Here is a 55342-nt window from a genome sequence, read left to right as displayed (position 1 = left end):
AAGGGTAAGGACACCACTCGTTACAGCGCCCTCATCGGCCGTCTGGGTCTGCGTCGCTAAGACGCGCCCGAGCTGTACGCTGGAAATCGGAAGCTGGAAGCAGGACATCGTTCTTGCTTCCAGCTTTTGGCTTTAAGCGACAGGCTTTTCTGCAGGAAACCCCGGGTCCGACTCCCGAGTTTCCCGCCGATTTCCCCAAGGCAACAAAGAGAAGGAAGAACCGTGAATCCGGTAATCAAGCAATTCCAGTTCGGTCAATCGACCGTAACCCTCGAGACGGGCCGTATCGCTCGCCAGGCCTCCGGTGCCGTGCTGGTAACCGTCGATGACGACGTCAGCGTGCTGGTCACCGTTGTCGGTGCCAAGAGCGCTGACCCGAGCAAGGGCTTTTTCCCGCTGTCGGTGCACTATCAGGAGAAGACCTACGCTGCGGGCAAGATCCCGGGCGGCTTCTTCAAGCGTGAGGGTCGTCCTTCCGAGAAGGAAACCCTGACCTCGCGCCTGATCGACCGTCCGATCCGTCCGCTGTTCCCGGAAGGCTTCATGAACGAAGTGCAGGTCGTCTGCACCGTCGTTTCCACCAGCAAAAAGACCGATCCGGACATCGCCTCGATGATCGGTACCTCGGCAGCGCTGGCCATTTCGGGTATCCCGTTTGATGGTCCGATTGGCGCCGCGCGCGTGGCTTTCCACGAAAGCACCGGCTATCTGCTGAATCCGACCTACGAACAGCTAAAAGCCTCCAGCCTGGACATGGTCGTGGCCGGTACCGAAGAGGCCGTGCTGATGGTCGAGTCCGAGGCGCAAGAGCTGACCGAAGACCAGATGCTCGGCGCGGTACTGTTCGCCCACCAGGAGTTCCAGGCTGTGATCCAGGCCGTCAAGGAATTCGCTGCCGAGGCTGGCAAGCCGGCGTGGGAGTGGAGCGCTCCGGTAGAAAATACTGCCCTGTTGTCGGCGATCAAGGCCGAGTTCGGCGAAGCGATCTCGCAGGCGTACACCATCACCATCAAGCAGCAACGCTACAGCCGTCTGGACGAGCTGCGCGATCAGGTCGTTGCCCGTTTCGCCGGTGAAGGCGAAGGCCAGCCTAGCGTCGGTGAAGTCAAGGAGGCCTTCGGTCTGCTGGAATACCGTACCGTTCGCGAGAACATCGTCAACGGCAAGCCGCGCATCGACGGTCGCGACACCCGCACTGTGCGCCCGCTGAAGATCGAAGTCGGCGTGCTGCCCAAGACCCACGGCTCGGCGCTGTTCACCCGCGGCGAGACCCAGGCTCTGGTAGTCGCGACCCTCGGCACCGCGCGTGACGCCCAACTGCTCGATACTCTGGAAGGCGAAAAGAAGGACGCCTTCATGCTGCACTACAACTTCCCGCCGTTCTCGGTCGGTGAGTGTGGCCGTATGGGCGGCGCCGGTCGTCGTGAGATCGGCCACGGGCGTCTGGCCCGTCGTGGCGTCTCCGCCATGCTGCCGCGTGACGACGAGTTCCCCTACACCATCCGTGTGGTCTCGGAAATCACCGAGTCCAACGGCTCGTCCTCGATGGCCTCGGTCTGCGGTGCTTCGCTCGCGCTGATGGATGCCGGTGTGCCGATGAAGGCGCCGGTCGCGGGTATCGCGATGGGTCTGGTCAAGGAAGGCGAAAAGTTCGCCGTGCTGACCGACATCCTCGGTGACGAAGACCACCTGGGCGACATGGACTTCAAGGTGGCCGGTACCGCCAAGGGCGTCACCGCGCTGCAGATGGACATCAAGATCCAAGGCATCACCGAAGAGATCATGGAAATCGCCCTGGGCCAGGCCCTGGAGGCGCGCCTGAACATCCTCGGCCAGATGAACCAGGTCATTGCCCAGTCGCGTAGCGAGCTGTCGAGCAATGCCCCGACCATGCTGGCGATGAAGATTGATCAGGACAAGATCCGCGATGTGATCGGCAAGGGTGGCGCTACCATTCGTGCCATTTGCGAAGAGACCAAGGCGTCGATCGATATCGAAGACGACGGCTCGATCAAGATCTTCGGCGAGACCAAGGAAGCGGCCGAGGCGGCCAAGCAGCGCGTACTGGGCATTACAGCCGAAGCCGAGATTGGCAAGATCTACGTCGGCAAGGTCGAGCGCATCGTCGACTTCGGTGCCTTCGTCAACATCCTGCCGGGCAAGGACGGCCTGGTGCACATTTCGCAAATCAGCGATCAGCGCATCGAGAAAGTCACCGACGTGCTCAAGGAAGGCCAGGAAGTGAAGGTGCTGGTGCTGGACGTGGACAACCGCGGTCGCATCAAGCTCTCGATCAAGGACGTCGCAGCGGCAGAGGCATCGGGCGTCTGAGCCTGACATTCAGTCGAACAGAAAAGGCCCTTCGGGGCCTTTTCTGTTATCTGGGATCACCCCGGGTTCGTTGCGCAGCTGATTGCAAGATGCATGCGTGGCACAGGGCAAGCGTGCATAGTGCACGTCTTGGCGGGATTTCGTATTTTCATAACCTATTGAATTTAAACGATATTTCCATGTAACTTCGGTTGGCACGCCGCTTGCGCTGTTATTCCTGACTCCGGGCTGGAGCAATGCCCGGGAAACCACGAGAAACAGGAGTGACATCATGAAAAAGATTCAGACCTCCCTCACTGCCGCCGCCGTTGTTGCCGCCTTCAGTCTGCCGCTGGCGGGTGTGGCAATGGCCGACAGCACGCCTGCTATCGAGAAAACCGAAGCCGTCATGCTCGCCGCCAATGAAAATGTGGAAGAGGCCAAGGACGCCGCCTCCGATACCTGGATCACCACCAAGGTGAAGTCGACGCTGCTGGCCGAAGACGCCACACCGGGCATGGATATCGAAGTCGAAACCAAGAACGGCGTAGTGTCGCTGTCCGGTACCGTTGCGACCGAGGCAGAGAAGGAAGCCGCAGTTGCCAAGGCTCGGCAGATCAAGGGCGTGACCGACGTGTCCGCCGACGGTCTGAAGGTCGCCGAATAAGATTTGGCGCCAAGCTCGACGGAACCCCACCTCGTGTGGGGTTTTTTATTCAGTTGCCGCGTTGGCTGTCGATGCTGCGCAGGCGATTGCCCTCGAAGCGCAGGTAGTGGTACATGCCGTGACTGGGGCCATAGACCCATTCCTCGACGACTACTTCCTGCAGGTAGCCGTATTCGTCGACGACTTCCTTGTAGCCGACCATCGCCTTACTGCTGGGTTCGCCACAGCGCTCGCGAACCTGCGCCGTGCTGGCCTCCAGGCTGACCAGCCGGCTGTTGCAGCGAAAGGTGGACGAGGCGCTTGCCGGCTCGCTGGCCAGCAGCACGACGAACAGAGCAAACAGGGAACAGCGGGACATGCGAACTCCTAATTTTTTTCACCGCGTGCGCTGCGACTCGATGCGCACCAGGCGGTTGCCCTCGAACGTGAGGGTACTGAACGTGCCGTTGTTCGGCCCGTAGGTCCATTCCTCCAGCACGAATTCCTGCCGACCATTGGGGCTCAGGCCATAGCCGACAAGGTCGCGCTGGGCCGGCGGGCCGCACTTGTGCTCGACTTCGAAGGCCCGGTCGCCCGTACTGACCAGCTGGCTGCCGCAGCGTAGCGTATCGGCACCCGCGCCGGAGCAGGTGAGTAGCAGCAAGCCGTACAGGAAGGATTTTCCAAACATGTTCATTTTCATTCGCTGCCCAGGTGTAGAGCGGTGGCGACGCGGCCGTCGGCCAGCGGTTCGGTGGTGCCGGTGTCGAGTAGGAACACCCGCTCGGCGTCCAGCCCGTGATCCACCAGATAGCCCTTGATTGCCGCTGCGCGATCGCGACTCAGGGTGCGTAGCAGGGCGCTGCTCTGTGCCCAGGAGGCGATGACGGCTTCGCGGAGTCGCGCGGCACGCTCGTCGTCCTCCAGTTCCTTCCACTGTGCTGGCGGTTGCTGCTTCAGCCGGCTGCGGTAGATGCCTTCGAGCAGCACGGCCTTGTCCTCTTCTTCCACCTGCAGCAGGCTGGGATCGGCCGGCACCTTGTCGCCGCGGCGCTGGAGAATGCGGTACTGGGTCTGCTGATACTCGCGCTGCAAACGCTGTTCGGCCAGCAGCGGCCCATCGCTGGAACCCGCCGCCATGCCTTCGACTTCCAGACGCAGCCCCGGACGCTGTTGCAGCGCATCGACCAGGGTATCGAGTGCCTTGCGTGCTTCGTCATCCAGTTCGCTGCTGCCGGCCGCGAAGGCGATCTGGCTGAGATCGACTTGATCGCCGTCCACCAGACCGGCGATGAACTTGAACGGTGCCTGTGCGGCGCGCAGCACCAGATTGCGCAGGGTCTGCCAGACGATCGGCATGACGCTGAACTGTGGGTCGTTGAGGTTGCCGGTGACCGGCAGCTCGATCGAGATCGTGCCTTTGGTGTCCTTCAGCAGCGCCACGGCCAGGCGAATCGGCAGGTCGACTGCGTCCGGGCTGTCGACCTTTTCGCCCAGCTGCAGCTGCTCGACCACCACCTTGTTCTCAGCATTCAACTGACCCTGCTGGATGCGGTAATGCAGGTCCAGGTTCAGCCGGCCTTTGCGGATGCGATAGCCGGCGAACTTGCTGGAGTAGGGCGTCAGCGTGGTCAGTTCCACCTGCTTGAAGCTGGTGGCGATATCCAGACTCTGCAGCGGATCGAAGGGGGTGAGCTGGCCCTTGATGCTGACCGGCGCGTAGCGATCGACCTTGCCCTTGATATCGACTGCAGCGGGTTTTTGCTGGCGGTTGTCGAGGGTGCCGATCCGGCCGTTCAGACCCTGGATCGCTGTGCCGAAGGGCGGGCGCAGGCTGAGGTCGGCAAAATTTGCGGAACCGTCGGCGATCTCGATTCCGCCGATGTGCAGCGCCAGCAGCGCGCTGGCCGGCTCCGGTTGCGCGGCCTTCGGGCTAGCGGTGGCAGGTTCGGGTTGCTTGATCAGCAGGTCGTTGATGTTGGTGGTCAGATCCGGATTGATGATGAAGCGCGCATAGGGTTGCTGCAGCTGCACCTTGGCGATGCTCAGACTCTGCGGATGGCGGTAGTCGATCTCTTCAAGATGCAGGCGTTCCCATTTCGCCAGATCGCGGTTGCCGATGGTGTCGAGCGTGTGCAACTGGGTGATGTCGGCTTGGCCGGTGACCGAGAATGCCAGCGGCTCGGTACTTTGCAGTTCGGCCTTCAGCTGGCTGTCGAGCAGACCGCTGCGCAGTTCCAGGTGCACGAAGGGGCTGAGGTAGGCCTGGGCGATGCGCAGGTCGATATCGCGGGTGCTGATGGCGAGCGTGCCGCTGGCCGGGCTGAGCTGCAGCTGGCCTTCGGCCTGCAGCGAGCCCTGGCGGCCGATGCCGCTCTGCAAGGCGAGCTGGAAGGGCGAGGTGCCGAGGCTGTCGAAATCGCGCAGGGTCAGGTCGAGCGGCCCTACGTCCAGCGCGACATCCTGCTCGGGTACGCGGTCGGCGAGGTGGATGCGGTAATCGCGCAGTTCGGCGTTGCGCACCAAGACCTGCCATGGGCGGCGGGAAGTGGGATCGTTGGTGCTGTCGGCAGCGGGCGTTTCGGCAGCGGCTTCCGGCAGCGGCTCCGGTGTGGCGGCGCGCGATGGCGTCGGCCGGGCAAACAGCGCCTGCCAGTCGAGCGTGCCGTCGGCGTTGCGTGCCGCCCAGGTTTCCAGCTTGCTGCTGCGCAGGTTGCCGATGGTGATGCGCTGTTCGGTCAGGTCCAGTGCGGTGTCGTCGATTTCCAGGCTTTCCAGACGGATCAGCGCCTTGCCGTCGGGATCATCGATGGCCAGCGGCGCAAGCTTGATTTTCGCGTTGACGAGCAGGAGCCGGGTGCCTTCGCTCAGATCCAGACGATAGGCGGTGCTCACGTCAAGACGACCGTCCTGCAGCTGTAGCGGGACGATATCGTGCACGTAGGGCCAGATGTCCTTGAGCAGCAGGCCGTCGGCCTTCAGCTCGCCACTGGAGGTAATCGGCGCCAGACCGAACTGCCCCTGCCAGGCGATGCGTCCGCCGCTCGGGCCGTTAGCCACCAGGCTGGCGTCGGCGCTGCCATCGGAGCGGGTCGCCAGGTTGTGCAGTTCGATGTTCAGCGCGTCATAGCGCAGGTCGATGGCTTCGCTCGGTCGCAGGTCGCGGAAGCCGACGTCGCCATCGGCCAGCCGCAGGCGGTCGATGCGCAGGGGAAAGACCTCGCGCGGGCCCTCGGCAGCGGGCTCGGGACTGGGCGGTAACTCAAACAGACGGGAGAGGTTGAGCGTGCCTTGCGGATCGAATTCGGCCTGCACCGCAGGCCTGTCGAGCTGGATGTCGGCCAGGTGCAAGGTACGTGTCCACAGGCTGTCCCAGGAGAGATTGAGATATAGCCGCTCGAACGCAACCTGGCGCGCTCCGGGCTCGCCGATGCTCAGGTTGAAGGCGGTCAGTTCGAGCGTAAAGGGATTCAGCTCGATGCGTTCCAGCGATGCCGGCGCCGTGGCATAGCGCGCCAACTGCTGGTTGGCGATGCGCTGGGCGACACCAGGCAGGATGAGGAAGCCGAGCAGGCAGTAACAGACCAGGGCGCTCACCACGACCGTGAGCGCGCGCTTCATTCCGTTGGGCATGTCCGAGGATATTCCGTGCGGTTGGATGCCTTGGAGTATGGCATGCCCGCCGGGTTCCTCTTGCGATCCAGCGCAGCTATCGATGCGCTCGCGTCAAGGCCGTAATGCCGGCGTTACCTTCGACGGGGGAATCATATCGCCCGGCGCAGGTGCACCGGGCGATGGACACTCAGCCGCGATGACGGCCGCGGAAGAAGTCGATCAGGCCCTGGGTCGAGGCGTCCTCGGCCGGCGGGCTGTCGTAGCCGGTCAGACGTCCGTAGACGCCCTTGCCCAGCTCCTTGCCCAGCTCCACGCCCCACTGATCAAAGGAGTTGATGCCCCAGATGACACCCTGCACGAACACCTTGTGCTCGTAGAGCGCGATCAGCGCGCCGAGACGGCCAGGGCTGATGCTCTCCAGCACCAGGGTGTTGCTTGGGCGATTACCGGGGATCACCTTGTGCGGCGCCAGACGCTGCACTTCGCGCTCCGGCAGGCCCTTGGCGCGCAGTTCGGCTTCGGCTTCGGCGCGGGTCTTGCCGAGCATCAGCGCCTGGCTCTGTGACAAGCAGTTGGCGTACAGCCATTCCTGGTGGTCGGCGACTGGGTTATGGCTAACTACCGGCACGATGAAATCTGCCGGGATCAGCGGCGTGCCCTGGTGCAGCAGCTGATGGTAGGCGTGCTGGCCGTTGCAGCCGACGCCGCCCCAGATCACCGGGCCGGTGCTGCAGGAAACCGGCGTGCCGTCCTGGCGTACGCTCTTGCCGTTGGACTCCATGTCCATCTGCTGCAGGTGTTTGACGAAGTTGCGCAGGTAATGGTCGTAGGGCAGGAAGGCGTAGCTCTGTGCGCCCCAGAAATTGTGATACCAGATGCCAAGCATGGCCAGCAGCACTGGCATGTTGGTCTCGAACGGTTCGTGGAGGAAATGCTGGTCCATGCTGTAGGCGCCGGAGAGCAGATCCTTGAAGTTGTGCATGCCGATCGCCAGGGCGATGGGCAGGCCGATCGCCGACCACAGCGAGTAGCGGCCGCCGACCCAATCCCACATCGGGAAGATATTCTTCTCGCGGATGCCGAAATCGATCGCCGCCTGCTTGTTGCTGGTCACTGCGATAAAGTGGCGATAGAGCTTCTCCTCGGTGCCGCCACGGGCCAGATACCAGGTGCGTGCGGCCTGAGCGTTCTTCAGGGTTTCCAGGGTGCCGAACGACTTGCTGGAGACGATGAACAGCGTGGTTTCAGCGTTGAGGTTGGCGGTTACCTCGCGAAACTCGCTGCCGTCGATGTTCGCCAGATAATGACAGCGCACGCCCGATTGCTGGGTGAACGGCAGCAGCGCTTCGGACACCAGTTGCGGACCGAGGAAGGAGCCACCGATGCCGATGTTGACCACGTCGGTGATCGGCTTGTCGTTGTAGCCACGCCACAGGTTGTTGTGGATACGGCCGACGATGTCGGTCATTTGTGCCAGTGCGGCATGCACCTCGCGCATCAGGTTGGTGCCGTTGACGATCAGGTCGTCGCCCATAGGCCGGCGCAGCGCCGTATGCAGCGCCGGACGGTTCTCCGAGGCGTTCACCGGCTCACCGTTAAACATCGCATGGGCGGCCTGCTCGACGCCCGCCTCGCGCGCGAGGTTGACCAGCAGCGCACGGGTCTGCGGAGTGATGAGGTTCTTCGAGTAATCGAGGAACAGCCCGCAGCAGGAAACCGAGAGCTCCTCGAAACGCGCCGGATCGGCGGCGAAGGCCTCGCGCATGTTGAAGTGCTGCATGGCCAGGCGGTGTTCTTCCAGAACGTTCCAGGATGGCAGGCGGGTGACATCGAGCGGGTGCTGGTAATAGCTCATGGTAAGGCGGCTTCCTTTGCTTGGACGGGCCATGAAGACATCGCGATTCCGCGCGCACGGATCATGCGCCGGGGCCTACGTGGCTTCAACAGCCGTTTGATCGGCACACCGGCATTCATCCTGAATGCGGCTGTCACGGTTGGCAGCGGTATGGACCGTGCCGGCGGCGGTCACTCCGGTTCCACCGAGACTGCTCTGACCAACGAAACGACCGATGTGTTCCACCTGCTCGACGTCCCGTAGGTTGCGGCAAGAAAAAAGCCCGAAGCGGGGGACGCTTCGGGCTGCGGATTGGCTACGGTACGGCTGGCTTCAGGCAACCTGAACCGGAATGGCGTTGCTGGTATGGCTGAGGTCGCCATCGGCCCCCATGTACAGCACGTGGGGCTTGAAGTTCGCCAGTTCGGCTTCGCTGTAGTGCGCGTAGGTGCAGATGATCAGGCGATGGCCGACGCCGGCCTTGTGTGCCGCGGCACCGTTGACGGAGATGATCTTCGAACCTTCCTCGCCACGGATAGCATAGGTGGTGAAGCGCTCGCCGTTATCGACGTTGTATATCTGGATCTGTTCGTACTCGCGGATTCCGGCGAGGTCGAGCCAGTCGCCGTCGATGGCGCAGGAGCCCTCGTAGTCGAGCACTGAGTGAGTCACCACGGCGCGGTGCAGTTTTGCCTTGAGCATGATGGCGTGCATGGCAGGGTCCTCCGGTGCGCAAGCGGCGCAGAGTGTGCCCGAAGCCCTGAGTGCGATCAAGGCCACAGGGCGGGACGGTTAGTGGGGGGCGACGTCGACCAGCAGGTTGTCCAGCAGGCGGGTCTTGCCGAGGAACGCGGCGACCAGAATGACCAGCTCGCGTGCGCCCGCATCGGCTGGCTGCAGGTCGGGCGCGTGGCGGATTTCAAGGTAATCCACCCGCAGCCCGGCGGCTTGCAGTTGCGCCTGGCCCTGGGCGATCAGTGCGGCGTAATCGCGCTGTCCGCCGAGCAGGGCCGTCTTCATCTCGCACAGCGTGCGATACAGCACCGGAGCGATCGCACGCTCCTCGCTGCTGAGGTAACCGTTGCGCGAAGACAGCGCCAGGCCGTCCTCGGCGCGCACGATCGGCTCGGAAATGATCTGCACCGGCATGTTCAGATCGCGCACCATCGTGCGGATCACTGCCAGCTGCTGGAAATCCTTCTGGCCGAATACCGCCAGATCCGGCAGGACCATGTTGAACAGCTTGGTCACGACCGTCGAGACGCCGTCGAAGTGCCCCGGGCGGCTGGCGCCACAGAGTCCTTCGGAAACACCGGGCACGCGCACGAGTGTCTGCTGCGCCTGGCCGTGGGGGTACATCTCTTCCACGCCCGGGGCGAACAGCAGGTGGCAGCCGGCATCGAACAGCTTCGTCTGGTCGGCCGCCAGCGTGCGCGGGTAGCTGTCTAGATCTTCGTTGGGACCGAACTGCAGCGGATTGACGAAAATGCTCGCCACCACGAAGTCGGCGCGTTGGCCGGCCTTCTTCACTAGGGCGATATGCCCGGCGTGCAGGTTGCCCATGGTCGGCACGAAGCCGATGCGCTTGCCCTCGCTGCGGGCGCGGGCTACCGCGGCACGCAGGTCGGCGATGGTCTTGACGACGTTCATGCGGAGAAACCGTGTTCGGCTGCGGGGAATTCGACGGTCTTGACCGCGCGCACGTAGGCGGCGATGGCGGCCGGGATGTCGCCCTGCTCGCGCATGAAGTTCTTCACGAACTTCGGTACGCGGCCGCTCAGCGACAGGCCCAGCATGTCATGCAGGACCAGCACCTGGCCGTCGGTTTCGCTACCGGCACCGATTCCGATCACCGGAATGTCGACCGCCTGGGTGATGCGCGTGGCCAGTTCGCTGGGCACGCATTCGAGCAGGAGCATGGCGGCGCCAGCGGCTTGCAGGGCGCGTGCGTCGGCCAGCATCTGCTGCGCCTGGGCTTCTTCGCGGCCCTGCACCTTGTAGCCGCCGAAAAGGTTGACCGCCTGAGGCGTCAGTCCCATGTGCGCGCAAACCGGGATGCCGCGCTCGGCCAGCAGGCGGATCGACTCGGCCAGCCAGGCGCTGCCTTCGAGCTTGATCATGTGCGCGCCGGCCTGCATCAGCAGCGCCGAGTTGTTCAGGGTCTGCTCGGTGGTGGCATTGGCCATGAACGGCAGATCGGCGACGATCATCGCGCCACGGTTGCCGCGCTTGACGCTGGCCGTATGGTAGGCCATGTCGGCGACGGTGACTGGCAGGGTGCTGTCGTGTCCCTGCAGGACCATGCCAAGCGAATCGCCGATGAGCAGCATCTCGACACCGGCATCGCAGGCCGTCTTGGCGAAGGTGGCGTCGTAGCAGGTGAGCATGACGATCTTCTCGCCCTTCTGCTTGAGCCCTTGCAGCGTGGTCAGGGTTACCTCTGGCATGAATGCCGTCCTCTTCGAGCCTCGGAGGGATCACGGTTGCCGATGCGTTGCGACGAAGCGTCGCGCGCGGCAGAGGGCGCTTATAGTCCGGTCGGCGAGTGGCTAAGTCAATCGCGAGTGTTACCCCGCTGTTACAGCGTTACCCGTCCGGTTACACCGTTTCGTCGAGACGCTCCAGACCGCGGTACGGACAGGCGGCCAGCAGATCGTCGAGGTTGCGGCCATCGGCCAGGTGCAGGCGGGCGGGCGCCAGTTCGGCCAGCGGGTAGAGCACGAAAGCGCGCTCCTGCAGATGATAGTGCGGCACCTGGAGGCGCGGCTCGTCGATCACCCGGTCGCCAAACAGCAGGATATCCAGGTCCAGCGTGCGCGGCCCCCAGCGTTCGGCCTTGCGCTCGCGACCCTGGGCGAGTTCGATCGCCTGCAGCGCGTCGAGCAGTTCGAGCGGAGCGAGGGTGGTGGCCAGCGCCGCGACGGCGTTAACGTAGCGCGGCTGATCGGATGGCCCTAGGGGGTCGCTGGCATAGAACGAGGACACGCCGACCACTTGCGTGCACGGCAGGTCGGCGAGTGCCTGCAGGGCGCCGCGCAGTTGCTGCAGCGGATCGGCCAGGTTGCTGCCCAGACCAATGTAGACCCGTTCCATCTATTCGGCCGGGGCGTCGGCACCGCGACGGCGGCGCCCGCCACTGCGGCGACGTTTGCGCGGGGCCGCGTCGTCCTTGCCGCTCAGGTTGCGGATCATGCTGCGCCGGTCGCTGTCGCTGGCTTCCTGATAGTCGGTCCACCAGTCGCCCAGGCCGCCGGTCTTCTCGCCGGCGCTCTCGCGCAGCAGCAGGAAATCATAGCCGGCGCGAAAGCGTGGGTTTTCCAGCAGCTGGTCGGCGCGGCGCCCTTGCCGACGCGGCAGGCGCTCTTGCATGTCCCAGATCTCGCGCATGGGAATGGTGAAGCGCTTGGGAATTGCGGTGCGCTGGCACTGTTCCCAGATGATGTCGTGTGCGGCTTCCTGCATCGCGGGGATCGGCGGCATGCCGCGGTCCTGCAGTTCGAGCACGCGTGCCGGCAGCGCGGGCCAGAGCAGGGCGGCGAACAGGAACGCCGGCGTGACGGGTTTACCTTGCTGGATGCGCAGGTCGGTGTTGGCCAGGGCGTTGCGGATCAGCGTGCCGGCATACTCGGGGTTGCGCTCCAGCGCCGCGGCGCTGGCCGGGAACAGTGGGGCGAACAGGTCGTATTCGAGCAGCAGTTCGAAGGTGCGCTCGGCCTTGCCGCCGAGAAACAGCTTGAGCGTTTCGTCGAACAGGCGCGCCGAGGGGATGCCGTCGAGCAAGTCGGCCAGCTCGGCGATAGGCTCGGCACTGTGTCGTTCGATCTCGAAGTCGAGCTTGGCGGCGAAACGCACCGCTCGCAGCATGCGCACCGGATCTTCCTGGTAGCGCTGTTCGGGGTCGCCGATCAAGCGGATCAGGCGATTGCGGATGTCGTGCACACCGTGGGTGTGATCGAGAATGCGCTCGCTGGTCGGGTCGTAGTACAGCGCATTGATGGTGAAGTCGCGCCGCTGGGCGTCGTCGTCGAGCGTGCCGTAGACGTTGTCGCGCAGAATGCGTCCGCTTTCGTTGCGCGCGGCCAGGTGACTGGCGTCCTCGTCATCGTCTTCTTCGGGGTGATTGGCGCGGAACGTGGCGACTTCGATGATCTCGCGGCCGAAATGCACGTGTACCAGCTTGAAGCGGCGCCCGATAACCCGCGCGTTGCGGAATTCGGCCCGTACCTGTTCGGGGGTGGCGCTGGTGGCGACGTCGTAGTCCTTGGGGTCGAGGTCCAGTAACAGGTCGCGTACGCAGCCACCTACTACATAGGCTTCGTAGCCTGCTTGCTGCAGGCGCTGGACCACGTTCACCGCATTGCGGCTGATGGCGTTGCGCTGCAAAGAGTGCTGCCTGCTGGACAGTATTTCGGGGGTGCGGCGAGCTGGCGGAATTCGGCGCAGGGGAAAGCGAAAAGACTGGAACAGCTTTTTCAGCATGGGTAAGCACTGTGTGGCGAATGGGGGCGATGGCCTTGGAAAGCCGCGAAAATTGCGCGGATTCTAGCATCGGGAGGCTGGATGTTGAACGAAGGCGAGAGGGGTGTCAAAACGCGGTGGACTTAAAGCACTGAGGGGAGCCGAAGCTCCCCTCATAAAAGATATTGCGTGCTTTGTTGTTATTGGTGCAGGCGTATTGTTTTTGTTGTTCCGCCTGTTCCCTTCGGCCATTGCCTCCGGGAGGTCCCTACTTGGGAACCAATAGCAAACGGATTGCTTTGGTCGCTGAGTTGCCGATGATCGTTGATCCAACCAGTGCGGGTCCTGCTCAATGCAGTTTTTGTTGTTCTCGGCCTGGTCGTCGGGGTTGAGCCCTTCGGCAAATCCTCTCCAAAAGAATCAGTTAGCTGCGCCTCCGCGTTCTTATCGTTGTTTTGCTGGAGTCGTTTCGTTTTGTTCTTGTTATGGGACGGCTTGTTATTGTTGTTGTGCTGGATATAAAGCAGATGCCGTGCCACTTTTAAAAAATCGTTTGTTTTCAAAGAGTTAAGTTTTTTCATGCAAAGTGGGAGGCGAAAAAAAGGGATCGTCGTTACCGATGATCCCGATTCTGTTACGGCGCATGGGCCGGACGGTAACAACTCAGCCCGCGGTGGTGCTCGACTTGCGCCGCGGGATGCCGAGGCGCTGGCGACGCTCCCACAGGCACTTGCGACTGATGCCGAGCTTGCGTGCCAGCTCGGTCTCGGTCATGTGGTCCTGGTGTTCGAGGACGAAGTGCTGGAAATAGTCTTCCAGCGAGAGGTCCTCGGTCGGCTCGTTGCTGGCCGCCGACAGCAGCGAGGTGCTGGGCTCGTCGAATTCGTCGTCCAAGCCGTCGAGCTCGATGTCGATGCCCAGCAGCGTGGCGTCTATTTCCGCACTCTCGCTCAGAATCGCCGCACGCTCGATGGCGTTCTCCAGTTCGCGGACGTTGCCTGGCCAGCTGTAATGACGGATGGCCTGCTCGGCGTCGCGGGAGAAATGCATGCTGTCGTTGCCCATCCGCTGACACTGGCGGGCTAGGAAGGCGCGAGCGATTTCCAGCACATCGTTACCACGCTCGCGCAGTGGCGGCAGCTTCAGCGCGATGACATGCAGGCGGTAATAAAGGTCTTCGCGAAACTGCCCGGTCTTGGCCAGCGTCTTGAGGTCGCGGTGGGTGGCAGCGATCAGGCGCACGTCGACCTTCTGTGACTGCACGGAGCCGACCCGGCGAATTTCACCCTCCTGCAGCACGCGCAGCAGGCGTGCCTGGGCTTCCAGCGGCAGCTCGCCGATCTCGTCGAGAAACAGCGTGCCGCCATCGGCCGCCTCGACCAGCCCGGCGCGGCCAGCGCTGGCGCCAGTGAAGGCGCCCTTTTCGTGGCCGAACAGCTCGGATTCGATCAGGGTTTCCGGGATTGCCGCGCAGTTCACCGAGATCATCGGCGCCTTGGCGCGGTGCGACAGATTATGCAGCGCGCGGGCGACCAGTTCCTTGCCGGTGCCGGACTCGCCCTGGATCAGGACGTTGGAATCGGTCGGGGCGACCTTGCGGATCTTGCCGAACAGGTCCTGCATCGGTGGACAATGGCCGATGATGCCGATGTCGCCCTGGGCACTGGCGGGAGTGCTGGTGGTCGCCGGGGACGGTGCGGCCGCAGTTGCGCTGGCGCGTTCCTGGCGGTCATGCAGGATGCGCGCGACGGTTTGCAGCATCTCGTCATGGTCGAACGGTTTGGCGATGTAGTCCACCGCGCCCATCTTCATCGAGTCCACCGCCGAGCGCAGGCTGGCGTAGCTGGTCATGATGAGGACCGGCGTGCCTTCGGCCAGCTTGATCAGTTCGGTACCCGGTGCGCCGGGCAGACGCAGGTCGCTGACGATGAGGTCGAAACCGGGAATGCTGAAGCGCTCCTGCGCCTCTTGTACCGAACCGGCTTCGCTGACCTCGTACTGGTTGCGTTCGAGCAGACGGCGCAGGGCGGAGCGGATGATGGTTTCGTCTTCGACGATCAGAATGTGTGACATCAGTACTCTCTCGACGGTCTGGAGGCGATGCGACCGGAAGGCCGCTACTGCGGTTGCCTCCTCAACTTACGGCATGTGGCACTTCGACATGCCGCGGCAGGGTGATGCGAAAACGGGTGCCGCGCTGTGCTATCGGGTCGGCCGGGCTGTCGATATCGATCTGGCCATAATGCTCTTCCACGATCGAATAGACCAGCGCAAGCCCTAGGCCGGTCCCTTCGCCCGGGTCCTTGGTGGTGAAGAATGGCTCGAACAGCCGCCCCTGGATTTCCTTGGAGATGCCGCTGCCCTGATCCTCGACGATCAGATACACAGACTGCTCGGCGACTTCGCTGCTGACGCGGATGATGCCGCCCGGCGGCGAGGCATCGCGGGCGTTGGACAGCAGGTTGATCAGCACCTGGGCGAGGCGCTGCGGATCACCTTCGGCCAGGTGCTCGGGTTCGCAGAGGTTGAAGAACTGCACCTCGGTGCGGTTCTTATTCAGCGACAGCAGGGCGATGGCTTCCTGGGTGATCTGCGCCAGGCTCACCGGGTAGGCGCGCTGCTGGCGCTCGCCGGCATGGGCGAAGCTCATCAGCGACTGGACAATGCGCGACACGCGTTTGGTCTGCTCGATGATCTGGTTACTGGCCTCGGTGATTTCGGCGTCGTGCTCGCGCTCCTCGCGCAGGTTCTGCGCCAGGCAGGCAATGCCGGTGATCGGGTTGCCGATTTCGTGGGCGACGCCAGCGGCGAGGCGGCCGATGCTGGCCAGGCGCTCGGAGTGCACCAGGCGGTCTTCCAGCTCCTGGGTTTCGGTCAGATCTTCGATCAGCAGTACCAGGCCACTGTTGCCCGGCGCCAGCGGCTCGGCGATCGCCGCCTTGTGCAGGTTGAGGCAGCGACGATGACCGTTGAACGACAGGCGCTGCTTGTGCAGGTGCTCGTCTGGCTGCTGAATGAAGCCCTCCAGCAGGCTTTTCCACGGCTCGCCGATCGACGGCAGGCGCGAGCCGACCACCTGTAGCGCGGGAATGTCGGTGAGTTCTTCCAGCGCCTTGTTCCACATGAGGATCTCCTGATCCTTGGCCAGCGAGCAGACCCCCATCGGCAGCTCCTGCAGCGTTCGCCGGTGGTAGCGGCGCAGCGCATCGAGTTCGGCGGCGAGTCCGGTCAGGCGCGAGTGGTATTCCTCCAGCCGGTTCTCGATGAAGTGGATGTCCTCGGTGACGTAGCCTTCGGCAGCGCTCTTGTAGGGCAGGAAGTTTTCGACGATGTCCTGGGCGATGCTCGGCCCCATCAGACCCGAGAGGTTGGCCTCGAGACGATCGCGCAGGCGACGCAGGGCGTACGGGCGGTGCTCGTCGAATGGCAGTTGCAGATCACGCAGTGCCTGCTCGACTTCGCGCTGAGCGGTCTTGGCGCCGAGTGGCTTGGCCAGCTGGGTGGCGAATTCCTGCGGCGAGGCGGCCATCAGCTCGCGCCGCTGCGGCCTGCGCACGTTCTCCACGGCGCAGGCCTCGGCCGCACTCTGCTCCTCGGTGCTGGTGTCGGTGAACAGCGACACCAGGGTGAAGGCCAGCACGTTTACCGCCAGCGAGGCGATCGCCGCCAAGTGCCAGCTGGTGTCGTCGAGCACATAGACCACGTTGAACAGCGGGATGTAGAAGCCATCCAGATTGCCCACTAACGGTAGCAGCATGGTCACCACCCAGACGGCGATGCCGGCCAGCAGGCCGGTGATGTAGCCGCGCCGGTTCGCCGTCTGCCAGTAGAGCACCGACAGCACGCCGGGGAGGAACTGCAGGGTGGCCACGAAGGCGACGATGCCGAGGTTGGACAGGTCCTGCTCGGCGCCCAGCAGCAGGTAGAAGCCGTAGCCGGCGATGATGATGGCGAAGATCAGGCTGCGCCGCGTCCATTTCAGCCAGCGGTAGATATTGCCTTCGCTGGGCGGCTGGTAGAGCGGCAGCACCAGGTGGTTGAGCGCCATGCCTGACAGCGCAAGGGTACTGACGATGATCAGTCCGCTGGAAGCCGACAGCCCGCCGATGAAGGCGATCAGCGCGAGGGCATCGTTCTGCGCGGTGAGGCCGAGGCCGAGGGTGAAGTATTCAGGGTTGGTCCGCACGCCGAGCTTGAGGCCGGCCCAGAGGATCAGCGGCACCGCCAGGCTCATCAGCAGCAGGTATAGCGGCAGGCCCCAGCTGGCGCTGACCAGCGCGCGCGGATTGAGGTTCTCGGCGAAGGTCATGTGATACATGTGCGGCATCACGATGGCCGAGGCGAAGAACACCAGCAGCAGCGTGCGCCACGGGCCTTCCTGCAGCGGCGTGTGCAGGGCCTGCAGCGCCGACTGATTCTGCAGCAGCCAGATTTCCAGCTGGTGCGGCCCACCGAAGACCACATAGAGCGCGTACAGCCCGATCGTGCCGAAGGTCAGCAGCTTGACCACCGATTCGAAGGCGATGGCGAACACCAGCCCTTCGTGCTTTTCGCGGGCGGCGATGTGGCGTGCACCGAACAGGATGGTGAACAGCATGATCAGGACGCAGTAGCCGAGCGCGACACGCTCCTGCATCGGCTCCAGCGTGAGGATGCCGATGGCATCGGCCACCGCCTGAATCTGCAGGGCCAGCAGCGGCAGCATGCCGATCAGCATCACCACCGTGGTCAGCGCGCCGGCCCAGGTGCTGCGGAAGCGGAAGGCGAACAGGTCGGCCAGCGACGCCAGCTGATAGGTACGGGTGATGCGCAGAATCGGATAGAGCAGCACCGGCGCCAGCAGGAACGCGCCGCACACCCCCAAGTAGGTGGCGAGAAAGCCGTAGCCGTACTGATAGGCCAACCCGACGGTGCCGTAGAGGGCCCAGGCGCTGGCATAGACGCCCAGCGAAAGGGTGTAGGTGAGCGGATGGCGAATGATCCAGCGCGGGATGATGCCGCGCTCGCTGACCCAGGCGACGCCGAACAGCGCCAGCAGGTAGGCGGCGCTGATCAGCACCAGGTGGCTGAGGCTAAAGCTCGTCTGCATCGCGTTGGCTCTGGAGAATGAAGGTCACCACGATGAGGATCAGCCACAGCAGGTAGGGTCGGTACCAGGCACCGTTGGGGTCGATCCACCAGTCCATGATCGCCGGGGAAAACAGATAGATTCCCACCACCAGGAGCAGCACCAGTCGGTAGATGTACATGCCGGGTCTCGTGTCGGAAGTGCGTCGATGGTAGAGCAGCCGCAAGCGGCAAGCCACCGGCGGCAGGCAAAACCTTCAGGTTGGCGGCGAGTCGGGGCTACCGCAGCTGCGCCTCGGCCAGTGAGCGGGTGCGCGGGATGCGCCCGGCGTCCCAGTGCGCGACCGCCCAGGCGAGAATCGCTGCCGCCGGGGCGCCGGCGAGTTCGGCGGCTGGTTGCTGGCCAAGAGCGCGCAGCGCGCGCAACAGCAACGGGCTGGCCTCGTCGGGGGGCAACGGTGGCGAGCGGTAGCTCTTGCCCAGCTTGTGGCCGTCCGGCTGGATGATCAATGGCAGGTGCAGATAGCGCGGCTGCGGTAGACCGAGCAGTTCCTGCAGATACAGCTGGCGCGGCGTGGAGTCGAGCAGATCGGCCCCGCGCACCACGTCGGTGACGCCCTGCCAGGCATCGTCGAGCACCACGGCAAGCTGATAGGCGACCAGACCGTCGCGCCGACGGATGACGAAGTCACCGACCTCGCGGCCCAGGTGCTGGCGGTACTCGCCCTGCACGCGATCGCAGAAGTGGTATTCGCGATCCGGTACGCGCAGGCGGATCGCGGCGTCACGCGGGTCGTGGCCGGCATCGCGGCAGAAACCCGGATAAGCGCCGGGGTATGCCTGCAGCTGCTTGCGTGAGCAGGTACAGGCATAGGCCAGGCCGGCGTCCAGCAAGTGCTCGATGGCCGCCTGGTAGGCGGCCTGGCGTTGGCTCTGGCGCAGCATGGCGCCGTCCCAGGCGAAACCGTAGCGGCGCAGGGTTTCGACAATCGCGGCCTGAGCGCCGGGCATTTCCCGTGGCGGATCGATGTCTTCCATGCGCAGCAGCCAGTCGCCGCCAACGGCGCGGGCGTCGAGGTAGGAGGCGAGAGCGGCAAACAGCGAGCCGAAGTGCAGATAACCGCTGGGCGTCGGCGCGAAGCGGCCGATGTAGCGATCAGCGGGGCGGGATGAGGTCATGGCGGCGGGCTGGAAATGAAGCGGGGCGCCGTAGCGCCCCGTTCGGGATCAGGAACCGATCTGCTTTTCCTTGATCTCCGCCAGCGTCTTGCAGTCGATGCACAGCGTGGCGGTGGGGCGGGCTTCCAGCCGGCGGATGCCGATCTCGACACCGCAGGAGTCGCACCAGCCGTACTCGTTGTCTTCGATCAGCTGCAGCGTCTCGTCGATCTTCTTGATCAGCTTGCGCTCGCGATCGCGAGCACGCAGTTCCAGGCTGAATTCTTCTTCCTGGCTGGCGCGGTCGGCCGGATCGGGGAAGTTGGCCGCTTCGTCCTGCATGTGGTGCACGGTGCGATCGACTTCCTCCATCAACTCCTGCTTCCACTTGTTGAGGATGCCGGTGAAGTGAGCGCGCATCTTGTCGCTCATGTATTCCTCGCCCTTGGTTTCCTTGTAGGGCTCGAAGGCGCGAATCAGTTGCTTGCTCGACGGTGTTGCTTTGGTAATGGGCATGGATGAACGCCTCTCGCTATGTCCATTTGCGCAGGATGATATGTCCCTGCCGGCCCGTGCCGGCCCTGCGGCTGCAAGCGGGCGAACTTACCAGATCGGATCGGGGTGCGCTACTCCCGTACCCGTCGGTGGCTACAGCGTTCCCGGGACCTTGGGTAGAATCCACGTTTCGTCCTCTACAGGTAGGTCAGATGACCGCTTCTTACAGTGCGCGCAGCCGCGCAATCGAACCTTTTCACGTTATGGCGCTGCTGGAGCGGGCCAATCAGCTGCAGGCACTGGGCCGTGACGTCATCCACCTGGAAATCGGTGAGCCGGACTTCACCACTGCCGCCCCTATCGTCGCCGCCGGCCAGGCTGCGCTGGCCGCCGGACATACCCGCTATACCGCGGCGCGCGGGTTGCCGGCGTTGCGTGAGGCGATAGCCGGTTTCTACGCCAGCCGCTACGGACTGTCTATTGACCCCGAACGCATCCTGATTACTCCCGGCGGCTCCGGTGCGCTGCTGCTGGCCGCCAGTCTGCTGGTCGATCCCGGCAAGCACTGGCTGCTGGCCGACCCCGGCTATCCATGCAACCGGCATTTCCTGCGGCTGGTCGAAGGCGCGGCGCAGCTGGTGCCCGTCGGCCCCGAGGTGCGTTACCAGCTCACGCCGGAGCTGGTCGAGCGCTACTGGGACAAGCAGAGCGTCGGCGCGCTGGTCGCCTCGCCGGCCAATCCAACCGGCACGCTGCTGGGGCGTGACGAGCTGGCCGCGCTGTCGGCCGCACTGAAGGCGCATGGCGGACATCTGGTTGTCGACGAGATCTACCACGGCCTGACCTATGGCGTGGACGCCGCCAGCGTGCTGGAGGTCGATGACGAGGCCTTCGTGCTCAACAGCTTCTCCAAATACTTCGGCATGACCGGCTGGCGGCTCGGCTGGCTGGTGGCGCCACCGGGTGCGGTGGCAGAGCTGGAGAAGCTGGCGCAGAACCTCTACATCAGCGCGCCGAGCATGGCCCAGCATGCCGCGTTGGCCTGTTTCGAACCGGCGACGCTGGAGATTCTCGAGGCGCGGCGCGCGGAGTTCGCTCGTCGGCGCGACTTCCTCCTGCCGGCGCTGCGCGAGCTTGGCTTCCGCATTGCCGTGGAGCCGGAGGGCGCCTTCTATCTGTATGCCGATATCAGTGCGTTCGGCGGCGATGCCTATGCGTTCTGCCAGCACATGCTGGAGCGCGAGTTCGTCGCGATCACTCCCGGGCTGGATTTCGGCCGCCATCAGGCCGGCCATCATGTGCGCTTCGCCTATACCCAGGACCTGCCCCGGCTGGAACAGGCGGTGGCGCGGATCGCGCGCGGGCTGCAGAGCTGGCAGGGCTGATGCGCTTTTCCAGCCCGCTGGAGGCGGGCCGGCTGGTACGCCGCTACAAACGTTTTCTCGCCGATATCGTCACCGATGCCGGCGAGGAGCTGTGTATCCACTGCCCCAATACAGGCTCGATGCTCAACTGCATGAGCGAGGGCGCGCGGGTGTGGTTCCAGCGCAGTCAGGATCCCCGCCGCAAGCTGCCCGGCACCTGGGAACTGGTGGAAACCCCGCAGGGGCGGCTGGCCTGCGTGAACACCGCACGCGCCAACGCGCTGGTGGAGGAGGCGCTGTTGGGCGGGGTGATCGGCGAGCTCGCCGGCTTCAGCGGACTCAGGCGCGAGGTGGCCTACGGCGTGGAGGGCAGTCGCGTGGACTTTCGCCTCGACTACGCCGACGGGCCGGCGTATGTCGAGGTCAAGAGCGTCACCCTGGGCTTCGCCGACAGCGCGGTGGCGGCGTTTCCCGATGCCGTCACCACGCGCGGCACGCGGCATCTGCGCGAACTGACGGCACTGGCGCGTGCCGGTGTGCGTGCGGTGCAGCTGTACTGCGTGAACCTGTCCGATATCGAGGCGGTGCGGCCGGCTCGCGAGATCGATCCGCTGTATGCGGACGCTCTGCGCGCGGCGCATGACGCCGGGGTGCAGGTGCTGGCCTACGCAGCGCGGCTATCGCCCGAGGAGTTGCGGCTGGAGCGGCCGCTGCCGGTGCTGCTCGATGCTGGCGCGGTACTGGCATGAGCGGCGTTTCGGCGGGCGTTCGTCGGCTGTTGGGCGAAAACTTGTAGCAGGATGCGTCTGGCACGGAACAAAGGTCGATTCGATTGGCCTCAACGTGGCCCGGCACAAGAGCCGGTGAATGCTCTGGTTCGGTGTATTGAGCCAGGTTGGCGGTGAGTTCGGTGCGCGTCCCTTTTCCCTATGGCGCGAACATGAGCGTCGCGTGAGGCGATGCCCGCCCTTTTGAATTCGGTACGGATGACCTGCTCGTTGCGGCCGTCCCCATGAGGCGAAGAAACAATGCGAATCCTTGTATGCGGTGCTGGCGGTCAGGTCGGCCATGAAGTGGTCGATCGTGCCAGCGGCTTCGGTCTGGTGGCGCTGGGCCGTACGCGTCAGCAGCTGGATATCTCCTGTGCCGACCAGATTGCGCGCGAGATAGGGCTGCAACGGCCGGGGCTGATCATCAATACCGCTGCCTATACCCATGTCGACAACGCCGAGAGCCACGCCGAGCAGGCCTACGCGGTCAACCGGGACGGCTGTGCCAATCTGGCGGCGGCGGCGGCCCAGGCGGGCATCCCGCTGTTGCACCTGTCGACCGACTACGTGTTCGCCGGCGATGCGCACGTGCCTTATCGCGAAGCCGATCGCACCGCCCCCGGCGGTGTGTATGGCGCGAGCAAGCTGGCCGGCGAGCAGGCCATCGCCCAACGTCTGCCGGCGCATCTCATCCTGCGCACCAGCTGGGTCTACGGCGTGCACGGGAATAATTTCGTCAAGACCATGCTGCGCCTGGCGCGCCAGCGTGATGCCCTCGGAGTGGTCAGCGATCAGGTCGGCTGTCCGACACAGGCCGGTCGTATTGCCGATGTGCTGCTGGAGCTGGCCAGCCGTTACGCGCGTCAGGGAACGCTGGCGTGGGGGCTCTATCACTACAGCGGGCAGCCGCGCTGCTCCTGGTACGAATTTGCCGGCGAAATCTTCCGCCAGGCGCACGATCTCGGGCTGCTCGCGCGCGTGCCGCGGCTTTCGCCGATCTCCACGGCGCAATACCCGACGCCGGCACGGCGCCCGGCCTGGTCCGTGCTCGATTGCAGCCGCTTCGAGGCGACGTTCGGCCTGACCGCACACGACTGGCATGCCGACCTCGCCGAGGTGCTGGCCGAGCTGGCGCGGCAGGAGCGGCGCCCGGCAGCTGTCTGACAGAGGGCCGCGCTACCAGCGAGCGGAGTGCTGCGAACATGCCAGACACACGGGTGTCACAAAATTACAGACACCCGATAAGCGGAGGTACGGCATGTTGAAATTCATCGGTGGTACGGCGGGAATCATTTTCATCATCGGCCTGATCGTGGTGATCGGCCTGTTCAAGCTGGTGTTCTGACAGCGTCACGCCATCAGCCTCACTTTTCCGGGCGGCGCTCGTGGGGCGTCGCGATGATGTCCTCCAGACGCAGCCCGGTCAGGCCGTGGATGGTGCGCCACAGGTAGAAGAAGATCGCCATCATCATCACCATGCTAGGGATGGCGATCATCGGATAGCTCAGCAGCGTCATGCGCCCCAGTTCGGCATTGAAGGCCTCGCTCCCGGCCGGGCTGTTGACGATCCATTTGGCCAGCACGTAATTCATGAATGACGAGAAAAAGAAGGTGCCACTGAGCAGGTAGGTCGCCCGCAGCAGTCGCGCCTCGAAGTGCGCGGTCTGGCCGTTGCGCTCCAGCTGCTCGTGTATTTTCTCGACGTTGAGCACCTTGGGGTTGTAGAGCATCGTGCGGATCAGCGGGTAGGAGGTGCGGGTCGAGGCCAGCACGACGAGGCCGATGATGCCCGGCACCGCCGCTTCCTTGATCGCCAGCCATTGCGTGTCCAGCTGCAGCAGGCCGATGCCCCCGGTAAGCAGCACGCTGACCAAACCGAGCAGTGCGATCCAGTTGAACTTGCGATAGCGCGCCAGCTCCCACAGCCCCCAGCCGAGCGGAAAGGCCAGCGCCAGCAGCAGCGCGCCATCGGCGCCCAGGCGCTGCTCGCCGCTGAGCTTCATCAGGATCAGCGAAGGAATCACGATGCTGATTGCCAGGTCGACCAGCGGACGCGGCTTGTGTTCGGCGTGGTGCAGGGTATCGGTCATGTCTTCGATGCAGCTTGCTGAAAGGGCCGCATGATCGCCCGAGGCGTGCAGCTTCGCCAGTGAATGTTGCGCCGACGGTTAAGTGCTGCGGCGGCGTGCCGACCACTGGCCGGCCTCGAATCCCAGCACCACGAGGATCGCCAGGGCAAACGGCAGCAGCAGGTAGAAGCCGCGAAAGACGATCAGCGCGGCGAGTACGTCGGCCGTGGGCACCTCTGGCAGCGCCGCGAGAAAGGTCACTTCGAGCACGCCAAGCCCGCCGGGCGCGTGGGACAGCAGCGCCAGCGAGAAGGACGCCAGAAAGACTCCGAGAATCGTCAGATAGCCGGGATTGTTGGCGGCCGGCAAGGCGAAATAGATGATTGCCGCCGCGCACAGCAGCTCCATGGGCCCGGCCATCAGCTGCCGTATCACCACCTTCAGCCGCGGGTATTCGATATGCCACTTACCCAGCCGCCACGGCGCCAGCTGGCGCCAGGAGCCGAACACGTAGAGTCCCACCAGTGCCAGCAGCAGGGCGCCTAGTCCGCGCGCGACCCACGGCGAAACTTCGACGATGCGGTCCAGCACGCCCGGCCGCACGAGCAGCACGCCTCCGCAGGCCAGCAGCGTGCCGAGCGCAAAGGTCAGTGAGCAGAAGACGATGAGAATACCGATCTCCTGTGGTGTCAGGCCCTTGCTGCGATACGCGCGGTAGCGCACCACCGCGCCGGAAAATACCGAGGCGCCGATGTTGTGAGCCAGCGCGTAGGTGGTGAAGGAACAGAGGGTGATGAACCACCAGGAAATGCGTTTGCCCAGATGCGCCATCGCGATGCGGTCGTACCAGGCCAGCGCCACATATGCGCCCAGGGTTGCGGCGCCGGCCAGCAGCCAGTGCATCTTGCCGATGGCCAGCAGGCTGTTGCCGAGCTCGTCCAAGGAAATGGTGCGGACTTCGTGATACAGCAGGTAGCCCGATAGCAGTACCGCCACGAGCCCGAACAGGGTCCAGGCGGCATCGCTTTTTTTCATCATCGCTCGGCTCCTTACTTCGCCGGTGCGGTCAGGACGGGTCGAGCCCAGGTGGTGAGTACCCCCGGCGGGGGGCGCAGAGCATTACATGTCTTCGCCGACTTTCACCAGTACTGCTTAATCGGCAGCGGGCAGACGCTTTTGTTCAGTGCCTCGTCCCGGATCGATGACGTACGGGCGCAGACAGGGGGTACAGCGATGAGCGAATGCTCCGGGCGGCGAGATTACTCGGCCAGCGAGCCCGCCGCCTTGATATGTATCCAGTGTTCGATCAACTCGCGCAGCTGCGACAGCTCCACCGGCTTGGCCATGTGCCCGTCCATGCCGGCCTCACGTGCGCGCTCACGGTGCTCGCTGAGAATATGCGCGGTGAGCGCTACCACTGGCGTACGCGGGCGATCGTGAGCGGCTTCCCACAGGCGCAACTGACGGGTGGCTTCGAAGCCATCGAGCACCGGCATTTCGCAGTCCATCAATACCAGGTCGTAGGGGTGGGACTGGATCGCGCGCAACGCCTCTTCGCCATTGCTGGCCGTGTCCGGTTGCAAATGCAGCTTGTTGAGCATGCCGCGGATGACCTTGGTGGAGATGCTGTTGTCCTCGGCGACGAGAATGTGGAAGTCATCCGGCACCTGCAGCGGTGCGATTCCGGGCGGCGGCGAGACGGCGGCACTTCGCTCGCGGCGCTGGTCGCGCTGGGCCAGCTCGTCGGCCAGGGTGGTCTTGAGCGTGTATCCGGCCACCGGTTTGGCGAGGATGCGCTTGATTCCGGCATTACGCGCAATGACCTTGCTCGGCGCGCTGCTCATGCCGGTCAGCATGATCAGCAGAATGTCATGGTTGAGGCTGAAATCTTCCTTGATGCGCGTGGCGAGCTGCATGCCGGTCATGCCCGGCATGTCCTGGTCGAGCAGCACGACGTCGAAATATTCCTTCAGGTGCGTCTTGGTGCGCAGCAGGGCGAGCGCCTCCTTGCCCGAGGCCACGGCGCTGACCTCCAGTCCCCAGCTGCTGCATTGCTGGACCAGCACCTTACGGCAGGTATCGTTGTCGTCGACCACCAGCAGGCGCGTCCCCTGCAGCGCGCTGTCGAGGGCCGAATCGGCCGGTGCGAGCCCTTCGTTGGCCAGCGGCAGGCTGATCCAGAGGATGTTGCCGCGGTCGGTGCCGGTCTGCACGCCCAGCTCACCATCCATCAGCTGCACCAGCTGGCGCGCGATGATCAGGCCCAGGCGCCCGCCGTGACGCGTCGCTGCCAGAAAGTCCTGGCTGTCCAGCGCGGCGTTGAGCAGGGCATCGCGCTCGTAGGCTTCCAGCGGCCGGCCGCTGTCCTGCACGGTAATGCGCAGGCGTGGTCGCTCGGCGGTTTCCTCGATGGCGGCGATCAGCAGTACCTCGCCTTCGTCGGTCTGTTTGAACGCGTTTTCCAGCAGGTTGAGCAGGGCCTGGCGCAGGCGCGTGGGGTCGCCAGCCAGCACCGGCGGCAGTTGTGGCTGGACCAGGCTGATCAGCTCGACCTTCTGCTGTTCGGCCTTGGCACGGTAGATGTTCAGGCAGTCCTCAAGCAGCGCATGGAGATCGAACTGCACGTCGTCCAGTTCGATCTGTCCCGATTCCAGCTTGGAAATGTCGAGAATTTCGTTGATCAGGTTAAGCAGCTCGTTGCCCGAGCTGTGAATCGTCTGCACGTAGTCGCGCTGCTTGGCCGACAGTGAGGTGCCCAGCAGCAGTTCGCTCATGCCAAGCACGCCATTCATCGGCGTGCGAATCTCGTGGCTGACCTTGGCGAGGAAGTCGGCCTTGGTCTTGAGCTCGGCGCTGATCACCGCCGCGGCGGTGTGTTCGGTACGGCTGTCGGCCTGCACCTGCCGTTGTCGTTCGAGCAGCGCGAAGCTGAGCATCAGGCCGCTGAGCGTGGTCAGGCTGAACAGCCCGCCGGTAAGCCAGCCCGGGTCGAGCTGATCGAAGCCCAGCAAGGCCGGAATGAAGAAGATGAAGCCGGCGTTGAACAGCAGCAGACCGCCAACCACCAGCCGGGCCGGCTGGTAACCCTGCCGCCAATGGTAGGTTGCCACCGCCAGGGTGCTGAGCGCCGCCAGCAGGACGCAGGCGTAGATGATGCCGCTGTGCCACAGCCACTGCGTCAGCGTCACGGCGCCAGCGAGGATGAGCACCAGGTTGATCTGCATGCCGAGCAGCCAGTTGATCCAGTTGCGCCGCTGGCGACCGAAGAAGCCCAGGGTGAACCCCAGCAGTGCCAGGCAAGCGATCAGTGCGCACACGTCGGCGATCAGCGGCTGGCTGTAGATCAGTTGCGGCAGCCACACAGCCAGCAGCCCCAGGTTGGCCACGGCGCAGCCGAGCAGGGCGGCGTGCAGCAGGCTCAGCCAGATGTGGCTGTAACTGCGGGTGTAGGCGAAACGCAGCAGGTTGTACACCGTGAGCAGCGCCAGGGCGCCGAACAGTGCGCCGAACAGATAGGCCGGCTGCGCCTGCGCCACCAGACCGGCCTCGTCGAGAATCCTGAACCAGGACATCACCGGATGGCTGGACTGCAGGCGGATATACGCTTCGCGCGGGTGATCGTCATTGGGTAGCGAGAAGACGTAGGCACGCTCGGGCAGCGGGCGCGAGGTCATCGGCCGCAATTCGCCGGTGGCCACGTGTTGCTCCAGCACGCCATCGCGCAGGAGGTAGTAGTCGAGATATTGCACCCGTGGCGCAAACAGCCACAGCCAGTGCGGCTGCGTGTAGGGAGACAGACTGACCTGCAGCCAGATGGCGTCGTCACTGGCCGGGCCAGCGTAGGCAAGTTTCTCCAGGCGTTGGAACAGTGGGCGCTGCGCGAGCACTTCGTTGAGCGTCAGGCGGCCCGACTGGTCAACCAGCAGGCGCCAGTTGGAGGGTTGCGCGGCGGAATCGACTGCCGTGGAAGGGGATGGGAGCGCGTGTGCCGAGAGCGGGGTCAGCGCAGTCAGGAGCAGGCTAAAGATGAATGCGAAGACGATCCGAAGCCGACCCACGGGTGAAGTCCCTTCATGTGTGTGACGGCGGATTATAGCCATGCCGCCGATCGGCTGTAATCGCACGGAGCGCCGAAATCCGGGCCCCGTGCGTGTTTTCCAGTAAGCGGTTGCTCAGCCTTCGCCCCGCTCACGGGCGATGGCGCGGTAGCCGATGTCATGCCGGTGGAACATGCCGTTCCAGCGGATCTTCTCCGCCAGGCGGTAGGCCTGCTGCTGGGCGTCGGACACCGTGCGGCCGATGGCGGTGGCGCACAGCACGCGACCACCGGCTGTGACCACCTGACCCTGGGCGTTCAGCGCGGTGCCGGCGTGGAACACCTTGCCGTCCAGTTGCGCGGCATCGGCCAGGCCTTCGATGACGTCACCCTTGGCGTAGTCGCCCGGGTAGCCACCAGCCGCCAGCACTACGCCCACGGTGGGGCGCGGATCCCAGGTCGCCTCGACCTTGTTCAGCGCCTTGGCCAGCGCGGCCTCGACCAGCAGCACCAGCGAGGACTCCAGACGCACCATGATCGGCTGGGTTTCCGGATCGCCGAAGCGGCAGTTGAACTCGATGACCTTGGGTGCGCCGCTCTTGTCGATCATCAGGCCGGCGTAGAGGAAGCCGGTGTAGACGTTGCCTTCGGCCGCCATGCCGCGCACGGTCGGGTAGATCACCTCGTCCATCACGCGCTGGTGCACCTCGGCGGTGACCACCGGGGCCGGAGAGTAGGCGCCCATGCCGCCGGTGTTCGGACCGCTGTCGCCGTCGCCGACGCGCTTGTGGTCCTGGCTGGTGGCCATCGGCAGGACGTGCTCGCCGTCGACCATGACGATGAAGCTGGCCTCCTCGCCATCGAGAAACTCCTCGATGACCACCCGCGAGCCGGCGTCACCGAAGGCATTGCCGGAGAGCATGTCGCGCACGGCGTCCTCGGCTTCTTCGAGGGTCATGGCGACGATCACGCCCTTGCCGGCGGCCAGGCCGTCGGCCTTGATGACGATCGGCGCGCCTTTCTCACGCAGGTAGGCTAGCGCCGGTTCCACTTCGGTGAAGTTCCGGTAGTCGGCGGTGGGAATCTTGTGACGGGCGAGGAAGTCCTTGGTGAACGCCTTGGAGCCTTCCAGCTGCGCGGCGGCGGCGGTCGGGCCGAAGATGTCCAGGCCGCGCGCGCGGAACAGGTCGACCACGCCCTTCACCAGCGGCGCTTCCGGGCCGACGATGGTCAGCTGCACGTTCTTCGCGGCGAAGTCGGCCAGCGCCTCGATATCCAGCACGTCGATGGCGACGTTCTCGCACTTGGCTTCGGTGGCGGTGCCGGCGTTGCCGGGGGCGACGAAGACTTTCGCGACGCGTGTGTCCTGCGCGACCTTCCAGGCCAGGGCGTGTTCACGACCGCCGCTGCCGATGATCAAAACGTTCATTTCTCTCTCCCGTTGGGAGCGGGCCTGCGGCCCGCTTGGTGGATAAACAAAGCGTTATCCACCCTACGATGTCTGGCGTTCCGGGTAGGGTGGATGGCCCAAGCCATCCACCAGCGGATCAATGGCGGAAGTGGCGCATGCCAGTGAAGACCATCGCGATACCGGCTTCGTCGGCCGCGGCGATGACCTCTTCGTCACGCATCGAGCCGCCGGGCTGGATGACGGCGCTGATGCCGGCCTTGGCGGCGTTGTCGATGCCGTCGCGGAAGGGGAAGAACGCATCGGAGGCCATGACCGCGCCCTGCACCTGCAGGCCGGCGTGCTCGGCCTTGATCGCGGCGATGCGCGCGGAGTTGACGCGGCTCATCTGACCGGCGCCGACGCCGACGGTCTGGCGGTTCTTGGCGTAAACGATGGCGTTGGACTTGACGAACTTGGCCACCTTCCAGGCGAACACCAAGTCGTGGATTTCCTGCTCCGTGGGCGCGCGTTTGGTGACCACTTTCAGGTCATCGGTGGTGATCATGCCGATGTCGCGGCTCTGGATCAGCAGGCCGCCATTGACGCGCTTGTAGTCCCAACCCGGGGTGCGCTCGGCTGGCCACTGGCCGCATTCGAGCAGGCGGATGTTGGCCTTGGCAGCGACTACGGCGCGCGCTTCGGCGGAGATGCGGGGGGCGATGATCACCTCGACGAACTGGCGCTCGACGATGGCGCGGGCGGTCTCGCCGTCCAGCTCGCGGTTGAAGGCGATGATGCCGCCGAACGCCGATTCGCTGTCGGTGGCATAGGCCAGATCGTAGGCCTTGCGGATGCCGCCCTCGTCTTCCGGTACCACGGCGACGCCGCACGGGTTGGCATGCTTGACGATCACGCAGGCCGGTTTGACGAAGCTCTTCACGCATTCCAGCGCGGCATCGGTGTCGGCCACGTTGTTGAACGACAGTTCCTTGCCCTGCAGCTGGGTGGCGGTGGCGACGCAGGCCTCGTCCGGCTTCTCGACGTAGAAGGCGGCCTGCTGGTGCGGATTCTCGCCATAGCGCATGTCCTGCGCCTTGATGAACTGCATGCTGTAGGTGCGCGGGAACAGGCTGCGGCCCTCGGTGCTGAGGGTTTGCGCGTTCTGGTCGATGCCGCCGAGGTAGTTGGCGATCATGCCGTCATAGGCCGCGGTGTGCTCGAAGGCCTTGAGCGCCAGGTCGAAGCGCTGGGCGTAGGTCAGGCCGCCGTTCTTCAGGTTGTCGATCACCGCGGCGTAGTCGTCGGCGTTGACCACGATGGCAACGTCCTTATGGTTCTTCGCCGCGCTGCGGACCATCGTCGGGCCGCCGATGTCGATGTTCTCGATGGCATCCGGCAGGGTGCAGCCGGGCTTGGCCACGGTGGCGGCGAACGGGTAGAGATTGACTGCCACCAAGTCGATCGGCGCGATGCCGTGCTCGGCCATCACCGCGCCGTCGAGGTCGCGCCGGCCGAGGATGCCGCCGTGAATCTTCGGGTGCAGGGTCTTCACCCGACCGTCCATCATTTCCGGGAAGCCGGTGTAGTCTGCGACTTCCACGGCGTTGACGCCGTTTTCGCGCAGCAGCTTGAACGTGCCGCCGGTGGAGAGGATCTCGACACCGAGGGCGGCGAGTTCACGGGCGAAGTCGACGACGCCGGTCTTGTCGGACACGCTGATCAGCGCGCGGCGGACGGGAAGGCGGGTGGTCTGGTCGGTCATCTCGGATTCCATCAGGACAGAATTGAAAGAAAAAGGGCGCCGGCGCGGCGCCCTTCATCCAGCGAATCGGGTTACAGCAAGTCGTACTGCTTGAGTTTCTTGCGCAGGGTGCCGCGGTTCAGACCCAGCAGCTCGGAGGCCTTGGTCTGGTTGCCCTTGACGTAATTCATCACGGTTTCCAGCAGCGGCGCCTCGACTTCCGAGAGCACCAGATTGTAGACGTCCGTGACGTCGGCACCCTCGAGACGGGCGAAATAGTTGTGCAGCGCCTTCTCCACGCTGCCGCGAAGGGTATGCCCCGCTTCGCTCGGCGTGTTGAGGTGCTGCTTTAGGTTCACGTTGTCGCTCACGGATGCGGTTCCAGTTAGCAAGGTTTCGTTCAACAGCGTCATGCGGCCACCCCCTGTCCATCCCCCGAATCGGGCCTTGATCGTTGCTCGGCGAAGAACGCCCGAACGCTGGCAGCCTGTGCCGCCCTGTCTTCCAGGTGATTGAACCGGGCGCGGAATTCCCGGGCGCCCGGCAGTGTTTGCAGATACCAGCCGACGTGCTTGCGGGCGATGCGCGCACCCATGACATCGCCGTAGAAGGCGTGCAGAGCGTCCAGATGCTGCAGCACGGTGGCTTCGATGGCGTCGGACGATGGTTGGGCCAGTAGCTCTCCGGTGTCGAGGAAATGCTCGATCTCGCGGAAGATCCACGGCCGGCCCTGCGCCGCCCGGCCGATCAGCAGGGCATCGGCGCCGGTCGCCTGCAGCACTTGGCGTGCCTTGTGTGGCGAGTCGATGTCGCCATTGGCGAAAACCGGAATGGTCACCTGCTGCTTGATCGTCGCGATGGTGTCGTATTCGGCCTCGCCGGTATAGAGATCGGCGCGCGTACGGCCATGCACGGCCAGCGCGGCGATTCCACTCTGCTCGGCGATCCGCGCGATCGTCGAACCGTTGCGGTTCTGGCGGTCCCAGCCGGTGCGGATCTTCAGGGTCACGGGCACGTCGACGGCGGCGACCACGGCGTCGAGAATCTGCCCGACCAGCCGCTCGTCGCGCATCAACGCGGAGCCGGCGGCCTTGTTGCAAACCTTCTTGGCCGGGCAGCCCATGTTGATATCGATGATCTGTGCGCCCAGCTCGACGTTGCGCCGTGCCGCCTCGGCAAGCATCTGCGGATCACCGCCAGCGATCTGCACCGAGCGCGGCTCCGGCTCATCGGCATGCGGCATGCGCAGGCGCGACTTGCGGCTGTTCCACAGGCGCACGTCGCTGGTGAGCATTTCCGAGACCACCATGCCCGCGCCGAAGCGTCGGCAGAGCTGGCGGAACGGCTGATCGGTCACGCCGGCCATGGGCGCGAGAATCAGACGATTCGATAAGGTGTAGGGGCCGATGCGTACCGCTGACATGAAGATTCCCTGCCTGGAGCCTGCTTGTTAGGTCGATCGGGACTGCAAAAAAGGGTGGGCATAATACCCGCTCCGGATGACGGGTTAAAGGTGGTTTTGAACAAATTCTGAACAGTCTTCGGCTTATCGCCAATGGTTAGAAGCCGGCGCGGGACGCGGAATACGCTGCTCGCCGCGCTATTCCGGAGAGCGGAAGTTCAGACTGTAGTTCACCGCCTTCGAGCCCGGGTCGAGGATATCCAAGGCGATATGGATGGGGACCTGCGGGGGCATTTCCGTCTGTCCGGCGAGCTCGCCCGACAGGTATTCGCTGGGCTTGAAGCTGCGGCTTGCAATCAGTTTGCCGGTGAGATCGGCGAAGCGGATTTCCAGCAACGGAAACGGTTGGGCGAAGGGCGCACGGTTGTAGATGATGGCGTCCACCACCAGTGCGCCGCGAAAGTCCGGATGGCTGCGCACCACTAGGTTGCTACTGCGAATCTGGCTGACGTCAACCTTGCTCGGCAGGGTGCAACCCAGCGTCGGACAGAGACGCTCGAACCAGGGGCGATAGCGATCCTGGCGCGCCAGTTCGTCGAAGTTGTACGCCACGTACTGGCCGGCGAGGCCGAGCAGGGCGAGAAGATTCAGCGTGCCCCACGCCAGCCCACGGCCCCAGCGTTTGCGCGGTGGCTGCCAGGCGAGTTGCAGCGGCTCGTCGTCGAGTTCGAACAGTGGTGTGTTCGCCAGCTCCGGCTCGTGGCGCTGATTGGCCGTGTGGTTGGCAGACGATACTTCCGGTGCTGGCGCGGCCGGGGCTTCGTCCGCGCCGCCGATATCGGGCTCCACACGTGCAGGCGTCTCGTCGGCGTGGATCGCCGTGATCCGCTCGCTGGCGGTTGCCGTCTGGCTGGGCGGCAAGGGCGCTGCCGAAGCGGGGCTCGGCGGGAAGGATGGCGTGGTTTCGGTCGGTGCGATCGATTCCGGCGCCTCGATGGGCGCGGGTGAGTCACTCTCAGGCGTGGCGCGCGGTGTATCCGCTACGGCCGGCTCATCCGGCTCGGCGCGCGGCGGAGCAACGACTGCCGGCGGCGTACCGGCGGGCTCGCTGAAGCGCTGGGCAAGCTCGCGCTCCTGCGCTTCCAGCTTGGCCAGTTCCTCGTCGAGGTTGAGGCTGTCGAGATCCAGATCGTCGTGGATCCAACGACTCTCGTCTGCGCTCTGCGCGGTAGACGGCGCAGGCGGCTGAGCCGCCGGGCCGGCGACGACAAGTGGTGGCGTCGGATGCTCGTCGGCCAGCAGCTGACGCGCGGCATTGAACACTTCAAGGCAGGCCCCGCAACGCACCGCGCCACGCGCCGCGCCGAGTTGGCTGTGACTGACACGAAAGCTGGTGCGGCAGTGGGGACATTGAGTGATGAAGCTGCTCATGCGGGGTTCCGGCAAAAATTGCTCGCAAGTCTAGTTCATGCCCGTCGCGTGGCGACAGCGGATGCGGTTCAGCGGCGGGTTCCGCTGATGCGCACCCAGCCGTCCTTGTCGGCGGTCGGGTCGAGATCGAAGGCGCCTTCGTAGGCGCGGCGAACCTGCTCGGCCTGTTCGGCAAGAATGCCGGACAGCGCCAGTCGGCCGCCGGGCTTGACCAGCGTGGTGATCTGCGTTGCCAGTTGCACCAGCGGACCGGCGAGGATGTTGGCGACCACCACGTCGACCGCCTGCGCTGGTAGGTGTTCGGGCAGGTAGACCGGGAAAGCTTCGGCCGGCAGGCCGTTGCGGCCGGCATTGTCGCGCGAGGCTTCCAACGCCTGTGGATCGATGTCGGTGCCCAGCGCCGATTCGGCGCCGAGCAGCAGTGCGGCGATGCCGAGAATGCCCGAACCGCAGCCGAAGTCGAGTACGCGGCAGCCGGCCAGTTCCTGGCCGTCCAGCCACTCCAGGCACAGCGCAGTGGTCGGGTGGGTGCCGGTGCCGAAGGCCAGGCCGGGGTCGAGCAGCAGGTTGACTGCGTCCGGCTCCGGCGCGGTATGCCAGCTCGGCACGATCCACAGGCGGCGGCCGAAACGCATCGGCTGGAAGTTGTCCATCCAGCTGCGCTCCCAATCCTGATCTTCGATGCGTTCGATATGGTGCTCGGGCAGCTCGCCACCGCGCAGCAGGCGCAGGTGGGCGAGTACCGCGTCCGCATCGGTATCGGCCTCGAATAGCGCAAGCAGGTGGGTGTGACTCCACAACGGCGTGGTGCCCAGGTCCGGCTCGAAGATCGGCTGGTCCTCGCCATCCATGAACGTCACCGAGACGGCACCCAGCGCCAACAGCTGGTCCTCCAGCGCTGCGGCCTGATCGGGGGTTATGGCAAGGCGGATCTGCAACCAGGACATGGGGGCCTCTTGGGAAACGGGCGGGGCAAGGCGCGCAAGCTTACTGGAGGGCGTGGGTCGCGGCCAGTGCAGGGGATGGGAGAAGGTGGGGCGAAGGTTCTTTCCACCGCAGGTGCTTGGGGATAGGTGAAAAACCTCCGCGCGACCTTGTCATTCGGCGCCACAAACGACAAGGGCTGCCCGAAGGCAGCCCCTGTGTCAGCGCAGAGCCGTGGCTCAGTGCTTGTCCATACCCAATTTCTTTTCCAGGTAGTGGATGTTCACGCCGCCCTTACAGAAGCCTGCATCGCGCACCAGGTCGCGGTGCAGCGGGGCGTTGGTCTTGATGCCGTCGACGATCAGCTCGTCCAGGGCATTGCGCATGCGGCCCATCGCCTCGTCGCGGTTGGCGCCGAAGGTGATCAGCTTGCCGATCAGCGAATCGTAGTGCGGCGGTACCGCATAACCGTCGTAAAGGTGCGAATCGACGCGCACGCCATTGCCGCCCGGCGCGTGGAAGTGCTTCACCTTGCCCGGGCTGGGCATGAAGGTGCGCGGGTCTTCGGCGTTGATGCGGCATTCCACGGCGTGGCCGCGAATGACTACATCTTCCTGTTTGATCGACAGCTTCTGGCCGCCACCGATCAGCAGCATCTCCTTGACGATATCGACGCCGGTGACCATCTCGGTGACCGGGTGCTCGACCTGCACGCGGGTGTTCATCTCGATGAAGTAGAAGTTGCCGTCTTCATAGAGAAACTCGAACGTGCCGGCGCCGCGGTAGCCAATGTCGATGCAGGCCTGGACGCAGCGGGCCTGGACCTTGCGGCGGGCTTCTTCGTCGATCAGCGGAGCAGGGGCTTCCTCGATCACCTTCTGGTGGCGGCGCTGCAGCGAGCAGTCGCGGTCACCCAGGTGGATGGCATTGCCCTGGCCGTCGGCGAGCACCTGGATCTCCACGTGGCGCGGGTTGGTCAGGAATTTTTCGAGGTAGACCATCGAGTTGCCGAAGGCTGCACCGGCTTCGTTGCGGGTCAGCTTGGCCGAGGCGATCAGATCCTCTTCCTTGTGCACCACGCGCATGCCGCGACCACCGCCGCCGCCGGCGGCCTTGATGATCACCGGGTAGCCGACTTCACGGGCGATCTTCAGCGCCAGCTGTTCGTCTTCCGGCAGCGGGCCATCGGAGCCCGGCACGGTCGGTACACCGGCTTTCTTCATGGCGTGCTTGGCCGACACCTTGTCACCCATCAGACGGATGACGTCGGCGGTCGGGCCGATAAAGGTGAAGCCGGATTTCTCCACCTGCTCGGCGAAGTCGGCGTTCTCGGCCAGGAAGCCGTAGCCGGGATGGATGCCGTCCGCGCCGGTGACCTCTGCCGCGGCGATGATCGCCGGGATGCTCAGGTAGGACTGAGCGGAGGAGGCCGGGCCGATGCACACCGACTCATCGGCGAGCGACACGTGCATCAGATCGCGGTCGGCAGTCGAATGGACCGCTACGGTCTTGATGCCCAGTTCCTTGCAGGCACGCAGCACTCGCAGGGCGATTTCGCCGCGGTTGGCGATCAGTACTTTTTCCAACATCGCAGGCTCTCCGCGGTTCAAACGATGGTGAACAGCGGCTGGTCGTATTCGACCGGCTGACCATTCTCCACCAGGATGGATTCGATGGTGCCGCCGATTTCGGCCTCGATGTGGTTCATCATCTTCATGGCTTCGACGATGCAGAGGATGTCGCCTTTCTTGACGGTCTGGCCGACTTCGACGAACGCCTTGGCCTCCGGCGAGGATGCACGGTAGAAGGTGCCGACCATCGGCGAGCGAACCACGTTCCCGTTCAGCTTCGGTGCTGCCGGAGCGGCGTCGGCAGCCGGCGCGGCGGCGACTGGAGCAGGGGCCGGAGCGGCAGGGGCATGCGCGTAGACCGGTTGCTGCATCGCGACTTGCTTGCTGTGGCGGCTGATACGTACGGACTCTTCACCCTCGTGAATCTCGAGCTCGTCGATACCGGACTCTTCCAGCAGTTCGATCAGTTTCTTGACTTTGCGAATATCCATGAAGCAGTGACTCCCAGGTAAGTTCAAAGGGCATTGCTGCGCGCGTCTTCGAGGTCCGGCATGAGCACAGGCCTGTCAGGAAGCGGCGAGTTGTTCCAGGGCGGCCTCCAATGCCAGTCGGTAGCCGCTGGCGCCAAGGCCGCAGATCACTCCTACCGCTACGTCGGAGAAATAGGAGTGATGGCGGAAAGGTTCACGCTTGTGCACGTTGGACAAGTGCACTTCGATGAATGGGATGCTCACGGCCAGCAGCGCGTCACGTAATGCGACGCTGGTGTGGGTGAAGGCAGCCGGATTGATCAGGATGAAGTCGACGTCTTCGTCGCGAGCGGCGTGAATGCGCTCGATCAACTCGTATTCGGCGTTCGATTGCAGATGCAGGAGGTGATGGCCGCCGTCGCGCGCGCGCTGTTCCAGATCCTGATTGATCTGCGCCAGCGTCACGGCGCCGTACACACCGGGTTCACGGGTGCCGAGCAGGTTGAGATTGGGGCCGTGGAGCACGAGCAGCGTGGCCATTGGCGGTCCTTGTTGTTCTGGGCAAACGGCGGCGCGCGATGCGCCCACCGGAAAGGGGAAAAACTATGCCCGAAGCAAGGGCTGACTGTCCAGTCATGCAGCGATCGCCGGAAATGCCCGCATTATGACTGGAGATTGCTGCAACAGTCCCTAGAGCGAGCGCTCGGCGCGATCCAGCCGCTCGCCGAATTCCCGGGCGTCCAGTTCGCCGACGACGCGGACGTCCTTCAGTTCGTTGCCGGCGCGATCAAAGAACAGGATCGCCGGTGGACCGAACAGCTGGTAGCGGTCGAGCAGGGCGCGCTGCTCGGCGTTGCTGTCGGTGATGTCGAAACGGATCAGCCGATAACCAGCCAGCCGCGGCGCCACCTGTGGATGGGCAAAGACCTCGCGTTCGAAAACCTTGCAGCTGACGCACCAGTCGGCGTACCAGTCCAGCATCAGCGGCTGGCCAGCGGCGCGTGCGGCGGCCAGTTGTGCATCGAGTTCGGCCGTGGTGGCAAGGGTCAGCCAGCCATCGCCGGTCGCGCTGTCGGCCCGCACTGCGCTGGACTGGGGTAACGGCCGCAGCGGATCGGAGTTGCCCTGCAGCGCACCGACCCAGGCCGCCAGCGCGTAGACCAGCAGGACCAGTCCCAGCAGCTGCGCAAGCTTCTGCCGCGCGGTTTTCTGGGTGAACTCCAGGGTGCCGAGGAACAGCGCCGAACCGGCGGCGAGCAGACCCCACAATGCCAGCGCCAGCGGACCGGGCAACACGCGTTCGAGCATCCATACCGCGACTGCCAGCAGCAGGACGCCGAAGGTATTGCGCACACTGACCATCCACGGACCACTTCGGGGCAGCAGCGCGCCGCCGCCGGTGGCGAACAGCACCAGCGGTGCGCCCATGCCCAGGCCCAGGGCGAACAGCTTCAGGCCGCCGCCCAAGGCATCGCCGCTGGCGCTGATGTACAGCAGGGCACCGGCCAGCGGCGCGGAAACACAGGGCGATACCAGCAGGCTGGAAATCGCCCCGAGCAGCGCCGCGCCGGTGAACGAGCCGCCGCGGGCATTGCCGGCGACGCGATCGAGACGCGCCGACAGCGCCTGCGGCAGGCGCAGTTCGAACAGGCCGAACATGGCCAGCGCGAAGGCGACGAAGAACAGCGCGAAGGGCACCAGAATCCACGGCGACTGCAGGCGCGCCTGCAGATTCAGTTCGGCGCCGAATACGCCCATCAAAGCCCCGAGCAGAGCGAAGCCGCCCGCCATCGGCAGAACATAGGCCAGCGACAGCAGGAAGCTGCGCATGCCGCCCGTTTGGCCGCGCAGCACCACGCCGCTGAGGATGGGCAGCATCGGCAGCACACAGGGGGTGAACGTCAACCCCAGACCGGCGAGGAAGAACAGCCCGATCGCCCGCCAGGAAAGCTCGCCCTTTGCCTCTGGCGCATTCGGCGCGGCGGTAGATGCGGCGCCGATACCGCCGATGGTCAGATTCTCGGTTTCCGGCGGATAGCACAGTCCCTTGTCCGCGCAGCCCTGGTAGCTTACCTGCAGCGTGAAGGGGCGCTGCTCTGGATTGTCGACCGGCACCTCGATATCCAGTACGCCGTAGTAGACCTCCACCTCGCCGAAGTAGTCGTCGGTCTTCTGCTCACCGGCCGGCAGTTGCGCCTCGCCGATGGTGACGCCCGGTTCCTGGGTCTTGAATGCGAAGCGGTGGCGATAAAGGTAGTAACCCTCGGCGGCGACGAAACGCAGCTTCACCTGTGTTGGCGAGCTCTCTACCAGGCTTAGGCGAAAGGCCTCGCGCACCGGCAGGAAGTCCGCGCTGTTGTTGAGCGGGGCGCCGAGCGGGGCGCCAAGTGTGGGGCTTGGCTTACTGTCGAACAAACCGGCGCTGGCGGGCAGCACGACGAGGAAAAGCAGCAGGGTCAGCAGACGGCGCATGGCGATCTCACAGAAAACGTTGGCGCATGATAACCAAGCCGGGCGTTCACGACTCGCGTTGTATTGTCTCGTCGTGCAACCAGATCACCCCCTCGCGTTCGCTGCCGATCAGCGGTCGCAGCCCCTGACCGGCGCAGGGGCCGGCGACGCATTCGCCCGATTCGATCAGGAACAGCGCGCCATGGGTCGCGCATTGCAGGAGACTGCCGCTGCTGTCGAGGAACTGGTCGGGCAACCACTCAAGTGCGATTCCGCGGTGCGGGCAGCGATTTTCGTACAGGTACGGCACACCATCACGACGCACGGCCAGCACGCGGATCTGCGGCAGGACGAAACCGCGGCTCTGGCCTTCGACCAGTTCGTTCGACGCGCATAGACGGATCATCGGGGCTCCTCGCTCGGCCGGCGATTATCGCGCATCGGCGCGCGGCGGCACAGCGGGGCTGGCGGCGGCGGCAGCGCTCTCTATATGCTTGCCCGTTCATTTACTGGCGGACCAACCGGATGGGGCCTGTCCTTCACGCGCGCACACTGTTCCTGTCGCTCGGCCTGTTGCTGCCGCTGGTGCTGTGGCTGTCGCTGGCACTGGGGCCGGTGTCGCTGCCGCTGGGCGACACGCTGCGCGTGATTCCGGGACTGCTCGGCCTGGTACCGGATGATCCGCAGCTGGCGCAGGCCGCGCTGATCGTCGGCCAGCTTAGGCTGCCACGCGCCTTGCTGGGGCTGGCGGTAGGCGCCGTGCTGGCGCTTTCCGGAGTAGCCATGCAGGGGCTGTTTCGCAATCCGCTGGCCGATCCGGGACTGATCGGCGTGTCCAGCGGCGCGGCGCTGGGGGCGGCATTCGCCATCGTCGGCGGCGCATTGCTCGGCGGACTGCCGGAGGCACTCGAGCCGTACCTGTTGTCGCTGTGCGCGTTCGGCGGTGGACTGTGCGTCACTGCGCTGGTCTATCGGCTGGCGCACCGGAGCGGCCAGGCGGAGGTTTCGACCATGCTGCTTGCCGGCATCGCCCTGACCGCGTTGGCCGGCGCCCTGATCGGACTGTTCACCTACCTGGCCGACGATGCCACGCTGCGCATGCTGACCTTCTGGAATCTCGGCAGCCTCGGCAGCGCCAGCTACGGCCGGCTGTGGCCGCTGCTGCTGGTCACCGGCATCGTCGCGTTATGGCTGCCAACCCGTGCCAACGCGCTGAATGCGCTGCTGCTGGGCGAATCTGAGGCGCGACATCTGGGTTTCGAGGTCGAGCGGCTCAAGCGTGAGCTGGTGCTCTGTACCGCGCTGGGCGTCGGCGCCGCTGTGGCCGCCGCCGGGATGATCGGCTTCATCGGGCTGGTAGTGCCGCATCTGGTGCGCCTGCTGGCCGGTCCGGACCATCGTGTGGTGCTACCGGCGTCGGCCCTGGCCGGCGCGAGTCTGCTGTTGCTCGCCGATCTTGTCGCACGGCTGGCATTGCAGCCGGCCGAATTGCCGATCGGTATCGTCACGGCGCTGCTCGGCGCACCGTTCTTTCTGTATCTGCTGCTGCGAAGGCGTGCCTGATGCTGACTGCGACCAGAGTTGCGGTGCGGCGCGGCGCGCGGCTGGCCGTGCAGGGTATCGATCTGCGGTTGCACGCCGGAGAGCTGTTCGGTGTGCTCGGTCCCAACGGCGCCGGCAAGAGCAGCCTGCTCGGTGCGCTGAGCGGCGAGCTGTCGACCGCTGCCGGGGCGGTGTCGCTGCATGGTCGCGCCTTGGTCGACTGGCCGGCTCGCGAGCGGGCGCGTCATCTCGCGGTGTTGCCACAAAGCTCGACGTTGAACTTCGCCTTCCGCGTGGACGAAGTGGTGGCGCTGGGGCGTTTGCCGCACGACAGCGGGCGCGAGGCGGATGCGCGAATCGTCACCGAAGCGCTGGAGGCGGCCGATGCCGCGCATTTGCGTGCGCGCAATTATCTGGAGCTGTCCGGTGGCGAGCGCCAGCGCGTGCATCTGGCGCGGGTGCTGGCGCAACTCTGGCCGGGGGGCGAGGGGCAGGTGCTACTGCTCGATGAGCCGACTTCCATGCTCGATCCGGCGCACCAGCACAGGGTCCTTCGGGTGTTGAGGGATGTCGCGGGCCGCGGCGCGGCCGTGTTGGTGATCCTGCATGATCTGAACCTGGCCGCGCGCTATTGCGACCGCCTGCTGCTGCTTGCCGAAGGCTGCAACCGCGCGAGCGGGACGCCGCGTGAGGTTCTGCGGGCCGACCTGCTGCAGAGCGTCTTCGACTTGGAGGTGCTGGTGCAGCGTCATCCGGAGCGTGATCATCCACTTATCATTGCCCGTTGAGGAGCTAGCCTTGCGCATTTTCGTCTTGCCGTTGTTGCTGCTGTTGCTTTCGGCTTGTCAGACGTTGCCTCCATTGCCCGAATGGCAGAGCCCGGAGGGGCGCGGGCACGCAGACCTTGGGGCGATCGTCGATCTGCGCAGTGGCGAGCGGCTGAGCGCCGCACAGCTGGTCCAGCGGCTGGCGGAGGCGGATTACGTGCTGGTCGGCGAGCGCCATGACAATCCCGATCATCATGCGCTGCAGCTCTGGCTGCTGCAGGCGCTGGCCGAGCGGCGCAGTCAGGGCAGCCTGCTGCTGGAGATGCTGACGCCGGAGCAGCAGCCCGCGGTGGCTCGGACGCAAACGCAGCTGCGTCGCGGCGAGCCGGTGGAGGATCTACCGACCACCTTGGCCTGGTCACCAGGGTGGCCATGGAGGCTCTACGGTCCGCTGGTCAGCTATGCGCTAGCGCAGCCTTTCTCGCTTATGCCAGCGAATCTGACGCGCGCCGAGATCGGCCAGATCTACCGGGAGGTTCCGCACCTGCCCGATGGCGAGTCCACGCGTGCCGAGGTTGCTGAGGCGTTGCGCGCGCAGATCGTCGACTCTCACTGCGGAATGCTGCCGGACAGCCAGGTGCCGGCCATGCTGGCGGTGCAACAGCAGCGCGACCGGCGCATGGCCGCACGCCTGCTGGCGGCGCCGAAGCCGACGATGTTGATCGCCGGGGGCTTTCACGCGCGCCGCGATCTCGGTGCGCCCTTGCACCTGCGTGATCTCGGGGGCTCGGGCAACGTCCAGGTGCTGATGCTTGCCGAGGTCGGCGAACGTGTGGCGGCGCAGCAGGCGAATTTCGTCTGGTACACGCCGGCGCAGCCGGCCAAGGACTACTGCGAACAGATGCGCAAGCGCTGAGCAACCGGGACATGTTTGCCGGACAAAAAAAGACCCGACAGAGTCGGGTCTAAAACCGTGATTAGCCTGATGAGGAGATAACCTGAAAGTCCGACTGCCTGGGCCTTCAGTTACCGGCTGATCTCGCGACCAGTTGAGGTAATAGTAACAATTCTCATTAGCAAGTCAACGCTTGAGATAAAAGAATTTTCGGCGTCGTCATGCTGGAACGGCCAAGCGTAACTGAGTGACTTCCTTGTTCAGCAGATCGATGCGTCGCGCCATGCTTTCGATGAGGCTGTGGGCGATACGGGGATTGTTCTGTGTGAGGCTGAGGAATTGCTCTTTGGGAATCACCATGACGGTGCATGGTTCGCTGGCAACTACAGTGGCGTTGCGCCTTTCGCGCGTAAAAACGGCCATCGCCCCAAAAATCTCGTCCTTCTGCACATCGCCGACTTTCTGCCCGTCGACGAGAGCTTCCGCGCGGCCGTCGACGATGATGAACACGTTGTCGGCCTCATCGCCCTGACGGATCAGTTCGTCGCCGGCAGCGAAATGGCGGAACCCGGTGGCCGGTCTGACGTCCGGCTGACGCAGACGCGCCAGGGCATCGCCGAGCAGCGCGGTGTGTCCGCTGAGGTACTGGATGAGCAGCTCCTGGCGGTGCGTGTCGGCTTGGATATGCGCGAGCACTTTGCTGCGGGCGTAAGGAATCAGGCGGACAGGTTCATCGCTGCAGTACCGGCAGGGCGGCAGTTCGCTGCCCTGATGCAAGCCGAGGAGATCGCCTTCCTGCAGATAGAACAGTGGTTTGTCATCGATTCGCGCATGCAGCAGGCCACTGTCGACGAGATACAGCCGTTCGGCGGCAAGTTCGCTGCCGAGGTCGTCGGTGTGCCCGTACTCGATGGGCGCAGCGCAGGGGGGCAGCCCGTCGAGCAACTGGCCCGGAATACTCTGCAGAAGGCTGATCAGACGATCGGCATAGGCCGGTTGCTCTCCGAGTAGATACATGTCGGTAATCCTTGAACGAACAGGCGAAATCGATGCTGATGCGGTTGGCGCACAATAGGCACGGCCTTTGGGGGAGTAAATCCTGGCCGGTGGAGGTTGTGAGCTAGCTCTTATTGTGACCTTCGTCGAGAAGCCGGTTCAGCTCGTCCTTCAGCGACGTCGGAAGCTCCTGCCAAGGCAGATCGCGCAGCGCGCCTTCGATGGCATACAGGAGTACGCGGGAGGCGCTGAAACCGCGGGCTTTGACCGCCCGGTAAGAGCCTACCGCGCCGAGACGGCGCAGGTCGGCGGCGGTATGAATGCCGGAGGCGTGCAGCCACTGTGAGGAAGTCTTGCCGAGGTTGCGCAGGGTGAGCAGTTCATCGTGCATGGCAGCTTCCTTGCGTAGCTACTGGGTGGAATAACCTGCAAGAAAATGGAGTGGCCAACGAACGCGTCGTGACGCCTGCACATCGCCCCACGCCTCGCGCAGCGAAGCCTGTACGACGGCAATCGGGTCGCTGCCGTGCGTTTGCTGCCACTTCGTCACGGCCGACCAGGTACGCAGGTAGCCGATCAGCTGATCGAAGCTCCAGGTCGCCTCGAGGGCGAAGGGCGGAACGGCGAGTCGCGCGAAAGGCAGATGAATGTCCCGATAACCGGCGTCGACGCTTGCGCGGCCGGTCGGCCAGTATCCGGCGAGCGTCTTGCCGTGCAGTCGATTGACGATTTCGTCCAGCGCCGGATCAATTTCCAGCAAGCTATAGCACCAGGCGCAGAACAGCCCGCCCGGTTTCAGCGCCCGGCGCGCCTGGGCAAAGAAGGCCGGCGAGGCGAACCAGTGCAGCGCCTGGGCCACCACGATCAGATCCAGCTGGTTGTCCTTGAGCGGCAACTGTTCGGCCTCCGCGACGAATCGCTCGACGGACTCCCAGTGCGCGCCTGCATCCAATTGCGCGGCGCTGGCGTCACAGGCGAGCACGCGACGGAAGTGCTGCTGCAGCGGCAGGCTGGCCTGGCCATTGCCGGCGGCGATATCCAGCGCCATGCCGGTTTGCCGGCATTGACCGGCCAGCCAGGCGAACAGGCTGGCTGGGTAATGCGGGCGAAACTGCGCATAGCCGCTGGCGCGTACCGAGAACAGTTCGACGCTGTCACGTGTGGCCTGAGGTGCGGGCGGGGTGGGCGTGGAGCAGCCGGACATGTTCGGTTTCCGCGTATGAGGTGCGTGTGAGTATAGAAGGGGCGCCACGATCTGCTCGCGGTGCCCCTGGCTCAGACGCCCGGCAGATGCTGGCGAATGGCTTCGACCAAGCTGTCGAGGCTGCCGGCATCGTGGGTGTCGATGCGCCGGCTGCGCGACTGTTCCTGCTCGCTGAGCGGATCGCGACCGGCTTGCTGCGCACGGATCACCTCCTGCGTGGCATCCGAAGGGTCACCCCCCTCGGCTTGGCGCTGCGCGAGCCACTGATCCAGCACCGCATCCGGCGCATGGCAGTCGAGGATCAGAAAGGGTACGCCGGTGGCTTCGGCAATCTGCCAGGCCGCTTCGCGCTGCGCCTGCTTGAGGTAGGTCGCGTCGATGACGACCGGAAAGCCAGCGAGCAAGGCGTGTTCGGCAAGCTGGTGCAACCGCTGGTAGGTCGCTGTGCTGGCATCCTGACTGTAAATGCCGGCGTTGAGGTGGCCTTGCTGGTCGGCCGCCTGCACCCCGTACAGGCGCTTGCGCTCGACATCCGAGCGCAGGCGCACGGTGCCCAGGGCTTCGACCAGACGCAGCGCCACATGGCTCTTGCCGACGGCCGATACACCGTGGGTGATCGCCAGAAAGCGCGACGGGATGGCGCTGTAGCTCTCCGCCAGGTTGGCGTAGCTGCGGTACTGACGCACGATCACCTTGCGCTCCACCGCGTCCTGCTCCTGATACAGACGGAACAGGCTGACCTTGGCGCGCACCAGGGCACGATAGGCCTTGTACAGGTTGAGCAGCTCGAGCGCGGCGTAGTCGCCGGTGCGCTCCAGCCAGCCATTGAGGAAGCGTCGTGCCTGGCATTTCAGGCCGCGGTCCTCGAGGTCCATCGCGAGGAAGGCGGCATCCGAAGCGATGTCGATCAGGCGGAACGGCTCGTTGAATTCGATGCAGTCGAACAGCACCACCTCGCCGTCGATCAGTGTGGCGTTGCCCAGGTGCAGATCGCCGTGACATTCGCGGACGAAGCCTTCCTGGCAGCGCCGCTGGAGCAGCGGCCACAGGCGGCTGATGCTGGTTTCGGTCCATTCCTGCAGGGCGTCGAGCTGACGCAGATCGGCGTCTTCGCTCAGCAACGGGCGAATCTGCTCGAAGTTCTGTCGCATCGGCGCGACGATCGCCTCGGGTGTGTTGAGCGGGTGATTAGCGGCCACCTGCGGGGTCTGCAGGTGGAAGGAGGCGATCTGCCGCGCCAGCGCATCGATGTGAGCGTCGGTCAGCTCGCCGCGCGCCTGGATTTCCGCCAGCAATTGCGATTGCGGAAATTCGCGCATTTTCAGCGCATATTCGATGGGGGCACCCGCGCCATCCAGCTGCGGCGCCTGTTCGCTACCGGTGATCGGCAGCACTTCCAGGTACAGGCCGGCGGCCATGCGCTGGTTCAGGCGCAGTTCTTCTTCGCAGAAGTGCTTGCGTGCCGCCAGCGCGGTGAAGTCGAGAAAGCCGAAGTCCACCGGCTTCTTGATCTTGTAGGCGAACTGGCCGGTGAGAATGACCCAGGAGATGTGTGTTTCGATGACCCGCAAGTCGTCGACCGGATGCGGATAGAGGGCCGGATTCTGCAGGGCGGCGATCAGTGCTTGGCTCACGGTCTTTCCTTGTTGAAGTTGTTGGAGGCGGCGTGGTGCTTCGCTGAGAAGCCCGTCACGCGGTCGAAAACCCCGGCATTATGGCGACTGAGGCCCAGGCTGCAAACCGCCGAGAGGGCGTCTGACCGTCACGGCAAAGCTGCGTATAATGCGCCGCCATGACTAGATCCCGCTCTTCCCGTAGCCGCTCGAAACGCCGTGCCGGTAGTGCTCGCCCCTGGTTGGGGTGGGTGCTGAAACTCTCTATCGTCGGCCTGGTGATCCTCGCCGGGTTCGCCATTTACCTGGATGCCGTGGTGCAGGAGAAATTCTCCGGCAAGCGCTGGACCATCCCGGCCAAGGTCTACGCTCGCCCGCTCGAACTGTTCGTCGGACAGAAGCTGGCCAAGGACGATTTCCTCACCGAACTCGACGCGCTGGGCTATCGCCGCGAGAAGGCGGTCAGCGGTCCGGGCAGTGCTTCGGTCGCCGCTAACAACGTCGAGCTGCATACCCGCGGCTTCCAGTTCTACGAGGGCGCGGAGGAGTCGCAGCGGGTGCGCGTGCGCTTTTCCGGTGACTTCGTCGCGGGGCTCAATCGCGCCAACGGCGGCCAGCTGGCGGTCGCGCGGCTCGAGCCGCTGCTGATAGGTGGGCTGTATCCGGCGCATAACGAGGATCGCATCCTGATCAAGCTCGATCAGGTGCCGCCGTATCTGGTGGAGACGCTGGTGGCGGTCGAGGACCGCGAATTCTTCGACCATTTCGGCGTGTCTCCCAAGTCGATCGCCCGCGCTGTCTGGGTCAACCTGACGGCCGGTCAGGTGCGCCAGGGCGGCAGTACGCTGACCCAGCAGCTGGTCAAGAACTTCTACCTGACCAACGAGCGCAGCCTCAGCCGCAAGGCCACCGAGGCGATGATGGCGGTGCTGCTGGAGCTGCATTACGACAAGCAGGAGATCCTCGAGGCCTATCTCAACGAGGTGTTCCTCGGGCAGGACGGCCGGCGCGCGATCCACGGCTTCGGTCTGGCCAGCCAGTACTTCTTCGGCCGACCGCTGGCCGAGCTCAAGTTGCATCAGGTGGCGCTGCTGGTGGGTATGGTCAAGGGGCCGACCTATTACAACCCGCGGCGCAACCCGGAACGCGCCCTGGAGCGGCGCAACCTGATTCTCGACATGCTGGCCGAGCAGCAGGTGGTGACCGCCGAGGAAGCCGCCGCAGCCAAGCAGTTGCCGCTGGGGGTAACGCAGCGTGGCAGCATGGCGGACAGTTCCTATCCGGCGTTCCTCGATCTGGTCAAACGCCAGCTGCGCGAGGACTACCGCGAAGAAGACCTCACCGAAGAGGGGCTGCGCGTTTTCACCAGCTTCGATCCGATTCTGCAGCTCAAGGCCGAGTCGGCGATGAGCGAGACGCTCAAGCGCCTCGGCAAGGGTGCGGAAGCCGTCGAGGGCGCAATGCTGGTGACCAACCCGGAAACCGGCGAGATCCAGGCTATGCTCGGCAGCCGGCAGCCGGGTTATGCGGGCTTCAACCGGGCGCTGGATGCGGTGCGGCCAATCGGCTCGTTGATCAAGCCGGCGATCTATCTCGCCGCGCTGGAGCGGCCCAGCCAGTACACCCTGACCAGCCTGCTGGAGGACGAACCGTTTTCGGTCAAGGGCGGCGACGGCAAGGTCTGGAAACCGCAGAACTATGGTCGCCAGGCCTATGGCACGGTGTACCTGTACCAAGCGCTGGCGAACTCCTACAACCTGTCGACCGCACGCCTGGGGCTCGATCTCGGTGTGCCGACCGTACTCAAGACGCTGGCGCGCCTGGGCGCCTCACCGGACTGGCCGGCCTACCCGTCGATGCTGCTGGGCGCCGGTGGCTTGCGACCGATCGAAGTCGCGGACATGTACCAGACCCTCGCCAACGGTGGTTTCAACACGCCGTTGCGCGGCATTCGCAGCGTGCTGACCGCCACCGGCGAGCCGCTCAAGCGCTACCCGTTCCAGATCGAGCAGCGCTTCGATGCTGGCGCTATCTACCTCACGCAGTACGCAATGCAGCGGGCGATGCACGAGGGGACCGGGCGCTCGGCCTACAACCGCCTGCCACGGTCGCTGAATCTGGCCGGCAAGACCGGAACCACCAACGATTCGCGCGACAGCTGGTTTGCCGGCTTCAGCCAGGATCTGCTGGCGGTGGTTTGGCTTGGTCGCGACGACAACGGCAAGACCTCCCTGACCGGCGCCACCGGGGCGCTGCAGGTCTGGACCGATTTCATGCGCCGCGCCGATCCGCTGCCGCTGAACATGCCGCTGCCGGACAATGTCGTGCAGGTCTGGGTCGACTCCGGTAGCGGCCAGGCGACCGACCAGCGCTGCCCGGGCGCGGTGCAGATGCCCTATATTCGCGGCAGTGAGCCGGCCGCCGGGCCTGGCTGCGGGCTCCAGGCACCGGCCGAATCGGTCATGGACTGGGTACGAGGCTGGCTGCAGTGATTCGCCGGATTTGGCTATTCGCGTTTTTTAAGAGGTTTGCAGATTGAACAGGCAATGGATGATCTTACTGGCCGCCGCGGCCCTGCTTCCCGGCTGCGCCACGGTTGACCGACGGGCGATCCCGGTGGTTGATGCGGGTGCGCCGGTTTCCGAAGAAATGGCTGCGCGCCAGGCGTACCGGGCGCCGGGCGGCGCTCCTGCGCCCCGGGCGCTGCCGGAGGATTCCGGTGTGACGGTAATGGTGCCGCCGGGCACTTCGGCTCCGCTGCAGACTTACGCAGCACCGGATGGTGGCATCGTCGGCTCGATCGATCCTGCGCCGATGTCTCAGGGTGCGTGGAATGCTGCACCGCCGTCGGCACCCTCCATGGCCGCTCCTGCGCCCGCGCCGCAGCCGAGCGGCATTCCCTCTTCGCGCGGCCTTTCGGCGGACGAACAGCTTGACGGCCCGGTGCTGGCGCTGTTGACCACCGCACAGCAGTTGCAGGGCAGTGGTGATCTCAACGGTGCCGCCTCCAGCCTGGAGCGCGCGCAACGGATCGCTCCGCGTGAGCCGCAGGTGCTCTACCGCCTGGCACAGGTGCGGCTGGCGCAGGGCGATGCGGTACAGGCCGAGCAGCTTTCCCGTCGCGGTCTGAGCTACGCCAGCGGACGACCTGCTCTGCAAGCCAGCCTGTGGGAGCTGATCGCCCAGGCGCGGGAACGCCAGGGTGATGCCGCGGGTGCGGCCCAGGCGCGCGAGCGCGCGAAGGTCGCTCTGTGATGGACGAGCGGCTAGCGGACGTGGCGCAGCAGTTGCTGCTGATCGAGCGGGAATTGCGTGTGCTCGGGCTGTGGGCGTCAGTGCCGCCGTCGCCCGTGGCGCTGGCCAGCGCTGAGCCCTTCTGTGTCGACACGCTGGAGTTCGAGGAATGGCTGCAGTGGATTTTCCTGCCGCGGATGAAGGTGATTCTTGAGGAGGGTCAGCCTTTGCCGTCGGTGTCCGGTATCCATCCGATGGCAGAGGTGGTGTATCGGGAGCGCCCCGTGGGGGGCTTGCTTGCTGCTCTGCTCGAATTCGATCGTCTGATTGCCAACGAATAACGCCGCGAGGCGGCGCTGCGCGTCGGACCAGGGGCGAGGAGGTTTTACTGCTTGCAGTTCTCCTCGATCTTTTGCTTCGTTTCGGCAATGCGCGATTGGCGTTCCTCTTCCTTCAGGCGGCGCACTTCGCCGTTTTCCTCGACGCGTACGCGCGGATTGTTTTGCAGTTGCGCCAGGTTAGTCTGCAATGTCTCGCAATAGCGCTTGCGCTCGGCTTCCTGTTCGGCAACCTGCTGCTTGACCTTGCGGTCGATTTTCTCCTGATCCACCAGTGACGCGCTGCTTTCACTGGCGTCTGGCTCGGCGGCGGCGGGCTTCGGTGGCGGTGTGACCGTATTCAGAGTTTGGGCGGCCTGGCCTTGCGGCGGTTGCGCACTGAAGTGGGTGATGCCCTGCGCGTCGACCCATTTGTATACCTGCGCGGCCATTGTGCTGCTACTCAGGGCGAGCAGGAGGCTGCCGACAATAACCATCGATCGCATGTGTTTTCCTTCGTGTGAGCGGAACAGCGGCACTATACCCAAAAGCCCGGGTGCCGCTGCTGCTCCAGATCACAGCCTGAATGTACCTCAACGCAACGGCAAGCTTGACTTGCCGGCGCCGAATCCGAACAATCCGAAACTTGCTGTCCTGAGCCGCTTCGCCGCAAGTGATACCGGCTCAGCCTAGACAGACATGAGGTGCTACCCGCGCCGACCTGCATCACCCGCAACGCGTTACCTCGCGCTGGGTGGAGAGCCCGCGACAACAGGGTTTCTTCCAATACTGGCTCAGTCAGTGGCTGACGTAGTCGGCGACCACCGTCGCTCATGCCCTGCCGGCAGTAAACCTATTTCAGGTGGCTCCGATCCGGGAGTCGCTATCTGGCGTTTCAGAGGTGAACAACGTGGAACTCTTATCCGGCGCTGAAATGGTCGTCCGCTTTCTGCGTGACGAAGGCGTTAAATACATCTACGGGTACCCGGGCGGTGCCGTTCTGCATATCTACGATGCACTTTTCAAGGAAAAGTCCATCGAGCACATCCTGGTTCGTCACGAGCAGGCTGCCACCCACATGGCCGATGGCTATGCGCGTGCGACCGGCAAGGCCGGCGTGGTGCTGGTGACCTCCGGTCCTGGGGCGACCAACGCCATCACCGGTATCGCTACAGCGTTCATGGACTCGATCCCGATGGTGGTCATCTCCGGTCAGGTGCCCAGCACCATGGTCGGCACTGATGCCTTCCAGGAAACCGACATGATCGGCATCTCCCGGCCCATCGTGAAGCACAGCTTCATGATCAAGCATCCGTCGGAAATCCCCGAGGTGATGAAGAAGGCGTTCTATCTCGCCGAGTCCGGGCGTCCAGGGCCGGTTGTCATCGACATCCCGAAGGATATGACCAACCCGGCCGAAAAATTCGAATACGTCTACCCGAAGAAGGCCAAGCTGCGTTCGTACAGCCCGGCTGTGCGTGGGCATTCGGGGCAGATTCGCAAAGCGGCGGAACTCCTGCTGGGGGCCAAACGGCCCATCATCTACGCCGGTGGCGGCGTGGTCCTGGGCGGTGCCTCGGCGCAGCTGACCGAGCTGGCGAAGATGCTTAATCTGCCGGTGACCAACACCTTGATGGGCCTGGGATGCTATCCGGGCAGCGATCGCCAGTTCGTCGGCATGCTTGGCATGCACGGCAGCTACACCGCCAACCTGGCCATGCACCATTCCGACGTGATCCTGGCGGTGGGTGCGCGTTTCGATGATCGCGTCATCAATGGTGCGGCGAAGTTCTGCCCGAACGCCAAGATCATCCATATCGACATCGACCCGGCATCCATCTCCAAGACCATCAAGGCCGACATCCCGATCGTCGGCCCAGTCGACAGCGTGCTGACCGAGATGGTCGCCATCGTCAAGGAAATTGGCCAGGCGCCCAACGCCGAGACGGTCGCCAGCTGGTGGAAGCAGATCGATGAGTGGCGCGGCAACCGCGGGCTGTTCCCCTACGACAAGGGCGATGGTTCGATCATCAAGCCGCAGACCGCCATCGAAATACTCTGCGAAGTGACCAAGGGCGAGGCCTATGTGGCCTCGGACGTCGGTCAGCACCAGATGTTCGCCTGCCAGTACTATAAGTTCGATAAACCCAACCGCTGGCTCAACTCCGGCGGCCTCGGCACCATGGGCTTCGGTCTGCCGGCAGCTATGGGCGTGAAGCTGAATTTCCCCGAAGCCGATGTCGCGGTGGTGACGGGGGAGGGCAGCATCCAGATGAATATCCAGGAGCTGTCCACCTGCCTGCAGTACGACCTGCCGGTGAAGATCATCAACCTCAACAACGGTGCGCTGGGTATGGTCCGCCAGTGGCAGGACATGGTGTACAACAGTCGCTACTCGCACTCCTACATGGAGTCGCTGCCGGACTTCGTCAGGCTGGCCGAGGCCTACGGCCACGTCGGTATGCGCATCACCGACCTGAAGGACCTCAAGCCGAAAATGGAAGAGGCCTTTGCCATGAAGGATCGCCTGGTATTCCTCGATATTGCCGTTGACACCAGCGAGCACGTCTATCCGATGCAGATCAAAGACGGCGCGATGCGTGATATGTGGCTGAGCAAGACGGAGCGGACCTGATCATGAGACACATCATTTCCCTTTTGATGGAAAACGAACCGGGCGCACTGTCTCGCGTGGTCGGGTTGTTCTCGCAGCGCAACTACAATATCGAGAGCCTGACCGTGGCGCCGACCGAGGATCCGACGCTGTCACGCCTGACCCTGACCACCATTGGCCACGAGGAGGTGATCGAGCAGATCACCAAGAACCTCAACAAGCTGGTGGAAGTCGTCAAGTTGGTGGACTTGTCGGAGAGCGCACATATCGAGCGTGAGCTCATGCTCATCAAGGTCAAGGCTACCGGCGCCCAGCGCGCCGAGGTCAAGCGCACCACCGACATCTTCCGCGGACAGATCGTCGATGTGACCACCAGCGTCTATACCATCCAGTTGGCCGGAACCAGCGACAAGTTGGACAGTTTCATCCAGGCCATCGGAACCGCAGCGATTCTTGAGGTTGTACGCAGTGGCGTCACCGGGATATCCCGGGGCGACAAGGTACTGAGCATCTGACTGGCCACGCTCGCTGAGCCAGTTGGCAACGTTTTTATCGAATGGCCCACGAGGCCGGTAACAGGGGTAGTTTCATGAAGGTTTCATACGATAAAGATTGCGATCTTTCGATCATCCAGGGCAAGAAAGTCGCCATCATCGGTTACGGTTCCCAGGGCCACGCGCATGCGTGCAACCTGAAGGACTCCGGGGTTGACGTCACCGTCGGCCTGCGTCCGGGCTCGTCCTCGATCGCCAAGGCCGAGGCTCATGGCCTCAAGGTCAGTGATGTGCCGGCAGCCGTCGCGGCCGCCGACCTGGTGATGATCCTGACTCCCGACGAGTTCCAGGGTCGTCTGTACAAGGACGAGATCGAGCCGAACCTGAAGAAGGGCGCAACCCTGGCCTTCGCCCATGGCTTTTCGATCCACTACAATCAGGTGGTGCCGCGCGCCGACCTCGACGTAATCATGATCGCGCCGAAAGCGCCGGGCCACACCGTGCGTTCCGAGTTCGTGCGTGGCGGCGGCATCCCTGACCTGATCGCCATCTATCAGGATGCTTCCGGCAATGCGCGTAACGTTGCGCTGTCGTACGCCTGCGGCGTTGGCGGCGGTCGTACCGGCATCATCGAAACCACCTTCAAGGACGAGACCGAAACTGACCTGTTCGGTGAGCAGGCCGTGCTTTGTGGCGGTTGTGTCGAGCTGGTCAAGGCCGGTTTCGAAACCCTGGTTGAGGCGGGTTACGCCCCGGAAATGGCCTACTTCGAATGCCTGCATGAGCTGAAGCTGATCGTCGACCTGATGTTCGAAGGCGGCATTGCCAACATGAACTACTCGATTTCCAACAACGCCGAGTACGGCGAGTACGTCACCGGCCCGGAAGTCATCAACGCCGAATCCCGTGCCGCCATGCGCAATGCCCTCAAGCGCATCCAGAATGGCGAATACGCCAAGATGTTCATCACCGAAGGCGCCGCGAATTACCCGTCCATGACGGCCTATCGTCGCAACAACGCGGCGCACGGTATCGAAGTGGTCGGCGAGAAGCTGCGTGCGATGATGCCTTGGATCGCGGCAAACAAGATTGTCGATAAGAGCAAGAACTGATCTCTGTTCTGCTGGAGAAACGCGGCCTCGGCCGCGTTTTTTCGTTTTGGTGTCCAGTCATCTGGTATAAAACGAGTGTTTGGCCTGACCTGAACCGCCTGTCTTCAGGCTTGGTCGAATTTATCCGTACCTGTTGTGAAGGTGATAGTGCATGAATGAGCAACCTGAAGAGCCGAACAAGGCGGTTGAGGCGGAAAGCATTCTGCCGATCGACGAGCACGTCGAGGAGACTCAAGGTCCCGATGGTCGAAAGGTCCGCCATCGCGGAATCTATCTGCTGCCTAATCTGTTCACCACGGCCAATCTATTTGCCGGGTTCTTTTCCATCATCACGGCGATCAACGGAAATTTTTACGTGGCTGCGGCGACTGTTTTCGTGGCGATGGTACTCGACAGTCTGGATGGGCGCGTGGCTCGTCTGACCAACACGCAAAGCGCGTTCGGTGCTGAATACGACTCTCTCTCGGATATGGTCGCTTTCGGGCTTGCGCCAGCGGTTTTGGCTTATGAATGGGCGCTGTCCGAGCTGGGTAACGTCGGGCTGACGGTGGCCTTCATTTATGTGGCTTGCGCGGCGTTGAGATTGGCACGGTTCAATACCCAGATTGGCAAGGTCGATAAGCGCTGGTTTATCGGATTGGCAAGCCCTGCGGCCGCCGGGGTGGTTGCAGGTTGGGTATGGGCTGTCTGGGCGTTGGACGAACAAGGTGTTCGTGGTGCGGACCTACCGCTTGTGCTGGTCATGCTGTTTGCGCTGATGGTTGCCGCTGCTGGTCTACTAATGGTCAGCAATATCAAGTACTACAGCTTCAAGGACCTCGATCTAAAAGGGCGCGTGCCATTCGTGGCGATCTTGGTCGTGGTGCTGGTGTTTGCTGTCGTGTTTAGCGACCCCCCGCGAGTCTTGCTGCTTATCTTTCTTGCATATGCCGCCTCCGGTCCCGTCCAGCATTTGATGCAGATGCGTCGGCGCAAACGCATCGAAGATTGATTTTCGCGCAGCGCCGTCAGCGTCTGCCGGCGCTCTTTTTTGCCTAGTGTCCAAATAATGGTTGACGCACACTTTCAGTCCTCTATAATGCGCACCACTTCTGGCGCGGTCCTCTGCTAAAAGTTCTTGCAAATCAACAAGTTACTTGAGATTGAGGGTTGTGCTGGTGGCGGATTCGAGTAGAATGCGCCGGGCTGGCAGGGTGGTGGTTGAGTCCTGTTGGTGGCTTCGGTCGGATTGATCGGAAGCGGTGAAAGAGGTGGTTGACAGCGGTTTTGAACGCTGTATGATTCGCCTCCCGCTGACGAGAGATGAAGATTGATCGGAGCGGCAAGCGGTTGAGTAGAAAAGAGATTTTCGA

At 64.2% G+C, this 55342-nt stretch carries 52 protein-coding genes (1 of these 52 cut by a window edge); 18 read left to right on the top strand and 34 right to left on the bottom strand.

Annotation, left to right across the window (positions count from 1 at the left end; translation table 11 throughout):
• The 3 genes from rpsO to U8L64_RS15650 all read left to right on the top strand — a co-directional run.
• Nucleotides 1-60, top strand: the 3' end of a protein-coding gene (rpsO, locus tag U8L64_RS15660; protein ID WP_011914369.1) for a 30S ribosomal protein S15. The gene continues 210 nt to the left of window position 1, outside the view; only the last 60 of its 270 coding nucleotides appear in the window; its start codon lies off the left edge, out of view; its stop codon occupies nt 58-60.
• Nucleotides 61-222: 162 nt separating this feature from the next.
• Nucleotides 223-2331, top strand: a complete 2109-nt coding sequence (gene pnp / locus U8L64_RS15655; protein WP_138300378.1) for a polyribonucleotide nucleotidyltransferase — start codon at nt 223-225, stop codon at nt 2329-2331.
• A gap of 271 nt (nt 2332-2602) precedes the next feature.
• Nucleotides 2603-2977, top strand: coding sequence for a BON domain-containing protein (locus tag U8L64_RS15650; RefSeq protein ID WP_008568936.1), 375 nt, complete (start codon nt 2603-2605; stop codon nt 2975-2977).
• A gap of 49 nt (nt 2978-3026) precedes the next feature.
• Here U8L64_RS15650 and U8L64_RS15645 read toward each other — a convergent pair whose 3' ends face one another.
• From U8L64_RS15645 to pgi, 4 genes are all read right to left on the bottom strand, one after another.
• A complete protein-coding gene (locus U8L64_RS15645) occupies nt 3027-3335 on the bottom strand; it encodes a DUF2845 domain-containing protein (RefSeq protein WP_043298149.1) in 309 nt (102 codons plus the stop codon).
• Nucleotides 3336-3353: 18 nt separating this feature from the next.
• On the bottom strand, nt 3354-3647 hold the full coding sequence (locus U8L64_RS15640; protein ID WP_442965296.1) for a DUF2845 domain-containing protein: 294 nt from the start codon (nt 3645-3647) through the stop codon (nt 3354-3356).
• 8 nt (nt 3648-3655) lie between these two features.
• Nucleotides 3656-6589, bottom strand: coding sequence for a DUF748 domain-containing protein (locus U8L64_RS15635; RefSeq protein WP_333398245.1), 2934 nt, complete (start codon nt 6587-6589; stop codon nt 3656-3658).
• 169 nt (nt 6590-6758) lie between these two features.
• Nucleotides 6759-8426: a glucose-6-phosphate isomerase gene (pgi, locus tag U8L64_RS15630; RefSeq protein ID WP_008568932.1), complete on the bottom strand. Its 1668-nt coding sequence runs from the start codon at nt 8424-8426 to the stop codon at nt 6759-6761.
• Nucleotides 8427-8489: 63 nt separating this feature from the next.
• On the opposite strand from pgi, the gene U8L64_RS15625 reads away from it, so the two are divergent.
• On the top strand, nt 8490-8669 hold the full coding sequence (locus tag U8L64_RS15625; protein WP_333398244.1) for a hypothetical protein: 180 nt from the start codon (nt 8490-8492) through the stop codon (nt 8667-8669).
• A 69-nt stretch (nt 8670-8738) separates the two neighbouring features.
• On the opposite strand, the gene panD is transcribed toward U8L64_RS15625, so the two are convergent.
• The 11 genes from panD to dksA all read right to left on the bottom strand — a co-directional run bounded on the left by panD (nt 8739) and on the right by dksA (nt 19604).
• Entirely contained in the window at nt 8739-9119 is a 381-nt protein-coding gene (gene panD / locus U8L64_RS15620) for an aspartate 1-decarboxylase (protein WP_008568931.1), read from the bottom strand.
• A 78-nt stretch (nt 9120-9197) separates the two neighbouring features.
• A complete protein-coding gene (gene panC / locus U8L64_RS15615) occupies nt 9198-10055 on the bottom strand; it encodes a pantoate--beta-alanine ligase (protein WP_054095264.1) in 858 nt (285 codons plus the stop codon).
• Nucleotides 10052-10852 (bottom strand): 3-methyl-2-oxobutanoate hydroxymethyltransferase, encoded by an 801-nt coding sequence (gene panB / locus U8L64_RS15610; RefSeq protein WP_156715295.1) that lies wholly within the window; start codon nt 10850-10852, stop codon nt 10052-10054. The genes panC and panB overlap by 4 nt, the downstream gene beginning before the upstream one ends.
• A 151-nt stretch (nt 10853-11003) precedes the next feature.
• Nucleotides 11004-11498, bottom strand: coding sequence for a 2-amino-4-hydroxy-6-hydroxymethyldihydropteridine diphosphokinase (folK, locus tag U8L64_RS15605; RefSeq protein WP_156715294.1), 495 nt, complete (start codon nt 11496-11498; stop codon nt 11004-11006).
• A complete protein-coding gene (locus U8L64_RS15600; RefSeq protein ID WP_054095263.1) occupies nt 11499-12884 on the bottom strand; it encodes a polynucleotide adenylyltransferase PcnB in 1386 nt (461 codons plus the stop codon).
• 179 nt (nt 12885-13063) lie between these two features.
• Complete coding sequence (locus U8L64_RS15595; RefSeq protein ID WP_333398243.1) at nt 13064-13444, bottom strand: hypothetical protein; 381 nt, start codon at nt 13442-13444, stop codon at nt 13064-13066.
• 82 nt (nt 13445-13526) lie between these two features.
• The gene (locus tag U8L64_RS15590; protein ID WP_333398242.1) at nt 13527-14936 is read right to left on the bottom strand and encodes a sigma-54-dependent transcriptional regulator; all 1410 of its coding nucleotides are present in this window, start codon (nt 14934-14936) and stop codon (nt 13527-13529) included.
• 61 nt (nt 14937-14997) lie between these two features.
• A complete protein-coding gene (locus U8L64_RS15585; RefSeq protein ID WP_043298139.1) occupies nt 14998-17952 on the bottom strand; it encodes a sensor histidine kinase in 2955 nt (984 codons plus the stop codon).
• Complete coding sequence (locus U8L64_RS15580) at nt 17936-18112, bottom strand: hypothetical protein (RefSeq protein ID WP_003095129.1); 177 nt, start codon at nt 18110-18112, stop codon at nt 17936-17938. Before U8L64_RS15580 ends, U8L64_RS15585 begins: the two co-directional genes overlap by 17 nt.
• 97 nt (nt 18113-18209) lie before the next feature.
• Complete coding sequence (gluQRS, locus tag U8L64_RS15575) at nt 18210-19109, bottom strand: tRNA glutamyl-Q(34) synthetase GluQRS (RefSeq protein ID WP_234302771.1); 900 nt, start codon at nt 19107-19109, stop codon at nt 18210-18212.
• Nucleotides 19110-19157: 48 nt separating this feature from the next.
• Nucleotides 19158-19604: an RNA polymerase-binding protein DksA gene (dksA, locus tag U8L64_RS15570; protein ID WP_008568911.1), complete on the bottom strand. Its 447-nt coding sequence runs from the start codon at nt 19602-19604 to the stop codon at nt 19158-19160.
• 191 nt (nt 19605-19795) lie between these two features.
• Between dksA and U8L64_RS15565 the strand changes: the two genes are divergently transcribed.
• The 4 genes from U8L64_RS15565 to U8L64_RS20415 all read left to right on the top strand — a co-directional run bounded on the left by U8L64_RS15565 (nt 19796) and on the right by U8L64_RS20415 (nt 23062).
• On the top strand, nt 19796-20968 hold the full coding sequence (locus U8L64_RS15565; RefSeq protein ID WP_054095260.1) for a pyridoxal phosphate-dependent aminotransferase: 1173 nt from the start codon (nt 19796-19798) through the stop codon (nt 20966-20968).
• Nucleotides 20968-21696, top strand: coding sequence for a DNA/RNA nuclease SfsA (sfsA, locus tag U8L64_RS15560; protein ID WP_333398209.1), 729 nt, complete (start codon nt 20968-20970; stop codon nt 21694-21696). The genes U8L64_RS15565 and sfsA overlap by 1 nt, the downstream gene beginning before the upstream one ends.
• A 279-nt stretch (nt 21697-21975) precedes the next feature.
• Nucleotides 21976-22881 (top strand): dTDP-4-dehydrorhamnose reductase, encoded by a 906-nt coding sequence (gene rfbD, locus U8L64_RS15555; protein ID WP_077681969.1) that lies wholly within the window; start codon nt 21976-21978, stop codon nt 22879-22881.
• Nucleotides 22817-23062, top strand: a complete 246-nt coding sequence (locus tag U8L64_RS20415) for a hypothetical protein (protein WP_139346395.1) — start codon at nt 22817-22819, stop codon at nt 23060-23062. Before rfbD ends, U8L64_RS20415 begins: the two co-directional genes overlap by 65 nt.
• Before the next feature lie 19 nt (nt 23063-23081).
• Here U8L64_RS20415 and U8L64_RS15550 read toward each other — a convergent pair whose 3' ends face one another.
• From U8L64_RS15550 to U8L64_RS15485, 14 genes are all read right to left on the bottom strand, one after another.
• On the bottom strand, nt 23082-23807 hold the full coding sequence (locus U8L64_RS15550; protein ID WP_054095257.1) for a VC0807 family protein: 726 nt from the start codon (nt 23805-23807) through the stop codon (nt 23082-23084).
• A gap of 78 nt (nt 23808-23885) precedes the next feature.
• Nucleotides 23886-24824 (bottom strand): lysylphosphatidylglycerol synthase transmembrane domain-containing protein, encoded by a 939-nt coding sequence (locus tag U8L64_RS15545; RefSeq protein ID WP_054095256.1) that lies wholly within the window; start codon nt 24822-24824, stop codon nt 23886-23888.
• Between the two features lie 221 nt (nt 24825-25045).
• Nucleotides 25046-27844 (bottom strand): response regulator, encoded by a 2799-nt coding sequence (locus tag U8L64_RS15540; RefSeq protein WP_333398208.1) that lies wholly within the window; start codon nt 27842-27844, stop codon nt 25046-25048.
• A gap of 114 nt (nt 27845-27958) precedes the next feature.
• Nucleotides 27959-29251 (bottom strand): phosphoribosylamine--glycine ligase, encoded by a 1293-nt coding sequence (gene purD / locus U8L64_RS15535; RefSeq protein WP_333398207.1) that lies wholly within the window; start codon nt 29249-29251, stop codon nt 27959-27961.
• A 118-nt stretch (nt 29252-29369) separates the two neighbouring features.
• On the bottom strand, nt 29370-30974 hold the full coding sequence (gene purH / locus U8L64_RS15530; protein ID WP_043298130.1) for a bifunctional phosphoribosylaminoimidazolecarboxamide formyltransferase/IMP cyclohydrolase: 1605 nt from the start codon (nt 30972-30974) through the stop codon (nt 29370-29372).
• A gap of 71 nt (nt 30975-31045) precedes the next feature.
• Nucleotides 31046-31366, bottom strand: a complete 321-nt coding sequence (gene fis / locus U8L64_RS15525; RefSeq protein ID WP_043298129.1) for a DNA-binding transcriptional regulator Fis — start codon at nt 31364-31366, stop codon at nt 31046-31048.
• Complete coding sequence (gene dusB / locus U8L64_RS15520) at nt 31363-32376, bottom strand: tRNA dihydrouridine synthase DusB (protein ID WP_043298128.1); 1014 nt, start codon at nt 32374-32376, stop codon at nt 31363-31365. The genes fis and dusB overlap by 4 nt, the downstream gene beginning before the upstream one ends.
• A 177-nt stretch (nt 32377-32553) precedes the next feature.
• A complete protein-coding gene (locus U8L64_RS15515; protein ID WP_102829562.1) occupies nt 32554-33786 on the bottom strand; it encodes a DUF3426 domain-containing protein in 1233 nt (410 codons plus the stop codon).
• A 68-nt stretch (nt 33787-33854) separates the two neighbouring features.
• Nucleotides 33855-34733, bottom strand: a complete 879-nt coding sequence (prmA, locus tag U8L64_RS15510; protein ID WP_043298126.1) for a 50S ribosomal protein L11 methyltransferase — start codon at nt 34731-34733, stop codon at nt 33855-33857.
• 216 nt (nt 34734-34949) lie between these two features.
• Nucleotides 34950-36299, bottom strand: a complete 1350-nt coding sequence (accC, locus tag U8L64_RS15505) for an acetyl-CoA carboxylase biotin carboxylase subunit (protein WP_043298125.1) — start codon at nt 36297-36299, stop codon at nt 34950-34952.
• Between the two features lie 17 nt (nt 36300-36316).
• Complete coding sequence (accB, locus tag U8L64_RS15500) at nt 36317-36772, bottom strand: acetyl-CoA carboxylase biotin carboxyl carrier protein (protein WP_043298124.1); 456 nt, start codon at nt 36770-36772, stop codon at nt 36317-36319.
• A gap of 75 nt (nt 36773-36847) precedes the next feature.
• Entirely contained in the window at nt 36848-37291 is a 444-nt protein-coding gene (gene aroQ, locus U8L64_RS15495; protein ID WP_043298123.1) for a type II 3-dehydroquinate dehydratase, read from the bottom strand.
• 150 nt (nt 37292-37441) lie between these two features.
• Nucleotides 37442-39223, bottom strand: a complete 1782-nt coding sequence (locus U8L64_RS15490; protein ID WP_054095250.1) for a protein-disulfide reductase DsbD — start codon at nt 39221-39223, stop codon at nt 37442-37444.
• 46 nt (nt 39224-39269) lie between these two features.
• Nucleotides 39270-39608, bottom strand: a complete 339-nt coding sequence (locus U8L64_RS15485; RefSeq protein ID WP_043298121.1) for a Rieske (2Fe-2S) protein — start codon at nt 39606-39608, stop codon at nt 39270-39272.
• A gap of 119 nt (nt 39609-39727) precedes the next feature.
• Between U8L64_RS15485 and U8L64_RS15480 the strand changes: the two genes are divergently transcribed.
• The 3 genes from U8L64_RS15480 to U8L64_RS15470 are packed head-to-tail and all read left to right on the top strand — an operon-like array spanning nt 39728 to nt 42427.
• Nucleotides 39728-40765 (top strand): FecCD family ABC transporter permease, encoded by a 1038-nt coding sequence (locus U8L64_RS15480; RefSeq protein WP_333398206.1) that lies wholly within the window; start codon nt 39728-39730, stop codon nt 40763-40765.
• Nucleotides 40765-41532 carry a heme ABC transporter ATP-binding protein gene (locus tag U8L64_RS15475; RefSeq protein ID WP_333398205.1) on the top strand — a complete coding sequence of 256 codons (768 nt, stop codon included), beginning with the start codon at nt 40765-40767 and terminating at the stop codon, nt 41530-41532. The genes U8L64_RS15480 and U8L64_RS15475 overlap by 1 nt, the downstream gene beginning before the upstream one ends.
• Nucleotides 41533-41542: 10 nt before the next feature.
• Nucleotides 41543-42427 carry a ChaN family lipoprotein gene (locus U8L64_RS15470; RefSeq protein WP_333398204.1) on the top strand — a complete coding sequence of 295 codons (885 nt, stop codon included), beginning with the start codon at nt 41543-41545 and terminating at the stop codon, nt 42425-42427.
• Between the two features lie 198 nt (nt 42428-42625).
• On the opposite strand, the gene U8L64_RS15465 is transcribed toward U8L64_RS15470, so the two are convergent.
• The 4 genes from U8L64_RS15465 to U8L64_RS15450 form a co-directional block, all read right to left on the bottom strand.
• On the bottom strand, nt 42626-43423 hold the full coding sequence (locus U8L64_RS15465) for a cyclic nucleotide-binding domain-containing protein (protein ID WP_054095247.1): 798 nt from the start codon (nt 43421-43423) through the stop codon (nt 42626-42628).
• Between the two features lie 103 nt (nt 43424-43526).
• Nucleotides 43527-43793, bottom strand: coding sequence for a TfoX/Sxy family protein (locus U8L64_RS15460; protein ID WP_043298116.1), 267 nt, complete (start codon nt 43791-43793; stop codon nt 43527-43529).
• 18 nt (nt 43794-43811) lie between these two features.
• Nucleotides 43812-44606 (bottom strand): class I SAM-dependent methyltransferase, encoded by a 795-nt coding sequence (locus tag U8L64_RS15455; protein ID WP_138300358.1) that lies wholly within the window; start codon nt 44604-44606, stop codon nt 43812-43814.
• A 71-nt stretch (nt 44607-44677) separates the two neighbouring features.
• A complete protein-coding gene (locus tag U8L64_RS15450) occupies nt 44678-46240 on the bottom strand; it encodes a bifunctional aminoglycoside phosphotransferase/ATP-binding protein (RefSeq protein ID WP_333398203.1) in 1563 nt (520 codons plus the stop codon).
• 158 nt (nt 46241-46398) lie between these two features.
• Between U8L64_RS15450 and mrcB the strand changes: the two genes are divergently transcribed.
• Genes mrcB through U8L64_RS15435 form a run of 3 tightly spaced genes read left to right on the top strand, consistent with a single transcriptional unit; the run spans nt 46399 to nt 49794 of the window.
• Entirely contained in the window at nt 46399-48711 is a 2313-nt protein-coding gene (gene mrcB / locus U8L64_RS15445) for a penicillin-binding protein 1B (RefSeq protein ID WP_333398202.1), read from the top strand.
• A gap of 58 nt (nt 48712-48769) precedes the next feature.
• Complete coding sequence (locus tag U8L64_RS15440) at nt 48770-49474, top strand: tetratricopeptide repeat protein (RefSeq protein WP_333398201.1); 705 nt, start codon at nt 48770-48772, stop codon at nt 49472-49474.
• Nucleotides 49474-49794, top strand: coding sequence for a YqcC family protein (locus U8L64_RS15435; protein ID WP_054095242.1), 321 nt, complete (start codon nt 49474-49476; stop codon nt 49792-49794). Before U8L64_RS15440 ends, U8L64_RS15435 begins: the two co-directional genes overlap by 1 nt.
• A gap of 44 nt (nt 49795-49838) precedes the next feature.
• Here U8L64_RS15435 and U8L64_RS15430 read toward each other — a convergent pair whose 3' ends face one another.
• The gene (locus U8L64_RS15430; RefSeq protein WP_043298111.1) at nt 49839-50276 is read right to left on the bottom strand and encodes a DUF4124 domain-containing protein; all 438 of its coding nucleotides are present in this window, start codon (nt 50274-50276) and stop codon (nt 49839-49841) included.
• A gap of 404 nt (nt 50277-50680) precedes the next feature.
• Here U8L64_RS15430 and U8L64_RS15425 point away from each other — a divergent pair, with 404 nt between their 5' ends.
• From U8L64_RS15425 to pssA, 4 genes are all read left to right on the top strand, one after another.
• The gene (locus U8L64_RS15425) at nt 50681-52405 is read left to right on the top strand and encodes an acetolactate synthase 3 large subunit (protein WP_043298261.1); all 1725 of its coding nucleotides are present in this window, start codon (nt 50681-50683) and stop codon (nt 52403-52405) included.
• Nucleotides 52406-52407: 2 nt separating this feature from the next.
• Complete coding sequence (gene ilvN / locus U8L64_RS15420; protein ID WP_003288852.1) at nt 52408-52899, top strand: acetolactate synthase small subunit; 492 nt, start codon at nt 52408-52410, stop codon at nt 52897-52899.
• Between the two features lie 74 nt (nt 52900-52973).
• On the top strand, nt 52974-53990 hold the full coding sequence (gene ilvC / locus U8L64_RS15415) for a ketol-acid reductoisomerase (protein WP_008568878.1): 1017 nt from the start codon (nt 52974-52976) through the stop codon (nt 53988-53990).
• 151 nt (nt 53991-54141) lie between these two features.
• Nucleotides 54142-54981, top strand: coding sequence for a CDP-diacylglycerol--serine O-phosphatidyltransferase (gene pssA / locus U8L64_RS15410; protein WP_043298110.1), 840 nt, complete (start codon nt 54142-54144; stop codon nt 54979-54981).
• The last annotated feature ends 361 nt before the right edge of the window (nt 54982-55342 follow it).

The organism is Pseudomonas sp. FIP_A4, from assembly GCF_036701605.1.
Classification (GTDB): Bacteria; Pseudomonadota; Gammaproteobacteria; order Pseudomonadales; family Pseudomonadaceae; genus Stutzerimonas; species Stutzerimonas phenolilytica.
Note: the sequence above shows the minus strand (reverse complement) of the source record. Positions and strands in the feature narration are given on the sequence as shown.

Excerpts from the sequence above, each read along its gene's own strand:
- U8L64_RS15650 (WP_008568936.1), top strand. The coding sequence starts at position 2,603 with ATGAAAAAGATTCAGACCTCCCTCACTGCCGCCGCCGTTGTTGCCGCC.
- U8L64_RS15645 (WP_043298149.1), bottom strand. The coding sequence starts at position 3,335 with ATGTCCCGCTGTTCCCTGTTTGCTCTGTTCGTCGTGCTGCTGGCCAGC.
- U8L64_RS15640 (WP_442965296.1), bottom strand. The coding sequence starts at position 3,647 with ATGTTTGGAAAATCCTTCCTGTACGGCTTGCTGCTACTCACCTGCTCC.
- U8L64_RS15635 (WP_333398245.1), bottom strand. The coding sequence starts at position 6,589 with ATGCCCAACGGAATGAAGCGCGCGCTCACGGTCGTGGTGAGCGCCCTG.
- pgi (WP_008568932.1), bottom strand. The coding sequence starts at position 8,426 with ATGAGCTATTACCAGCACCCGCTCGATGTCACCCGCCTGCCATCCTGG.
- U8L64_RS15625 (WP_333398244.1), top strand. The coding sequence starts at position 8,490 with ATGCGCCGGGGCCTACGTGGCTTCAACAGCCGTTTGATCGGCACACCG.
- panD (WP_008568931.1), bottom strand. The coding sequence starts at position 9,119 with ATGCACGCCATCATGCTCAAGGCAAAACTGCACCGCGCCGTGGTGACT.
- panC (WP_054095264.1), bottom strand. The coding sequence starts at position 10,055 with ATGAACGTCGTCAAGACCATCGCCGACCTGCGTGCCGCGGTAGCCCGC.
- panB (WP_156715295.1), bottom strand. The coding sequence starts at position 10,852 with ATGCCAGAGGTAACCCTGACCACGCTGCAAGGGCTCAAGCAGAAGGGC.
- folK (WP_156715294.1), bottom strand. The coding sequence starts at position 11,498 with ATGGAACGGGTCTACATTGGTCTGGGCAGCAACCTGGCCGATCCGCTG.
- U8L64_RS15600 (WP_054095263.1), bottom strand. The coding sequence starts at position 12,884 with ATGCTGAAAAAGCTGTTCCAGTCTTTTCGCTTTCCCCTGCGCCGAATT.
- U8L64_RS15595 (WP_333398243.1), bottom strand. The coding sequence starts at position 13,444 with ATGAAAAAACTTAACTCTTTGAAAACAAACGATTTTTTAAAAGTGGCA.
- U8L64_RS15590 (WP_333398242.1), bottom strand. The coding sequence starts at position 14,936 with ATGTCACACATTCTGATCGTCGAAGACGAAACCATCATCCGCTCCGCC.
- U8L64_RS15585 (WP_043298139.1), bottom strand. The coding sequence starts at position 17,952 with ATGCAGACGAGCTTTAGCCTCAGCCACCTGGTGCTGATCAGCGCCGCC.
- U8L64_RS15580 (WP_003095129.1), bottom strand. The coding sequence starts at position 18,112 with ATGTACATCTACCGACTGGTGCTGCTCCTGGTGGTGGGAATCTATCTG.
- gluQRS (WP_234302771.1), bottom strand. The coding sequence starts at position 19,109 with ATGACCTCATCCCGCCCCGCTGATCGCTACATCGGCCGCTTCGCGCCG.
- dksA (WP_008568911.1), bottom strand. The coding sequence starts at position 19,604 with ATGCCCATTACCAAAGCAACACCGTCGAGCAAGCAACTGATTCGCGCC.
- U8L64_RS15565 (WP_054095260.1), top strand. The coding sequence starts at position 19,796 with ATGACCGCTTCTTACAGTGCGCGCAGCCGCGCAATCGAACCTTTTCAC.
- sfsA (WP_333398209.1), top strand. The coding sequence starts at position 20,968 with ATGCGCTTTTCCAGCCCGCTGGAGGCGGGCCGGCTGGTACGCCGCTAC.
- rfbD (WP_077681969.1), top strand. The coding sequence starts at position 21,976 with ATGCGAATCCTTGTATGCGGTGCTGGCGGTCAGGTCGGCCATGAAGTG.
- U8L64_RS20415 (WP_139346395.1), top strand. The coding sequence starts at position 22,817 with ATGCCGACCTCGCCGAGGTGCTGGCCGAGCTGGCGCGGCAGGAGCGGC.
- U8L64_RS15550 (WP_054095257.1), bottom strand. The coding sequence starts at position 23,807 with ATGACCGATACCCTGCACCACGCCGAACACAAGCCGCGTCCGCTGGTC.
- U8L64_RS15545 (WP_054095256.1), bottom strand. The coding sequence starts at position 24,824 with ATGATGAAAAAAAGCGATGCCGCCTGGACCCTGTTCGGGCTCGTGGCG.
- purD (WP_333398207.1), bottom strand. The coding sequence starts at position 29,251 with ATGAACGTTTTGATCATCGGCAGCGGCGGTCGTGAACACGCCCTGGCC.
- purH (WP_043298130.1), bottom strand. The coding sequence starts at position 30,974 with ATGACCGACCAGACCACCCGCCTTCCCGTCCGCCGCGCGCTGATCAGC.
- fis (WP_043298129.1), bottom strand. The coding sequence starts at position 31,366 with ATGACGCTGTTGAACGAAACCTTGCTAACTGGAACCGCATCCGTGAGC.
- dusB (WP_043298128.1), bottom strand. The coding sequence starts at position 32,376 with ATGTCAGCGGTACGCATCGGCCCCTACACCTTATCGAATCGTCTGATT.
- U8L64_RS15515 (WP_102829562.1), bottom strand. The coding sequence starts at position 33,786 with ATGAGCAGCTTCATCACTCAATGTCCCCACTGCCGCACCAGCTTTCGT.
- prmA (WP_043298126.1), bottom strand. The coding sequence starts at position 34,733 with ATGTCCTGGTTGCAGATCCGCCTTGCCATAACCCCCGATCAGGCCGCA.
- accC (WP_043298125.1), bottom strand. The coding sequence starts at position 36,299 with ATGTTGGAAAAAGTACTGATCGCCAACCGCGGCGAAATCGCCCTGCGA.
- accB (WP_043298124.1), bottom strand. The coding sequence starts at position 36,772 with ATGGATATTCGCAAAGTCAAGAAACTGATCGAACTGCTGGAAGAGTCC.
- aroQ (WP_043298123.1), bottom strand. The coding sequence starts at position 37,291 with ATGGCCACGCTGCTCGTGCTCCACGGCCCCAATCTCAACCTGCTCGGC.
- U8L64_RS15490 (WP_054095250.1), bottom strand. The coding sequence starts at position 39,223 with ATGCGCCGTCTGCTGACCCTGCTGCTTTTCCTCGTCGTGCTGCCCGCC.
- U8L64_RS15485 (WP_043298121.1), bottom strand. The coding sequence starts at position 39,608 with ATGATCCGTCTATGCGCGTCGAACGAACTGGTCGAAGGCCAGAGCCGC.
- U8L64_RS15480 (WP_333398206.1), top strand. The coding sequence starts at position 39,728 with ATGGGGCCTGTCCTTCACGCGCGCACACTGTTCCTGTCGCTCGGCCTG.
- U8L64_RS15475 (WP_333398205.1), top strand. The coding sequence starts at position 40,765 with ATGCTGACTGCGACCAGAGTTGCGGTGCGGCGCGGCGCGCGGCTGGCC.
- U8L64_RS15465 (WP_054095247.1), bottom strand. The coding sequence starts at position 43,423 with ATGTATCTACTCGGAGAGCAACCGGCCTATGCCGATCGTCTGATCAGC.
- U8L64_RS15460 (WP_043298116.1), bottom strand. The coding sequence starts at position 43,793 with ATGCACGATGAACTGCTCACCCTGCGCAACCTCGGCAAGACTTCCTCA.
- U8L64_RS15455 (WP_138300358.1), bottom strand. The coding sequence starts at position 44,606 with ATGTCCGGCTGCTCCACGCCCACCCCGCCCGCACCTCAGGCCACACGT.
- mrcB (WP_333398202.1), top strand. The coding sequence starts at position 46,399 with ATGACTAGATCCCGCTCTTCCCGTAGCCGCTCGAAACGCCGTGCCGGT.
- U8L64_RS15440 (WP_333398201.1), top strand. The coding sequence starts at position 48,770 with ATGATCTTACTGGCCGCCGCGGCCCTGCTTCCCGGCTGCGCCACGGTT.
- U8L64_RS15435 (WP_054095242.1), top strand. The coding sequence starts at position 49,474 with ATGGACGAGCGGCTAGCGGACGTGGCGCAGCAGTTGCTGCTGATCGAG.
- U8L64_RS15430 (WP_043298111.1), bottom strand. The coding sequence starts at position 50,276 with ATGCGATCGATGGTTATTGTCGGCAGCCTCCTGCTCGCCCTGAGTAGC.
- ilvN (WP_003288852.1), top strand. The coding sequence starts at position 52,408 with ATGAGACACATCATTTCCCTTTTGATGGAAAACGAACCGGGCGCACTG.
- ilvC (WP_008568878.1), top strand. The coding sequence starts at position 52,974 with ATGAAGGTTTCATACGATAAAGATTGCGATCTTTCGATCATCCAGGGC.
- pssA (WP_043298110.1), top strand. The coding sequence starts at position 54,142 with ATGAATGAGCAACCTGAAGAGCCGAACAAGGCGGTTGAGGCGGAAAGC.